This is a genomic window from Pseudonocardia sp. D17, assembly GCF_036984265.1.
GTDB lineage: Bacteria > Actinomycetota > Actinomycetes > Mycobacteriales > Pseudonocardiaceae > Pseudonocardia > Pseudonocardia benzenivorans.
In genome coordinates this window covers 55512-112061 of record NZ_BPRG01000234.1, presented here as the reverse complement: position 1 = coordinate 112061, position 56550 = coordinate 55512, and the positions used below count along the sequence as shown (strand labels likewise).

Here is a 56550-nt window from a genome sequence, read left to right as displayed (position 1 = left end):
CGTGCACGAGCCCGTCGATACGCTCACCCGGTGACAGAACGCACCCTGGTCCTCGTCAAGCCCGACGGCGTCGAGCGCCGGCTGATCGGCGAGGTCATCTCCCGCATCGAGCGCAAGGGCCTCACGCTGGTGGCCCTCGACCTGCGCACGGTCGACCGCGAGCTCGCCTCGCAGCACTACGCCGAGCACGACGGCAAGCCCTTCTTCGAGTCGCTGCTCGAGTTCATCACCTCCGGCCCGGTTCTCGCGGCCGTCGCCGAGGGCCCGCGCGCGATCTCCGCGTGGCGGCAGCTCGCCGGTGGCACCGACCCCGTCGAGAAGGCGGCGCCGGGCAGCATCCGGGGCGACTTCGGCCTCGAGGTGCAGTACAACCTGGTGCACGGGTCGGACTCGCCCGAGTCCGCCGCGCGCGAGATCAAGCTCTGGTTCCCGAACCTCTGACCAGCGACCTCGCCGGCCGGGCGTGCGACGTGCGCGACGGGCACCGGCCGCGGCTGCGCCTCCGCTGACGCGCCGCCCCCTCGACGTGCCCGCCGGCGGCCCGAGGACCCGCGCGCAACCTCACGGTCGTCCGGCGGCGCCGCGACGACCGTGAGGTTGCGGCCGGAGGTGGGAAGCCGAAACGCCCGGCGTCCTGTCGGTGCCGCGGGTTACCGTCGGGACGTGTCCGACGCACTCGTCCAGGCTCGTGGGCTCCGCAAGAGCTTCGGGGAGGTCGAGGCGGTCCGGGGGATCGACGTCGACGTCGCCCGCGGCGAGGTCTTCGGGTTCCTGGGCCCCAACGGCGCGGGCAAGTCGTCGACGATGCGGATGATCGCCTGCGTCTCGCCGCGGTCGGGCGGGACGCTGTCGGTGCTGGGCATGGACCCGGGCCCCGACGGGCCGCGCATCCGCGCCCGCATCGGCGTCGTCCCGCAGCTGGACAACCTCGACGCCGAGTTGTCGGTCCGGGAGAACCTGGAGATCTACGGCCGCTACTTCGGCCTGCCGCGCCGCCACGTCCGCGCGAAGGCCGACGAGCTCCTGGAGTTCGCACGGCTCACCGAACGCGCGGGCGACCGGGTCGAGGAGCTGTCCGGCGGCATGAAGCGCCGGCTCACCATCGCCCGCTCCCTGGTCAACGACCCCGAGCTCCTCCTGCTCGACGAGCCGACCACCGGGCTCGACCCGCAGGCCCGGCACCTGCTGTGGGACCGGCTCTATCGCCTCAAGCGCGAGGGGGTCACGCAGATCGTCACCACGCACTACATGGACGAGGCCGAGCAGCTGTGCGACAGGCTGGTCGTGATGGACGGCGGGGTCGTCGCGGCCGAGGGCTCGCCCGCCGAGCTGATCGGCCGGTACTCCACGCGCGAGGTCCTGGAGCTGCGGTTCCTCCCCGAGCGGCGGCCGTCGGCAGGCGAGCTGGGCCGGCACGCCGACCGGGTCGAGGAGCTGCCCGACCGCTTCCTGCTCTACACCGCCGACGGCGAGCGCACCCTCGGCGACGTCGCGGCCGCGGGGTTCGTGCCGTTGTCGTCGCTGGTGCGGCGCTCGTCGCTGGAGGACGTGTTCCTCCGGCTCACCGGCCGGACGCTGGTCGACTGATGGCCGACCTCGCCGCCGTGCCGGTCCCGCGCTCGACGGGGCTGGCCCCCACCGTGCTCGGCGGGATCGGGCGCGTCGTCGAGCACCACTGGCGCTGGTACCGGCGCAACTGGCGGGCCACCGCGGTCTCGACGGTGCTGCAGCCCCTGCTGTTCCTGCTGGCCTTCGGCGTCGGGTTCGGCGCGCTCGTCGGAAGCGGGCCGAACGCCGCGGCGGCCACCGGCGGCGTCCCGTACCTGGTGTGGCTCGCGCCCGCCCTGCTCGCGATGTCGGCGGCGCAGAGCGCGGCGTTCGAGTCGACCTACCCCGTGCTGTCCGGTTTCAAATGGCAGCGGATCTACCTCGCGATGGCCGCGGGCCCGCTCACCGGCGCCCAGATCGGCCTCGGGGTGCTCGGCTGGATCGGCCTGAAGATGCTGGGGGCCGGGGCGGTGTACGTGCTCGTCATCGCGGTGTTCGGCGGGGTCACCGGCCCGGGGATCGTGGTGTCGCTGCTCGCCGCGGTCCTCACCGGGCTGGCGGTGTCGTCGCTGGTCGCGGCGTTCTCGGCGACCGTGGAGAACGAGGGCACCGCGTTCAGCGCGCTGTTCCGGTTCGTCGTCATCCCGATGACGCTGTTCTCCGGCACGTTCTTCCCGGTCGACCGGCTGCCCGCGGTGATCCGGCCGCTCGCGTGGGTCTCTCCGCTCTGGCACGGCACCGAGATCGCACGTGGGGCCGCGCTGGGGACGTGGCGGCTGCTGCCCACGCTCGGCCACCTCGCGGTGCTGCTCGCCCTTCTCGTCCTCGGCGCGACCCTGGTCGCCCGCCTGTTCACCCGGAGGTTGGCCGCGTGAGCGTTCCGACGCGCGCCGTGGCGCCCCCGGCGCCCACGATCTGGCGGCTCCTGCCCGCCGGCAGCTACGCAGGCCGGGCCCGGATGATGATGCTGCGCTCGCTCACGGCGTCGCGGCACACCTGGCTCGCGTTCGTCTCCGGCTTCTTCGAGCCCGTCTTCTACCTGCTCGCGATGGGCACGGGGCTGGGCTCGCTGGTCGGTGACCTGCCGGGGCCCGACGGGCAGCCGATCAGCTACGCCGCCTTCATCGCGCCGGGCCTGCTGGCCGCGTCGGCGATGAACGGCGCCGTCTTCGACTCGACGTACAACGTCTTCTTCAAGCTCCATTACGCCCGGCTCTACGACTCGATGCTCGCGACGCCGCTGGGCCCGGTCGACGTCGCGCTGGGCGAGATCGGCTGGGCGCTGCTGCGCGGTGGCCTCTACTCGGCGGCGTTCCTGTCGGTGATGGCCGGGTTCGGGCTGATCGACTCGCCGTGGGCGCTGCTGGCGCTGCCCGCCGCGCTGGTGATCGCGTTCGCGTTCGCGGCGATCGGGATGGCGGCGACCTCGTTCATGCGGTCGTGGCAGGACTTCGACCTGGTCACGCTGGCGGTCCTGCCGATGTTCCTGTTCGCGACGACGTTCTACCCGCTGTCGGTCTATCCACGGTGGCTGCAGCTCGTCGTCGAGTGCCTGCCGCTCTACCACGCCGTCGAGCTGATGCGGCGGCTCACGACCGGCGCGGTCGGCCTCGGGCTGCTGCCGCACCTGGCCTACTTCGTCGTGATGATCGCCGTCGGGGTGGCCGTGGCGGCGCGCCGGCTGGGGACGCTGCTGCTGCGCTGAACGGTGGAGGTCGCCGCCGCACGGACCTGCCGGTCGTCGTACCGGCGGTGCAGTGTGGGTCCACGCCCCACAGCCGGGGGAGCCCGCACAGCCGAGGGAGTACGGATGTCGAACAAGCTCAGCCTCGAGGCCGCCGCCCGGGAACAGCTCCAGCGCGCGAGCACGGAGGACAGCGGCCGCAGCGCCCGGACCGTCTACGGCGGACACGAGCACCTCCTCCGCCAGACCCTCATCGCGCTCGTCGCAGGCGCGGGCCTCGGCGAGCACGCGAACCCCGGAGAGGCCACGGTCCACGTCCTGCAGGGCCGCGTGCGGCTCTCGACGGACAGCTCGTCGTGGGACGGGCGGCGCGGCGACCTGATCGTCGTACCCGACGACCGGCACCGGCTCGAGGCGTTGGAGGACTCCGCGATCCTGCTCACGGTCGCCAAGCAGACCCGCCCGGCACCGAGCTGACGGACGTCGCCGCCGCGCCGCGCCGGGTCACCCCCCCGCCCCTCGCCGCGCGTCCACGGCCCGCTCGTCGCGGGGCGCGTCGCGTCGGTCGACTGGCCGGGTCGGCCGCGCGGCGGGACGATGGCGCCATGACCGTGATGGCACCCCGCAGCACCGCCGCCGATCTCGTCCGCGCCGCCGCCGTCCTGGTGCTGGCCGTCCTGCAGATCGTCGTCGCGGGTCTGGGCGGGTCGGGGAGGATCGGCGACGGCGTCGGTGTCGTCGCGGCCGACAACCCGACGCCACTGCTCGCGGCGGGGTGGGCGTTCTCCATCTGGTCGGTCATCTACCTGGGGTTCCTCGCCTACGCGGTGTACGCGGTGCTGCCGTCGCAGCGCTCGCGGCCCGCGCACCGGCGCACCGGGTGGTGGCTCGCGGTCTCGGCGGTGCTCAACCCGCTGTGGATCCTCGCGTTCGGCAACAGGCACATGATCGCGGCGGAGGTCGTCATCCTGCTGCTGCTCGTCGTGCTCGCGGCGGTGTACGGCCGGCTCAGCCACGAGCCCGCGCGCGGGACGACCGAGCAGCTCGCGTTCCGGCTGCCGATCGCGCTCTACGCCGGCTGGGTGTCGCTCGCGACGGTGCTCGGCACGGCCGCGACGGGCGTCGCCGAGGGCCTGCCCGGCGACGGCGTGCTCGCCCTGGCGGCGGCGGTCACCGCCCTGCTCGCGACGGCTGCCATCGTCTGCTGGGTCGTCTCCTCCGCGACGGCGGTCGTCGGCTACGCGGCGGCGACGGTGTGGGGGCTGATCGGCATCGCCACGAACGACCGGCCGCCGGCCGTCGGGGTCACGGCGCTGCTCGCCGCGGCGCTGATCGCGATCGTCACGACGCGCCGGGTGCTGCGTTCGGTCGAGTCCCGGCGGGTCGCACTCGGCTGACCACCCACGCGGCGGGTCGGAGGACCGCCACCCGAACAGGTAGCGTCGGCACCTGGCACACGGCGTCGCGCGGAGGGCACCCACCATGATCACCGGCAGCATCGTCGCGATGGTCACACCGATGCGGGAGGACGGCAGCGTCGACCTCGCCGCCCTCGCCAAGCTGGTCGACCGGACGATCGAGGCGGGCACCTCCGCCGTCGTGTCCGTCGGCACCACGGGCGAGTCGGCCACGCTGTCGGTGGACGAGCACACCGAGGTCATCCGGCACACGATCGACGTGTCCGCGGGCCGGGTCCCGGTCATCGCCGGAACGGGCGCCAACAGCACCACGGAGGCCATCCACCTCACCGAGGCGGCGAAGGCGGCGGGCGCCGACGCCGCGCTGCTCGTCACGCCGTACTACAACAAGCCCCCGCAGGACGGCCTGTACCGGCACTTCAAGGCCGTCGCCGAGGCCGTCGACATCCCGCAGATCCTCTACAACGTCCCCGGCCGCACGGCCTGCGACATGCTCCCCTCGACGGTCGAGCGCCTCGCCGCGGTCCCGAACATCATCGGGATCAAGGAGGCGAAGGGCGACCTGGACCGGGTGCGCGACCTCGTCGCGCTCGAGCTGCCCGACTTCGCCCTCTACTCGGGCGACGACGGCACGGCCCGCGCGAGCATGCTCGCGGGCTTCCACGGCGACATCTCGGTGACGGCCAACGTCGCCCCCGAGGCGATGGCGACGATGTGCGCGGCCGCCGTCGCGGGCGACGCCGAGACCGCCGCCGAGATCGACGCGACGCTCGCCGGCCTGCACCGGGCCCTGTTCTCCGAGCCCAACCCGATCCCCGTGAAGTGGGCGCTCGCCGAGCTCGGGCTCATCGAGTCCGGCATCCGGCTGCCGCTCGTCCCGCTCGACGAGATGCACCACGAGGACGTCCGCGCGGCCCTGCGTACGGCGGGACTGCTCGAGTAGGCGCGCCCGCGCCGGGCCCCGATCTGCAGGAACGGCACTTTCCCGCAACCCGGTTGCGGGAAAGTGCCGTTCCCGCATGTCAGGTGGCGCCACCCCGGATTCGCCGCTGCAGCGGGCTCCGGGGGCGCCACGGCCACCCGCGCGACGACGCGACTACCCTGACGCTGCGTGACCTCCGTGTTCCCCGACCTCGAACCGTTGTTGCCCCGTGTCTCCAAGCCGGTGCAGTACGTCGGCGGCGAGCTCAACGCCCAGGTGGCCGACGAGGACGAGTGGGACGCGACGCCGGTCCGCTGGGCGCTGATGTATCCCGACGCGTACGAGGTCGGACTGCCCAACCAGGGCGTCATGATCCTCTACGAGGTGCTCAACGAGCGGCCCGACGCCCTCGCCGAGCGCTGCTACGCCGTCTGGCCCGACCTCGAGGCGCTGATGCGTGAACGGGGCGTCCCGGCGTTCACCGTCGACGGGCACCGCCCGGTCGGCGACTTCGACGTCCTCGGCGTCAGCTTCGCCACCGAGCTGGGCTACACCAACATGCTGACGACGCTCGACCTCGCCGGGATCCCCTTGCACGCGGCCGACCGCGACGAGACCCACCCGATCGTCCTGATGGGCGGGCACGCCGCGTTCAACCCCGAGCCGATCGCCGACTTCATCGACGCGGCCGCGCTCGGGGACGGCGAGGAGGTCGTCGGCGACATCACCGGCGTCGTCCGCGACTGGAAGGCCGACGGCCGTCCGGGCGGGCGGGAAGGCCTGCTCGACCGGCTCGCCGCGACCGACGGCTGCTACGTCCCGTCCCGCTACACCGTCTCCTACGGCGACGACGGTGCCATCGCCGCGGTGACGCCCGTCGAGCGCGCCCCGCGCAGCGTCCAGAAGCGCACCACCCGCGACCTCGACGACTGGCCCTACCCCAGGGCGCCGCTGGTGCCGCTGGCCGAGACGGTGCACGAGCGCGCGAGCGTCGAGATCTTCCGGGGCTGCACCCGCGGCTGCCGGTTCTGCCAGGCCGGGATGATCACCCGCCCGGTCCGCGAACGGTCGCTGCAGGGCATCGGCGAGATGGTCGACGCCGCCGTCCGCGCCAGCGGGTTCGACGAGGTCGGGCTGCTGTCGCTGTCGAGTGCCGACCACTCCGAGATCGCCGAGATCACCAAGGGGCTGGCCGACCGCTACGAGGGCGCCAACACGTCGCTGTCGCTGCCGTCCACCCGGGTCGACGCGTTCAACATCGACCTGGCCAACGAGATCTCGCGCAACGGCCGCCGGTCCGGGCTGACGTTCGCCCCCGAGGGCGGGTCGGAGCGGATCCGGCGCGTCATCAACAAGATGGTGTCCGAGGACGACCTCATCCGGACCGTCTCGGAGGCCTTCGCGCAGGGCTGGCGCCAGGTGAAGCTCTACTTCATGTGCGGGCTGCCCACCGAGGAGGACGCCGACGTCCTGGAGATCGCCGGGATGGCGCACCGCGTCATCAGGGCGGGGCGGGAGGCCTCCGGGCGCAACGACGTGCGCTGCACCATCTCCATCGGAGGGTTCGTCCCCAAGCCGCACACGCCGTTCCAGTGGGCGGCGCAGGCCCACCCGGACGTCGTCGACGAGCGGCTGCGCAAGCTCCGCGAGGCCGTGAACGCCGACCGGCGGCTGGGCCGCAACGTCGGCATGCGCTACCACGACGGCAAGCCGTCGCTGATCGAAGGGCTGCTCGCCCGCGGCGACCGCCGGGTCGGCCGGGTCATCGAGCGGGTGTGGCGCGAGGGCGGCCGGTTCGACGGCTGGAGCGAGCACTTCTCCTTCGAGCGCTGGACCGCCGCGGCGGAGGCCGAGCTCGGCCCGCTCGGGGTGTCGCTCGACTGGTTCACCACCCGTGAGCGCGGACGCGACGAGATCCTCCCGTGGGACCACCTCGACTCCGGGCTCGACCGGGACTGGCTGTGGGACGACTGGCAGGAGGCGCTCGCCGGCGGCGAGCAGGACGACTGCCGCTGGACGCCGTGCTTCGACTGCGGTGTCTGCCCGTCGACGGGCCAGGACATCCAGGTCGGCCCGAGCGGGACGCAGCTGCTGCCGCTGACGGTCGCCGACCCCGTCGGCGGGAACCGGTTCGGGAGTGCCTGAGCCCGCGTCCGGCGTCCCCGTGCCCGGCTCCCAGGGACCGGGGTCGGCGGCACGCCCGGAGTTCGTCGTCCGCGTCGCCGACGAGCGCGACGTCGAGGCACTCGCCGGGCTGCGCCGCGCCTGGCTGGAGGAACGGGCAGGCGCACCCGTCGCCGACCCCGGCTTCGAGGCTGCCTTCGCCCAGTGGTGGCGCACCGAGCAGCCGCGGCGCACGTTCTGGCTGGCCGAGGTGGGGTCCGACCGCGCGGGCTGGACGGCGATCGGTTCCATCAACGTCGTCGAGATCGTCGCGATGCCGCGGCCCGGCTCGCGCGGCGGCCGCGTCGGCCATGTGGGCAACGCGTTCGTCCTGGCCAACTTCGCCGACCGCGGCGTTCCCCGGGCGTTGCTGCAGGCGGTCGTCGAGCATGCCGGGGAGCGGCGCTACCGGCGGCTGATGCTCGCCCCGACGGCGGGCAGCGCGGCGTTCTACCGCCGGGCCGGTTTCACCCCGGCCGGTGACACGCTGCTGGTCCTGGACCCGCACGCGGCCCCGGATCCCGGCTGACCCGGCGGTGGTCCGTACCCTTTTCCCATGGCGCGCGTGCGGCCCGGTGAGGCGGCGAACCCGGCACCTCCGACGGTGCAGCGGATCCGCGTGCGCTTCGCCAAGCGGGGCCGCCTCCGGTTCCTGTCGCACCGCGACATCGCGCGCGCGTTTGAGCGCGCGGTGCGGCGGGCAGGGGTGCCGGTCGCGCACTCGCACGGGTTCAGCCCGCACCCGCGGCTGTCCTGGATCGGCGCCGCGCCCACCGGTGCGGCCAGCGAGGCCGAGTACGTCGAGATCGGGCTGACCCGGCCGGTCGACCCCGTCGAGCTGGTCGACGCGCTGGACGCGGCGCTGCCGTCGGGCCTGGACGTGCTGGCGGCCGCAGTCGCCGAGCCGCCCGCGCTGGCCGACCGGATCGACGGTGTCCGCTGGGCCATCGAGCTGCCCGGGCTGCCGGAGGCGGACGTGCGGGCCGCGGTCGACGCCCTGCTCGCCGAGGAGTCCGTCGTGGTCGAGCGCGTCACACCGTCGGGTCGCAAACAGATCGATGTCAGAAAAGCCCTGGTGAGCGCGACGACCACGACCGCGAGCAACGGCCCGGTGGCCGTGACGGGCCCCGCAGCGGTTGCGGGCTGTGCGATACTGACCGCGGTCGTGCGGCAGACGACACCCGCCGTCCGACCCGACGATGTGTTGGGTGCACTCGACGTTGTCGCAGGCCTCACGCCGCCGGTCCCCGCGAGGGCGACCCGGTTGGCGCAGGGACTGCTCGACGACTCGGGACACCTCGCCGATCCGCTCGGCTCTGCCGGGTGACCGCCCGGAACCGAGCGGCTCGGCGCGACGCCGGCGCCCCCGCCGGCGCCCGGCCGCCGTCGAGATGCACCGCAGCTGAGGATTGCTTCCTGCGCACCGCGCGGGGAGAGAACGAGTGACGTAAGGCCCCTGCGCGGCCGCCCCCTTCACCAGGAGGCGCCCGGGGGCGAAGGAGCTGAATGTCGAACACCGATGCGCCCGCCGGGACCACCGGCGGGCCGTCCGCGCTGGCCGATCTGCCCGAGAAGCTGCGCGTGCACGCGCTCGCCAAGCTGATCGGGCGCACCAGCAAGGAGGTCCTGGCCACCCTGGCCGACCTGGGCGTGGAGATCCGCAGCGCGCAGTCGAGCGTCGACCGGGCGCTCGCCGAGCGGGTCGTCACCGCCCTGCTCCCCGACCCCGACGTCGCCGACGAGACGGCCGTCGCCGACGAGGCCTACACCGACGCCGCGACTCCGGAGGCGGTCCCCGCGCCCGCCTCGGCCGACGCTCCCGGGGTCGCCGGGTCCCCGGCGGTCTCCGGTGAGCCGGCCGTCGCCGAGGCCCCGGCGGACACCGACGGCGACGGCGCCGAGACCGGGACCGGGACGGCCGCTGACGCCGGGCGTGCCCCGCTGTTCGCCGCGCCCGTCTTCCAGCCTCCCGCGCCCGAGCGCCGGCCCAGCCGGCGGACCCGGGCCGCGGCGGCCGCCCCCGAGGCGGCCGACCCGTTCAAGGTCGTCGACAAGGCCCCGGCCACCGGCCCCGACGCCGGTGCCGACGGCGGTGCCGATGGCGGTGCCGACGGCGGTGCCGATGTCCGGGCCGACATCGACGAGGCCGAAACCGACACCACCGCCGACGACGCGGCGGTCGCGGACGACGACGCCGGTGACGACTCCGACGAGGCCGGTGCCCGTCGTCGCCGCCGGCGCGGCCGTCGTGGCCGCGGCCGAGGCCGAGGCGCCGACGGCGCGGACGACGCCGACGACCAGGACGACACCGAGGGCGACTCCACGTCCGACTCCGCGTCCGACGACGGCGCGGACTCCGGCCGGGCCGCCGGCGCCGACGAGGACGCGGCGACCGACGACGACGCCGAGGGCTCCGACGACGGCGACGACTCCGAGTCCGACGAGTCCGGCTCGTCGCGGCGCCGTCGCCGCAGGCGCCGCCGCCGCGGTGGCTCCGACGACACGGACTCCTCCGAGGACCCGCCCGGCACCGTCACCCGGGTCCGTACGCCCCGCGAGCGCAGCGGCGACGACGACGCCTCCGACGGCGTCCAGAGCGTCCGCGGCTCCACCCGGCTCGAGGCCAAGCGCCAGCGCCGCCGCGACGGGCGGGACGCCGGTCGTCGCCGGGTCCCGATCCTCACCGAGGCGGAGTTCCTCGCCCGCCGCGAGGCCGTCGACCGCTCGATGGTCGTGCGCGAGCACGGCGACCGCGTCGAGATCGCGGTCCTCGAGGACGGCGTGCTCGTCGAGCACTTCGTCGCGGACGGCCCGGCGAGTTCGGGCTCCGCGGCGTCGTCCATGGTCGGCAACATCCACCTCGGCCGCGTGCAGAACGTGCTGCCCAGCATGGAGGCGGCGTTCGTCGACATCGGTCGTGGCCGCAACGCGGTGCTCTACGCCGGCGAGGTCGACTGGGACGCCGCGGGCCTCAACGGCAAGGCCCGCCGCATCGAGCAGGCCCTCTCGACCGGCGACAGCGTGCTCGTCCAGGTCACGAAGGACCCGATCGGGCACAAGGGCGCCCGGCTGACGACGCAGATCAGCCTCGCCGGCCGGTTCCTGGTCTACGTGCCCTCCGGCGGGACGGCGGGGATCAGCCGCAAGCTGCCCGACACCGAGCGCAAGCGGCTCAAGGACATGCTCAAGGAGATCGTCCCGGCCGAGGCGGGTGTGATCATCCGGACGGCGTCCGAGGGTGTCACGCAGGAGGCGCTCGAGCGCGACGTGCGGCGGCTGCAGGCGCAGTGGGAGGTCGTGCGGAGCAAGGCCGACGCCACGGGCCCGAACAAGGTCAAGGCGCCCGCGCTGCTCTACGAGGAGCCCGACCTGCTCGTCAAGGTCGTGCGCGACCAGTTCAACGAGGACTTCTCCCGGCTCGTCGTCTCCGGTGACGACGCCTGGGACACCGTCTCCAACTACATCGGCCACGTCGCGCCGGAGCTGTCCGACCGGCTGCACCGCCACGTCGGACCGACCGACGTCTTCACCGAGTACCGCATCGACGAGCAGCTGCTCAAGGCGCTCGACCGCAAGGTCTGGCTGCCCTCGGGCGGCACGCTGGTCATCGACCGCACCGAGGCGATGACCGTCATCGACGTGAACACCGGGAAGTTCACCGGGTCCGGCGGCAACCTCGAGGAGACCGTCACCCGCAACAACCTGGAGGCGGCCGAGGAGATCGTCCGCCAGCTGCGGCTGCGCGACATCGGCGGCATCATCGTCATCGACTTCATCGACATGGTGCTCGAGGCCAACCGCGATCTCGTGCTGCGCCGGCTCACCGAGTGCCTGGCCCGCGACCGCACCCGCCACCAGGTCGCCGAGGTGACCTCGCTGGGCCTGGTGCAGATGACGCGCAAGCGTGTCGGCGGCGGCCTGCTGGAGCACTTCTCGACGCAGTGCGAGCACTGCCGCGGGCGCGGCGTCATCGTCTCGACCGAGGGCGTCGAGGCCAAGGGCGAGCACAAGCAGGGTGGCGACCGCCAGCACGAGCGCGACGGCAAGCGCGGCCGCAACCGCAACCGCCGCGACGACAACGGCCGCCACACCGAGCACGACGACAAGCCGCAGCTGCCGCCCGACGCCGGGATCGCGGTCGTCGCCGCGCAGATGGCGGCCGACCAGCCGGGCAAGGAGAAGGAGAAGGCCGAGCCGCCCGTGCTGCGGCTCGCCGGGTCCGACGACCCCGACGGCGCACCGGTCCCGGCCGCTCCCGCAGCGTCCGCGGATCCGGGCGCCGAGCCTGCCGCTGCCGAGCCTGCCGCTGCCGAGCCTGCCGCTGCCGAGTCCGCCGCGGCCGAGTCCGCCGCTGTCGAGTCCGCCGCGGCCGAGCCTGGCGCTGCCGAGCCTGGCGCTGCGGCGGAGCCCGCTGCGTCCGCCGAAGCCGAGGCGTCCCCGGGCCGGACCCGGACGCGACGGACCCGCGCCCGGCGCGCCGCCGCGCCGCCGGAGCCCCGGTCCGACGCCCCGTCCGTGGACCCCGCGCTCGCCGGTGCGGGCGCCGCCGAGGCGGCGGTCTCGGAGTCGGCCCCGGCCACGACCGACGACACCCCTGCCACGGTCTCCGGGAGCGGCGAGCGCAACGGCACCCCCGAACCCGTGCGCAACGGTGTCCCGGCTGCCGCGGTCGCCGACACCTCGGCACGCAACGGCCACGAGGCGCACGAGGCCGCCGCGGCGGCGGTCCCGGGTGGTCCGCTCAACGGCGGCCCGCTCAACGGCAGCGTGCCCACGGCCGGCGTCCCCGATCCTGGCGTGCCCGACGGGAGCGTTCCCGAGGGGAGCGGGCCCGAGGACGCGATCGGCGACGACGGTGACGCGGGTCGTCCCCGGCGGCGCCGGGGCCGCGTCACCCGCACCGCGGGCTCGCCCAGCGGGGCCACGGCCGCGGTCATCACCGCGCCCGTCCCGGCGGCCGAGACGGCGGCGCCGGAGGCGGTTCCCGCGGTCGCCGCGGCGACCGTCCCGCCCCAGCCCGAACCCGTCACGGAGGCACGTCCGCGCAGGCAGCGGCGTACCGCGTCACGTCCGGCGGGCCCGCCCGCCGGTGCCGAGGAGTAGACCGGGGACCCGGTTTGACCCTGGAGAAATCCGTTCCGTACCCTGGGACATCGGAGCCGCGCCCGCGCCAGTCGACGGGATGTGGCGGCGCGTCGAGTGCGCGCCTCGTGTCCCCCGATATTCAGGAGTCGTGCGTCAACGATGTACGCGATCGTCAAGACCGGCGGCAAGCAGTACAAGGTGGCCGTGGACGACGTGGTGACCGTCGAGAAGATCGACGGTGATCCCGGTGCCGAGATCAGCCTGCCCGCCGTGCTGCTCGTCGACGGCGACCAGCTCACCACCGATGCGGACGCGCTGGCCAAGGCCTCGGTGACCGCCACGGTCGTCGAGCACACCAAGGGCCCGAAGATCCGCATCCACAAGTTCAAGAACAAGACCGGGTACCACAAGCGTCAGGGCCACCGTCAGCCGCTGACCAGGGTCCAGGTCACCGCGATCAGCAAGTAAGGAGACCTGGGCATGGCTCACAAGAAGGGTGCGTCCAGCTCGCGCAACGGGCGTGACTCGAACGCCCAGCGGCTCGGCGTGAAGCGGTTCGGCGGTCAGGTCGTCAACGCGGGCGAGATCCTCGTCCGTCAGCGCGGCACCAAGTTCCACCCCGGCGTCGGGGTCGGCCGTGGCGGCGACGACACGCTGTTCGCGCTCGTCGAGGGCGCGGTGGAGTTCGGCACCAAGCGTGGTCGCAAGACCGTCAACGTGGTTCCGGTCCAGGTCTGAGGCCTGCACCACCCCAAGCGTTTCGAGAACGGCGGGCCGCCCCTGACGGGTGGCCCGCCGTTCTCGTGTGTATAGGAGAAGCCTGATGTCTCGGTTCGTCGACCGGGTCGTGCTGCACGCCATCGCGGGAGCGGGTGGCAACGGCTGCGCGTCGGTCCACCGGGAGAAGTTCAAACCGCTCGGCGGTCCCGACGGAGGCAACGGGGGTCGCGGCGGATCGATCGTGCTCGTCGTCGACCCCGGCGTGCACACGCTGCTCGACTTCCACCACCGGCCGCACGCCAAGGCGCGCAACGGCAAGGAGGGGCAGGGCAGCTTCCGGGCCGGCGCGAACGCCGAGGACCTGGAGCTCGCCGTCCCCGACGGCACGGTCGTCTTCGACGAGCAGGGCGAGATCATCGCCGATCTCGTCGGCGCGGGCACCCGCTTCGTCGCGGCGCAGGGCGGCCGCGGCGGGCTGGGCAACGCGGCGCTGGCCTCGGCCGCGCGCAAGGCCCCGGGGTTCGCCCTGCTGGGAGAGGAGGGCGAGGCCCGCGACCTCGTGCTCGAGCTGCGCTCGATGGCCGACGTCGGGCTGGTCGGGTTCCCGTCGGCGGGCAAGTCGTCGCTGGTCGCGGCCCTGTCACAGGCCCGTCCCAAGATCGCAGACTATCCGTTCACCACGCTCGTCCCGCAGCTGGGCGTCGTCAGCGCGGGGGAGTCGGTGTTCACCGTCGCCGACGTCCCGGGCCTCATCCCCGGCGCGTCCGAGGGTCGCGGCCTGGGGCTCGACTTCCTGCGCCACATCGAGCGCTGCTCGGTGCTGGTGCACGTCGTCGACTGCGCGACGTTCGAGCCCGGCCGTGACCCCGTCGCCGACGTCCGGGCGCTGGAGCAGGAGCTCGCGCGCTACACCCCGGCGCTCGGCGGCGACCTCGCGTCCCGGCCGCGGATCGTCGCGCTCAACAAGATCGACGTCCCGGACGCGGCCGACCTCGTCGACATCGTCACCGAGGACCTGCGTGCCGAGTTCGGCTGGCCGATCTTCCCGATCTCCACCGCGAGCCGCGCCGGGCTGCGCGAGCTGACCTTCGCGATGGCCGAGCAGGTCGACGCGTACCGGGCGGCGCTGCCGGTGGCGGAGCCGACGCGCGTCGTGCTGCGCCCGCAGGCCGTCGACGACACCGGCTTCACCGTCGAGGACGACCCGGAGCTCGAGGGCGGGTTCGTCGTGCGCGGGCCGCGGCCCGAACGCTGGATCCGGCAGACGAACTTCGCCAACGACGAGGCCGTCGGCTACCTGGCCGACCGGCTCGCCCGACTGGGCGTCGAGGAGGCGCTGGCCGCCGCCGGTGCCGTTCCCGGGTGCCCGGTGACGATCGGCGACGTCACCTTCGACTGGGAGCCCAGCACCCCCGCCGGCGTCGCGACGATGATGTCCGGCCGTGGCACCGACCGGCGGTTGGAGCAGAACAGCCGGGTCAGCGCGGCCGCGCGCAAGGCCGCCCGGGCCGACCGCCGCCGGCACCGCACCGACGAGGAGCTGGCCGAGGAGCTCGCCGCGGACGACGGCGACGAGACCGGCGGCGGGGTGGGCGACGAACCGGGGCTCGACGACGCCGACGGCGACGTGTGGGACGAGGACTCCCGGTACCCCGCCGAGGAGGAGCTCGACGACACGCCCGGGACCGGCAGGCGATGACACCCCGCAGCGTCCCCGGGCCCCGGGCCCAGCTCGCGGCGGCGCGCCGGCTCGTCGTGAAGGTCGGGTCGTCGTCGCTGACCAGCCTCGACGGCGGCATCGACCCCGGGCGTCTCGACCGGCTCGTCGACGCCCTTGCGGCCCGGCGGGCCGCGGGGTCGCAGGTCGTGCTCGTGTCCTCGGGTGCGATCGCGGCCGGGCTGGCGCCGCTGCGGCTGACCCGCCGCCCCCGCGACCTGGCCACCCAGCAGGCGGCGGCGGCCGTCGGGCAGCTGCTGCTCGCCCACGCGTACTCCGCGTCGTTCGCGCGGTTCGACCTCGACATCGGGCAGGTCCTGCTCACCGCCGACGACATGATCCGGCGCTCGCACTACCGCAACGCCCAGCGCACCCTCGAACGGCTGCTGGGCCTCGACGTGCTGCCGGTCGTCAACGAGAACGACACCGTCGCCACCGACGAGATCCGCGTGGGCGACAACGACCGGCTCGCCGCGCTGGTGGCGCACATCGTCGGCGCGGACGGGCTCGTCCTGCTCTCCGACGTCGACGGCCTCTACGACGGCGACCCCCGCCGGCCGGGGTCGTCGCTCGTCGCCGAGGTGGAGCACCCCGCCGACCTGCAGGCCGTGGAGATCGCGAAGCCCGGCCAGGGCACCCTCGGCCGCGGCGGGATGGCCACGAAGATCACCGCCGCGGCGATGGCGTCGGCCGCGGGCGTGCCGGTGCTGCTGACGTCGGCCGACGAGGTCGGCGCTGCGCTCGACGTCGCGCCCGACGGGCCCAAGGTCGGCACCGCGTTCCGGCCCTCGGGGCGGCGGATGTCGGCACGCCGGTTCTGGCTGCGGCACGCCGCCGACGTGCAGGGCCGTCTCGACCTCGACGCCGGCGCCGTGGCCGCGGTCATCGGACGGCGGCGCTCGCTGCTCGCCGCGGGCATCCACGGCATCTCCGGCGACTTCGTCTCCGGCGACGTCGTCGACCTCGTCGGCCCGGGCGGGACGGTCGTCGCGCGCGGCGTCGTCGGGTACGACGCCGGCGAGCTGCCCGCGATCATCGGCCGGCGCACGTCGGAGCTGCCGCCCGAGCAGCGCCGCGAGGTCGTGCACGCCGACGACCTCGTCCCGCTCTCCGACCCCGCCCCCTGACCTGCGCCCCGCCACGGCACGGCGGGCGGGCGCGACGGCAGGGTCGCGCGCAACCAGGGTGTCGTCGGAGCGGCGTCACGCAGCGCCCAGGTTGCGCCCGGGTGGTGCGGGTGATCGTCCGGGGTGCTCGCCGCCCGGCGGGATGGCACACTCCCGCGGATGGACCCCGCGCAGCCCGCGGCACCGCCGCGGACGGACCCGGCGCAGGAGGCACGAGCGCGGATGGTCGACGCGCTGCGTCGCGACGGACGCGTGCGGTCCGACACCGTCGCGTGGGCGATGAGCGCGGTCCCGCGGCACCTGTTCCTGCCGGACGCCACCGTCGAGACCGCCTACGCGGACAGCGCGGTCGTGACCAAGGTCGTCGCCGGGGTGGCACTGAGCTCGGCGTCGCAGCCGTCGATGGTCGCGATCATGCTCGAGCAGCTCGACCTGCACCCCGGCCAGCGGGTGCTGGAGATCGGCGCCGGCACCGGGTACAACGCGGCGCTGATCGCCCGGCTCGTCGGGGCCTCAGGCGCGGTCACGACGGTCGACATCGACGAGGACATCGTCGTCGCCGCCGCCGGGCACCTGGTCGCGGCCGGGTATCCCGACGTCGTGCTGGTCACCGGCGACGGCGCGCTCGGCCATCCGCCGGGTGCCCCGTACGACCGGGTCGTGCTCACGGTCGGCAGCGCCGACCTGCGGCCCGAATGGATCGCCCAGCTCGCGCCGGACGGCAGGCTGCTGCTGCCGCTGCGGGTCAGGGGCAGCCAGCTGTCGGTGGCGTTCGACCTCGGCGCGGACGGCCTGTTGCGCAGCACCTCGGTGCGGTCGTGCGCGTTCATCCGGCTGCGGGGGGCGGGTGCGGGCGCCGAGCCGGTCGCCGCACTCGGGACCGACGGCTGGTCGGCCGAACCCGCCGACCCCGGCACCCCGGTACCCGACCCCGACGCGCTGCGCGCGGCCGTGGACCGGCCCGGGACCGAGGAGCCGCTGGGCGTGCGGCTCTCCGCGGCCGACGTCTGGGACGGCCTGGGGCTCTGGCTCGCGCTCGGCGAGCCGAGGACGCTGCGCCTAGTCGCCCGCGGCACCGCGGCGGAGTCGCCCGCCGCCGCGGGCCTGGTCGCGGTCGCGGGTGCGCGCGCGACGATCGCGCTGCCCGGCACGGGCGGGTTCGTCGCGCTCGTGCAGGACGACGCCGGTGGGCCTGCGCGGATGCGCTGCCACGGCGACCCGGGGTGCGACGCCGTCGCCAGGCTGGGCGCTCTCGTCGACGCCTGGGTGGCCGCCGGCCGCCCGCACGCCGCGGACCTGCAGCTCACGGCGTTCCCACAGGGCTGCGCGGCCACCCCGGCCGCGGGCGACTGCCTCGTGGAGCTCGGGTCGGCGACGTTGCTCGTCGAGTACCTCGGTCCGGTGGCCTGAGCGGTCAGCCCGCCTGCGCCAGCGCGAACGGCAGGACCGAGGGGGCGCCCGCCAGGCGTACCGCCCGGGCGGCGACCGTCATCGTCCAGCCGCTGTCGACGAGGTCGTCGACCAGCAGGACCGGGCCGTCGAGCCCGTCGAGCGACGGCAGCGACGCCGTGTCGAACGCGTCGGAGACCGCGGCCAGCCGCTGCGCGGAGTTGTCCCGGGCGGGCGGCCGCTCCCCGCGCGGCGCGAGCGTCCCCAGCAGCGGCAACCGGCCGATCTCGGCGATCCGCCGGGCCAGCTGCGCGAGCTGGTGCGGCCGCGTGCGCGACCCGATGCCGACGACCCCGACCGGCCGCTGCGCCCAGTCCCACCCCTTGAGCACGGCGACGACGGCGTCGAGCACGTCGGCGGGGACGGGCCGGTCCTCGTCGGCGAGCAGCTCCCGCAGCCGGGTGCCCCACCCGATGTCGGAGAGCCGTCCGATGACCCGTCCCTCGTCGGCGACCTCGCCCGCGGCGATCCGGCCGGACAGCGCGACGCCGATCTCCTTCATCCCGCTGGGCCACTGCTTGCGCGGCGCGAGCGGCACCCCGGGCCGGGCGATCCGCTCGGCGGCGGCGGCCGCGGCCGCGGCGTCGACCTCGGGCGAGAACACCTGCCCGGTGCAGACGTCGCAGCGCCCGCACGGTGGATCGGTCGCGGCGCCCGGGTCGTCGAGCTGCGCGCGCAGGAACGCGAGGCGGCAGCGGTCGGTGGCGATGTAGTCGAGCATCGCCTGCTGCTCGACCTTGCGGGCGGCGGCGATCCGCTGGTGGCGCTCGGCGTCGTAGAACCAGGGCTCACCGGTGGCGACCCAGCCGCCCTTGACCCGCTTGGCCGCGCCGTCGCTGTCGAGGACCTTGAGCAGCATCTCCAGCCGGGTACGCGAGAGGTCGACGCGGGTCTCGATCGACGCCGTCGACAGCGGTGAGCCGGACAGCACGTCGAGGGTCTGGCGGACCAGCGGCTCGGGCGGGAAGGCGAGGGAGGCGAAGTAGTTCCAGATGTCGCGGTCCTCGCGGCCCGGCAGCAGGACGACCTCGGCGTGGTCGAGCGCGCGGCCGGCGCGGCCGATCTGCTGGTAGTAGGCCACCGGCGACGCCGGGGCGCCGAGGTGGACGACGAACCCCAGGTCGGGCTTGTCGAACCCCATGCCGAGCGCGGACGTCGCCACCAGCGCCTTGACGCGGTTGCCGAGGAGGTCGGCCTCGGCGGCGAGCCGGGCCTCGGGGTCGGTCTTGCCGGTGTAGGAGGCGACGGCGTACGCGCGCTCGCGCAGGAACTCGGCGACCTCCTCGGCCGCCTGGATCGTCAGCGTGTAGACGATGCCTGCGCCCGGCAGCTCGTCGAGCCGGGAGGCGAGCCAACCCATCCGCTGCGCGGGCGTGGCCAGCTGCACCACCGACAGGCGCAGGCTGTCGCGGTCGAGCGTGCCGCGCAGCACCAGGGGCTCGCCCGAGGACAGCCCGAGCTGTTCGGTGACGTCGACGACGACGCGGTCGTTCGCCGTGGCGGTGGTGGCCAGCACGGGGATGCCGTCGGGCAGGTCGGCGATCAGGTTGCGCAGGCGCCGGTAGTCGGGCCGGAAGTCGTGCCCCCAGTCCGACACGCAGTGCGCCTCGTCGACGACGAGCATCCCGGCGCTCGCGGTGAGCCGGGGGAGCACCCGGTCGCGGAAGTCGGGGTTGTTGAGCCGCTCGGGGCTGACGAGCAGCACGTCGACCTCACCCGCGTCGATCGCGGCGTACGTGGCGTCCCAGTCGTCGATGTTGGCGGAGTTGACCGTCGCCGCGTGGATGCCGGCGCGCGCCGCGGCGTCGATCTGGTTGCGCATCAGGGCCAGCAGGGGGGAGACGATCACGGTGGGGCCGGCGCCCTGCTCGCGCAGCAGACCCGTCGCCACGAAGTAGACCGCCGACTTGCCCCATCCCGTGCGCTGCACGACGAGCGCGCGCCTGCGTTCGGCGACCAGCGCGTGGATCGCCGTCCACTGGTCCTCGCGGAGCCGCGCCCCGGGGCCGGCCAGACCCGCGAGGAGCTCCTCGGCGCGGTCGCGCAGGGCGGGTGCGGTGAGGGGAGCCATACGGACATGGTGCCCGCCGCCACCGACGTTTCCACACCGGTCTCCGGTGAGACACCACGGCGCCCGGGTTGTGACTCGCGGCACCCAATGAGACGGGCCTGGGCGAATCCGGGTCCAGGAAGGCAGGATGCCTGACGTGAGCCCTCTCCAGTCGCCGGCGTTCGGCTCGGTCGCCGACGTCACCGAACGTCTGGCCGCTGTCGGGTACCTCGCGTCGACCGCGGTCGCCACCACCGTGTTCCTGGCCGACCGCCTCGGCAAGCCGCTGCTGGTCGAGGGCCCGGCCGGCGTCGGGAAGACGGAGCTGGCCAAGGCCGTCGCCGAGTCGACCAAGGCGGAGCTCGTCCGGCTGCAGTGCTACGAGGGCATCGACGAGGCGCGCGCGCTCTACGAGTGGAACCACGCCAAGCAGCTGCTGCGCATCACCGCGGGCCAGGGCAACGAGGACTGGGACCGCACCCGCGACGACGTGTTCTCCGAGGAGTTCCTGCTGCCGCGGCCGCTGCTCACCGCGATCCGCCGCCCCGACCCGACGGTGCTGCTCGTCGACGAGATCGACAAGGCCGACGTCGAGGTCGAGGGGCTGTTGCTGGAGGTCCTGTCGGACTACCAGGTGACGGTCCCTGAGATGGGCACGATCACCGCGACCCGCAAGCCGTTCGCGCTGCTCACGTCCAACTCCACGCGTGAGCTGTCCGAGGCGCTCAAGCGCCGCTGCCTGTTCCTGCACCTGGACTTCCCCGATGCCGATCTGGAGCGGCGGATCGTCGCGAGCCGGGTGCCGGAGCTCACCGAGGCCCTCACGGATGCGCTGGTCCGCACCGTCCGGGTGCTGCGCGGGCTGGAGCTGCGCAAGGCGCCGTCGGTCGCCGAGACGATCGACTGGGGCCGCACGCTGCTCGCGCTGGGCATGGACACCCTCGACGACGACGCCGTCCGCGCGACCCTCGGCGTCGTCCTCAAGCACCAGTCCGACCAGGTCAAGGCCGCCGCCGAGCTACGGTTGAACTGATGGTCGTCGCCGCCCCGCACGGGCTCCCCGGGCACCTCGTCGACTTCGTCGCGGCGCTGCGCAGCCACGGGGTCGCCGTCGGGCCGGGGGAGACGATCGACGCCGCGACGGTGCTCACCGCGGTCGACCTGCTGCACCGCGACCAGCTCCGCGAGGGGCTCGCCGCCGCGGTGCTGCGCCGCTCCGGGCAGCGCAAGGTCTTCGACACGCTCTTCGACCTGTACTTCCCGGCGGCGATCGGCGCCGGCACCGCCGAGGTCGACGTCCCGCGCGTCGGCGACGACGAGGACGGCGCCGTCGACGTCGAGGCCCTGCGCGACGTGCTCGCCGATCTGCTGCGCGACGGCGACGACGCGGCGCTCGCCGAGCTGGCACGTGCCGTCGTCGAGGCGCTGGCCCGCACCGGGAGCTCCGGGCAGGGCGGGCGGCCCGGGGCGCAGCCGAGCTGGTCGGCCTACCAGGCGCTGCGGATGCTCTCGCCGGAGACGCTGCTCGCGCGCATCCTCGACGCGCTGCGCGACCCCGACGTCGAACCCGGCTCGTTCGCCGACGAGGTGCTGCGCCGCGAGATCCGCGACCGCATCGCCCGGTTCCGCGACATGATCACCGACGAGGTCCGGCGGCGCACCGCCGAGACCCGCGGCCGCGAGCAGGTGGCGCGCACGGCCGTCCCCAAGCAGGCGGAGCAGGTCGAGTTCCTGTCGGCCTACGCGGGGCAGCTCGCCGAGCTGCGGCGCACGGTGCACCCGCTGGCCCGGCGCCTCGCGGCCCGGCTCGCGGTGCGCCGCAAGCACGCCAAGCGCGGCGAGCTCGACATGCGCCGGACGCTGCGCCGGTCGATGTCCACCGGCGGGGTCCCGATCAGGCCCGCCTACCGGACCCGCCGTCCGGGGCGGCCCGACCTCGTCGTGCTCTGCGACGTCTCCGGCTCGGTCGCGGGGTTCAGCCACTTCACGCTGCTGCTGGTCCAGGCACTGCGCGAGCAGTTCAGCAAGGTGCGGGTGTTCGCGTTCGTCGAACGTGCCGACGAGGTGACGCACCTCTTCGAGCCCGGTGCGGAGCTCTCGGGCGTGATGAACCGGGTGCTGCGGGAGGCGTCGCTCGTCGCGTTCGACGGGCACAGCGACTACGGCGGCTCGTTCGGGTCGTTCGCCGAGTACTGGTCCGACGCGCTCACCCCGCGCAGCTCGCTGCTGATCCTCGGCGACGCCCGGACCAACTACCGCGACCCCAACCTGACGGTGCTGCGCCGGCTCGCGGGCCAGGCCCGGCACGCGCACTGGCTCAACCCGGAGCCGCGCCGGCAGTGGGGCACCGGCGACTCGGCCGCCCTGCGCTACGCCGACGTCGTGCCGATGCACGAGTGCCGCACCGCCGCCCAGCTCGCCGACGTCGTGGAGTCCCTCCTCCCGATCTAGCCCCCGTGAGTGACGCTGCCGCGCCGCGCCGGCTGCGGCTCCGGCAGCCCGCTGCCGGTGGGGCTCGGCGCCTCCTCGCGCTCGCGGCACTGCAGGCCTGCCTCGGTCGACCCTGCAGCCAGTGAACATGCCGCTTTATGTATATGCGGGAAGCGGTATGTTCGGGGCGTGTCCGAGCCGTTCGCCGTCGTCGCCGACCCCACGCGCCGTCGCGTCCTCGACCTGCTGCGCACCCGCCCGCGGACCGTCACCGAGCTGGTCGACGCACTGGGCGTCAGCCAGCCGACCGTCTCCAAGCACCTGCGGGTGCTGCGCGAGGCGGGTGTCGTGACGGTCCGCGCCGAGGCGCAACGCCGCCGGTACGAGCTGCGCCCCGAGCCGCTCGCCGCGATCGACGACTGGCTCGCGCCCTACCGCTGGATGTGGGCCGACCGCCTCGACACGCTCGGCCGCCACCTCGACACGATGGAGGACGACCCCGATGCCTGAGGATCAGTTCGGCCCCGCCGCCGACCGCTGGGCGCTGCGCCTCGAACGCCGCTACCCCCACCCCGTCGAGAAGGTCTGGGGCGCCGTGACCGAACCGGCGCACCTCGCGCAGTGGTTCCCGTCCACGGTGGAGGTCGACCTGCGGGTCGGCGGGGCGATGCGGTTCGGGTTCGGCGACGAGATGGTCGTGACCGGAGAGGCCGCCGAGCGCGACGCCGCCGTCGACCAGTGGGGGAGCGGGGCGGTCGCGCACGTCGCCGCCCGGGCGCACTCGCATGCCTGAGCGCCGGGTACCCTCGCCGCGTGGAGATCGACCGCGCCGCCGGTACGCGGTGAGCCTGCGCCGATCCGGTCGCCGCGCCGGCACCCCCGCTGCCGCGCCGTGCACCGTGACCGTCTGCCGCGGCTGCTGCTGCGGGACCGACCGCAAGCACCCCGGCGTCGACCACGCCGCGCAGCTGTCCCGCATCACCGACGGGATCGGCACGGCCGGGCGGGTGCGCGTCAGCGACTGCCTCGACGCCTGTGCGCAGTCCAACGTGGTCGTGGTCGCGCCGTCGACGGCCGGCCGCGCCGCGGGCGCCCGGCCCGTCTGGCTGCGCGACGTGCTCGACGCCGACGTCACCGAGGACGTCGTGACCTGGGTGCGGGCGGGCGGGCCCGGCGTCGCCGATCCGCCGGACCTGCTCGACCTGTTCGTCTTCACCCCGGCGCGGAAGGTGCGCGCGCAGCTCGACCGCTGATCCGGGTGCCGAGCCTGCGGGCGCCGCGGCCGTCCGTGTTCGGGAGATCCGTATCGTGACGTCGTGGTCACGGTGTCCGTCCTCGGTCCGCTGCGCGCGGCCGTCGACGACCGCGCCGCCGATCTGGGCGGCCGCCGGCAGCGGGCCGTGCTGGCCCGGCTCGCCGTCGCCGCCGGGTCGCCCGTCTCGGCCGACCTGCTCGTCGAGGACATCTGGTCGGGCGAACCGCCGCCGCGGGCCCTCGCGGCCCTCCAGGTCCACATCTCGCACCTGCGGCGGATTCTCGAACCCGCCCGCCCGCCGCGGGCCCCGGCGACGGTCCTGGTCAGCGTTGCGCCCGGCTACGCCCTGCGGCTCGACGACGACGCGCTCGACGCCCGTCGGTTCACCCGCCTGCTCGACGACGCCGCGGGCCGGCCCCCCGAGGCGGCGCAGGGGACGCTGCGGGCGGCGCTCGCGTGCTGGGCGGGCCCCGCGTACGGCGAGTTCGCCGACGAGCCGTGGGCCGCACCGGAGGCGGCCCGGCTGGAGGAGCTGCGCCTGCAGGCCGTGGAGCGGCTGGCCGAGGCCCGGCTGGCGACCGGTGAGGACGCCGCCGTCGTCCCCGACCTGGACCGGCACGTGCACGACCACCCGCTGCGCGAACCGGCGGTCCGGCTGCTCGCGCTCGCCCTCTACCGGGCGGGCCGGCAGGCCGACGCGCTGGCGGTGCTGGCCCGGGTCCGGCGGAGGCTGGCCGACGAGCTGGGCGTCGATCCCGGCCCGCCGTTGCAGGACCTGGAACGCGACGTCCTGGCCCAGGCGCCCCACCTGGTCGTGCGGTCGGCCCCCGCACCCGCGCCGATGCGGCCCGCGCCCCCGCCGCCCGCGCCGGTGCCCGTCGTCGACCGGACGGCCCTGCTCGGCCGGGCCGCCGAGCTCGACCGGCTGCGCGCCGCGGCGACCCGGGCCGGCACGCCCGGGCCGCAGGTCGTGCTCGTCTCCGCGGACGCGGGCGTGGGGAAGACGACGCTCGTCGAGGCCTTCCGCGCCGAGCTCGCCGCGGGCGGCTGGGTGACCGTCGTCGGGCGCTGCCCGGAGGCCGAGGGCGCCCCGCCGGGCTGGCCGTGGCGGGAGATCGTCACGTCGCTGACCGCGGCGCACCCGCCCGCGCCCGAGCTGGCCGACCGCCTCGCCCCGCTGCTCGACGCCGGCCCCGTCACCCCGGACCGCACCTTCTGGCTCGCGACGGCGGTCGCCGACCTGCTCGCCTCGCGCACCGCGACGGCGCCGGTGCTGGTCGTGCTCGAGGACCTGCACCGCGCCGACGGCGAATCCCTCCAGCTGCTCCGCACGGTGGCGGGAGGCCTTGCGGGACAGCGCCTTCTCGTCGTCGCGACACTACGGCCCACGGAGGCGGGCGACGACCTCACCGCCACCTTCGCCGCGCTGGCGGGGCCGATCGGCGACCGGATCGAGCTGGCCGGGCTCGACCCGGACTCGGTGGCCGAGCTGCTGCGGCGCAACGGGTCCGGGGCTCTGACCGCCGAGCAGGTCGCCCGGGTCGTCGACCGCACCGATGGCAACCCGCTGTTCGTGCGGGAGACCGCGCGGCTCGCCGCGGCCGAGGGCTGGGGAACCGCCGCGACGGCCGTCCCTGCCGGGGTGCGCGACGTCCTGCGGCGCAGGCTCGCGCGGCTGCCCGCGCAGGCCCGGACGGTGCTGCGGCAGGCCGCGATCCTGGGACGCGACGTCGACGTCGACACCCTGCTCGCGCTCGTCGGCGCGGCGGGGGAGGACGAGGCGCTCGACGCGCTGGAGCTGGGCGTGCTGTCCGGGCTGCTCACCGAGCCCGACGCGGGACGCGTCCGGTTCGCCCACGTCCTGGTGCGCGACACGCTCTACGAGGACATGCCCCGGCTGCGCCGGACCCGCGCCCACGCGGCCGCGCTCGCCGCCGTCTCGACGGTGCGGCCCGGCGACCGCAGCGCGTTGGCCCACCACGCGCTCGCCGCGGGTGCGGCCGTCGACCCGGCGCGTGCGGTCGTCCTCGCCTCGGACGCCGCCAGGGCCGCGGCGGCCGCGGGAGCGCACCGGCAGGCCGCGGAGCTGTGGGCGGCCGTCGCCGACCGCGCCGACGCCGCCGGCCTGGATCGCGAGGCCCGCCTCGACGTCCTGTGCGCGCACGTCTCGGCACTGGCGCACTCGGGTGCGACGGGTCCCGCCGTGCGGCGCCGCGCGGAGGCACTCGACCTCGCGCTGGCCGCGCCCGCGGTCCCCGACGACGTCCTCGTCCGCGTCGTGACCTGCTACGACGCTCCGGTGTCCTGGACCCTGCGGGCGGACAACACCGTCGACACCCGGCTCGTGGAGGTGCTCGACGGGCTGCTCGCGCGGGTGCCGGCCGATCGGGTCGCGGTGCGGGTCCGGTTGCTGACGTCGCTGGTGTTCGAGATCGAGGGGGAGCAGGAGGAACGGGTCCGCGAGCTGACGGCGCAGGCCCTCGCGCTGACCGAGGGTGCGGCCACCGACACCGACACCGGCGCCGGCCCCGCACTGCGCTGCCTCGCCCTCAACGCGCGCTTCTACGCGATCTTCGGGCCGGACCTGTGGCACGAGATGAAGGGCGTCGGCACGGAGCTGGTCGAGGTGGCCACCCGCGCGGGCCTGCCCGGCTACCGCGCACAGGGTCTGCACCTGCTGTTCATGGACGCGGCGTCGGAACGGGATCTCGACGCGGCGCAACGCCACGTCGACGACGCCGTCGCCGCCGCTCCTGGCGGCCAGCTCGGCTTCACCCTCGGGTGGTCGGCCATCTTCTCCGCGCTGCGCGCGCTCGTCGCCGGGGAGTTCGACGCGGCCGCGGCCGGCTACGCCGAGATCGGCGCGCGGCTCGAGGCGGGTGGGGTGACCAACGCCGGGCTGATCGCCCTCCTGGGTGGGCTCGCCGTCGCGCACGCCCGCGGCCGGATCGACGACCAGCTCGTCGCGGTGCTGGGGATGGTGCACGAGCGGGCTCCCGTCGAGGCCGCCGAGGCGTACGCGCTCGCCCTGGTGCTGGCGGGCGACCTCGGGCGGGCGCGCCAGGTATGGCGGCCCGACGTGCCCCAGCGCCGGACGTACTACTGGCAGCTCGGGATGGCGATGCGGGCGGAGACCGCCGTCGCGCTCGGCGACCGCGAGGTGGCCGGCGAGTGCTACGACGCGCTGCAGCCCTGGGCCGGGACGTTCGCCGGGCTCTCCAGCGGCACCGTCACTCTGGGACCCGTCGACGAGAGTCTCGGCAGGCTCGCGCGGCTGCTCGGGCTGCCCGCCGACGAGCATTTCCGCGCCGCGGCGGCCCTGGCACGCGGGCTCGGCGCACACCACTGGGCCGCGCGGGCCGAGGCCGCCCTCGCGGCCCGCTGACCGGTCCCGGTCAGCCGAAGACCAGCCGGACCCGCCGGCGGTGCGCCGGGCCGACCACCGTCAACAGGGCGATGAGGACCGGGCCCGCGACCTTGCGCATCGCCGCGCTCTCCGCGGGGGTCGCCGCCGCGACGATCCGGGGCAGCTGGAACGCGATCCCGGGCCCGCCCTTGCGCGCGCGGACCGCCCGCTCGACACCCGCCCACTCCGCCGCCGGCACGTACTGCTCGATCACGGGGAAGACGTCGCGCTCCTCGGCGTCGATGTGCTCGTCGAGCTCGTCGCGGACGACGCTCAGGGCGGCGGCCAGCTCGGCCGCGAGCGCGGGCTGCTCCTCGGGTCGGCCCGTCGCGAGTGCCGCCGCGGCCGCGCGCACCCGGTCGAGCAACGGGTCGAGGGCGGCGTGGTCGTCGGAGAGCTCCGTGAGGTCGACGGCCGCGCCCGCCCGGGCGGCGATGACCGGCCACGCGTCGAGGTCCTCCGCGGTGTGGTGGTGGTGGATCTCGGCGCAGAGGTCGCGGACCCACTTGTCGACGGCCCTGGCACGCCGGGGCGAGCACCCGGTGCGGACGTCGGCGAGCCGCTCGGCCAGCGCCGTGGTGCGGTGCAGCTCGGCGCGCATCGCGCGGTGCAGCAGGCGCAGTCCGAGCAGGTCGGGGGTGGTCGCGGTGGCGGCGGTCATCGGTCTCTCCGGTCCTCGTGGGTTCGCGGTTCGGTGCTGACGGGACCCAGCGTGCGACCGCGCGCTTGTGGCCGACTTGTTCCCGACTTGCGGGTGATCCAGAGGACAGGAACCAATGTTGACCGGCCGGTCAGTCAAAGCGCAGACTCGGAGTGTCTCCAGGAAAGTCGGAGTGTCTCCGGGAAAGAAGGTGATCGCTATGGCCACCAGGTCATGGCAACGCTGGCAGGATTGGGCAGCAGTGGTGATCGGCGTGCTGGCGGCTCTCTCGCCGCTGGTGTTCACCGTCGACGCCGCGGCCGTGTGGGCGCTCGTCGTCCTCGGGGTGCTCCTCGCGGCGAGCGGGTTGTGGTCGCTGGCCGCACCGGGATCCGTCGCGAGCGAGTACGTCCACGCGGTACTGGGCGTGCTGCTGTTCATCTCGCCGTGGGTCCTCGGGTACAGCGACCTCCTCGGCGCCTCGTGGACGTCGTGGGTCGCAGGTGTCCTCGCGGTGGTCGTGGGTCTGACGGCGATCCCGGCCGCACAGCACAGCCACCAGGGCGGTCTCACCGCCCAGCACTGATCCACTCCGGAAGCGCGCAGGCCGCGACCGTCATGGTCGCGGCCGACGCGCGCCCGGGGGAAGGCGCGTCGGCGGGACTGCGCGGGGGGAGAATGCCGTGGTGAGCGACGACGAGCGGCCGGCCCGCGAGCGCATCCTCGACGCCGCCGAGACCCTCTTCGCCGAGGACGGCTTCGACGCCACCCCGACCTCACGGATCGCGGACCGGGCCGGTGTCCCGAAGGGCCTCGTGCACTACTACTTCGCGCGCAAGCCCGACCTGCTCGAGGCGCTCGTCGAGCGGCTCCCCGACGAGCGCGTCGATCCGGCGGCGGTCGTCGTCGCGGGCGACGTCGTCGAGAGCCTGCACCGGCTGGTCGCCGCGCTCGACGCGTCGCTGGGCTCCTCGGCGGTGCTCTCGCACCTGCTCTGGCGGGAGGCCGACACCCATCCTGCCGTCCTCGCCGCGCTGCACACCCGCTTCGACCTGCTCGTCGAGCAGATCCGGGACGTCATCAGGGCGTCGCTGCCCGCCTGCGGCGCCGACGTCGACAGTGCCGCCCAGCTACTGGCCAGCGCGGTGAGCTACCGGCACTCCGTCGCCCGGCACGTCGACGACGGCGCTGTCGCCATGCACCGTGAGCTGCGGTTCCTCGCCACCGCGCTCGAACGGTCGAACTGATGTTCGACTCTCGTGTAGGCTCCGGGGCATGGCGATCGACCTCGCGTGGCAGCCCTCGCTGCTCGACGACGCCGGCCCCCCGGCCCCGGAGGTCGACGTCGGGTTCGCCGCGGTCCGCCGGCACGATCTCGGCGACGGGGCGTGGGTCGACCACGGCCCCGGATGGATGCGCGGCGCCGATGCACTGTTCGCGACGTTGCTGGCCCGCACCCCGTGGGCGCAGCGCGACATCCGGATGTACGAGCGCGTGCTGCCCGAGCCGCGGCTCACCCACCGCTGGACCCTCGCCGACGCGCCCGCTCCGCTCGGCCGGCTCGCGCGGCTGCTGAGCACCCGCTACGGCGTCGAGTTCACCCAGGTCGGGGCGAACCTCTACCGCGACGGCGCCGACAGCGTCGCCTGGCACGGCGACCGGGTGGCCCGCGAGCTCGACACGGCCGTCGTCGCGCTGCTCTCACTGGGGGCCGTGCGGCCGTTCCGGCTGCGGCCGACCGGCGGCGGCCCGAGTGTGTCGTTCCTGCCCGGCCCGGGCGACCTGCTGGTCATGGGCGGCACGTGTCAGCGCACCCGCCAGCACAGCGTCCCCAAGATCCGGTCCGCGGCACCCCGGATCAGCGTGCAGTTCCGGCACGCCTACCCGCGTTGATCCGGCGCACCGCCGTCTAGGCTGCTGCGATGCAGCGCAGGGTCGGTGTGATGGGCGGGACGTTCGACCCGATCCACCACGGTCACCTCGTCGCGGCCAGCGAGGTCGCCGACCGGTTCGGCCTCGACGAGGTCGTCTTCGTGCCGACGGGCCAGCCGTGGCAGAAGGCCGGCGACGAGGTCAGCCCGGCGGAGGACCGCTACCTCATGACGGTCATCGCGACGGCGTCGAACCCGCGGTTCTCGGTGAGCCGCGTCGACATCGACCGCGGCGGTCCGACCTACACCGCCGACACCCTCGCCGACCTGCGCAAGACGCTGCTCGACGCGCAGCTCTTCTTCATCACCGGCGCCGACGCTCTCGAACAGATCCTGTCGTGGCGCAAGCTCGACGAGCTGTTCGAGAACGCGCACTTCATCGGCGTCACCCGGCCCGGGTACGAGCTCGACGGAGCCCACCTGCCCAAGGGGGCGGTGTCGCTGGTCGAGGTCCCGGCCATGGCGATCTCGTCGACCGACTGCCGGGAACGCGTCGCCGCGGGCAGACCCGTCTGGTACCTCGTGCCCGACGGCGTCGTCCAGTACATCTCCAAGCGCAGGCTCTACCGCGGCGACGCCGACCGGGCCAGCTGAGCGCGTCGCACCCGGCCTGGGACAATCGTCGTCGTCGCGCGCTCCCGATCCCCGGGGCGTGCGGGAAGGGGAACCGTGACGGCGACCGATCAGGCGATCGAGATGGCCAGGGTGGCCGTGGCCGCGGCCGCGGACAAGAAGGCCGTGGACATCCTCGTGCTCGACGTCTCCGAGCAGCTCGTCATCACCGACTGCTTCGTGCTGGCGTCGGCGCCGAACGAGCGGCAGGTCTCGGCGATCGTCGACGGCATCGAGGAGAAGCTGCGCGAGCACGGCGTCAAGCCGACCCGGCGCGAGGGCACCCGTGAGGGCCGGTGGGTGCTGCTCGACTTCACCGACATCGTCGTGCACGTCCAGCACACCGAGGAGCGGGGCTTCTACGGTCTCGACCGGTTGTGGAAGGACTGCCCGGTGCTCGACTTCCCGGAGGCCCGCGTCGAGGTCGCTCCCGACGAGGACGGCACCGACGAGGACCCCGCCGCCGGCGCGGCCGGGTGAGCCTGCGCAGGGTCGTCCTGCTGCGGCACGGGCAGACCGACCACAACGTCGACGGCCGCATGCAGGGACACGTCGACTCGACGCTCACCGCCCGCGGCCTCGGTCAGGCCCGTGCGGTGGCGCCCGAGCTGGCGCGCTTCGCGCCGGCCCGCCTGATCAGCTCCGACCTCAGCCGCGCGGCCCGCACGGCGGCCGAGGTCGCGGCCGTGACCGGGCTGCCCGTCGAGTACGACGTGCGGCTCCGCGAGACGGACCTCGGCGACTGGGGCGGCATGTCGATCGTCGACATCGAGCGGACGACGCCAGGCGCGATCGACGCCTGGCGCTCCGACCCGACCTGGCGGCCGCCCGGCGGCGAGACCCGCGTCGAGGTCGTCGCGCGGTCGGTGCCGCTGGTCGAGGAGCTCGACGCGGAGTACGCCGACGCGGAGGCCGACGTCACCGTGCTGCTCGTCGCGCACAGCGGGGTCATCGCCGGGATGGTGTCCGGCCTGCTCGACCTGCCGCAGACCGTATGGCCCGCCGTGGGCGGCATGGGCAACGCGCACTGGGCCGTGCTCGGCCGCAGACCCGGCAAGTCGATGTGGCGGCTCACCGGCTACAACGTGGGTCTCGACCGATGAGCCGGAGCGGGTCGGTGCTGCTCGTGCTCGCCGACTCGCTCGCCTTCCACGGCCCCGAACGCGCCGAACCCGCCGACGACCCCCGGCTGTGGCCCAACGTGGCCGCCGCCGCGCTCGGCCTGCGCGCCGAGGTCGTCGCCGGGGCCGGGTGGACCGCCCGGCACGCGTGGCACGCGCTCACCCATGACCCGCGGGTCTGGGCCGTGCTGCCACGCGTCGAGGCGCTGGTCCTCGGGGTCGGCGGGATGGACGCGCTGCCCTCGCCGCTGCCCACCGCGGTCCGCGAGCTGATCCCGGTGCTGCGGCCCGCTCCGCTGCGCCGCGTCGTCCGCGACGGGTACCTGCGCGCCCAGCCCCGGCTCGCTCGGGCGTTCGCGCGGCTGCCCGGCGGTGGGCCCGTCGCGCTGCCGCCGCGGCTGACCGTCGAGCACCTCGAACGCTGCCGCGCCGGCGTGGCCGCGCTGCGCCCGGAGGTCGTCGTCGCCGTGCTGACCCCCGCCCCGCACCGGGCCGCCGTCTACGGCGGCGCGCACCCCGGCCGGGAGCGTGCCGAGCGCGCGACCCGACGCTGGGCGGCCGGTTCCGGAGCCGCGGTCGTGGACGTCGTCGCGCTGGTCGGCGACCACGTCCGCGCGGGCCACGGCAACCCCGACGGCATGCACTGGGGCTGGTCGGCACACGCCACCGTCGGCGCCGCGGTGGCCGCCGTCGTCGCCGACAGGACGGGTCGGCGACGCGAGCCGGGGATGGCACCGCCGACGGCGCCGAGGCGCTAGGGTCCGTCGTCGTGCCCGTCGCCGTCGTGACCGACTCGACCTCCTATCTGCCGGCCGGCGTCGCTGCGGAGCGCGGCATCCGGATCGTCCCGCTCGAGGTGCGGCTCGGGGACCGCACGGGCCGCGACGGCGAGGACGTCACGCCGGACGAGCTCGTCGCCGCCCTGGCCGACCGCAGCCTCGACGTCCACACCTCCCGACCCACCCCGGCCGCGTTCGCCGCGACCTACCGGGATGCACTCGAGAGCGGTGCGACGGGCGTCGTCTCCGTGCACCTGTCCCGTGAGCTCTCCGGGACCTGGGACGCGGCTCGCCTCGCCGCGGAGGAGGTCGGGCCGGGCCGGGTGCGCATCGTCGACTCCCGGGCCGTCGCCATGGGGCTCGGGTACGCCGTACTCGCCGCCTGCGACGCGGCCGACGCCGGCGCGGGCGGAGCGGAGGTCGAGCAGGCCGCGGCCGACGTCGCCGCGCGCTGCCGGGTCTTCTTCTCCGTCGACAGCCTCGACCGGCTCCGCCGCGGGGGCCGGATCGGGGCCGCGGCCAAGCTGTTCGGGACCGCCCTCGCGGTGAAACCGCTGCTGCACCTGGCCGAGGGCCGCATCATGCCGCTGGAGAAGGTCCGGACGACGGCCCGTGCGGCGCAACGACTTCTCGATCTCGCCGTCGCCGCCGCCGGCGAGGGTGCCGACCTCGCCGTGCACCACCTCGGTGCCGCCGCGCGCGCCGAGGAGCTGGCTGCCGCGCTGCGCGAGCGGCTGCCCGACGCCGCCCGGCTGCTGGTCTCGGAGGTGGGGGCGGTGATCGGGGCGCACGCCGGGCCCGGGCTGCTGGGGATCGTCGTCGTGCCCCGCCGGTCGGACGCGGGCTCGGACACGGACACGGACACGGACGCGGGCGCGGGCTGATCTCTCTCGGCAGAGCGTCCGGGGCCGATCCGCACGCCGCCCTATCGGGGCGGAGGCGGGGCGGCGCGCCGCTGCTCGGTTGGCGGTGTGCCGCGCGGTGTTGCTCGTGTGGCGGTGTGCCGCGGGGCGTTGCTCGTGTGGCGGTGTGCCGCGCGCGTCCGAGTGCCGCGCCGGCGGCTGCGCCCCCGCCCAGCGTTCCACACCCCACCGACTTCTCTCCGATGTGAACGACCGCCCGCGGCGAGTTGTCCCCATGGCAGGCGGCTGTCCACAGTGATCCTGCGGCGCGGCCCATCGGTCCCACCGCGGCCATAGCGTCGCCGACGTGGCAGGTGCGGTGGACTCGCGAGGGCGGCTGGCCGCGGCGTTCCGCGGTCGCGGTCCGAGTGCCCTCCCACGTGCGGCGGCCGACGACCGCGGTCCTGATGCGTTCTGGACCGACCGTCCGGAGTGGATGGCCGAGCCCGCCACGGTGGAGCTGCCGCTCGTGCCGGACGCGGGCATCGGACGCCGCGGTCCCGTCGCCGCGCTGGCCGATCGGCTCCGGCGCCGCCGGGGGTCTGCGGTGCGTCGCTGGGTCCCCGAGGGCCTGCGCGGCGCCCGGCTCGACCCCGGCAGACCGGGTGCGATCGCGCTCGCGCTGGTCACGGCGGTCGCGGCGCTGGCCGCGGCGATCGGGGTGTGGGGAGAGCGGCCGCGGGCCGAGGCCCTCCCGGCGGCTCCGGCGGCGGGGCTGTCCCCGCTCGTGGCGACGACCGCGCCGACCGAGGGTCCGGACGCCGGTCCGATCGTGGTGAGCGTCGTCGGCAAGGTCGCGCGTCCCGGCCTCGTCCGGGTGGCTGCCGGTGCCCGGCTGGCCGACGCGCTCGAGGCCGCGGGGGGCACCCTGCCCGGGACCGATGTCGCGGCGCTCAACCTCGCCCGTCGGCTCACCGACGGCGAGCAGCTCGTCGTCGGTGCGCCCGCCGCCACGGCCGACGCACTCGCGTCCGGGGGTGCTGCCGCCGGGTCCGACGGCGGCGCGGGCGGTGTTCCGGGCGCCGGCGCGCGGATCGACCTCAACAGCGCGACCGTGGCCCAGCTCGACGAGCTGCCCGGCGTCGGGCCGGTGACCGCGCAGCACATCGTCGACTGGCGTACCCGCAACGGCCGCTTCAGCCGGGTCGACCAGCTCCGCGAGATCGACGGCATCGGCGAGCGGAAGTTCGGCAGGCTCCGCGAACTGGTCGTCGTCGGATGACGCGCCCGGCCCGCGACGGCGCCTGCGGCGCCCCTGGGGACCTTGACAGTCCCGAACAGGAGCGTCCCCGTCCCGACCTGCGACTGGTGCCGGCCGCGTCGGCGGCATGGGCGGTCGTGCTCGCGGGCCTCCTCGGCGGTCCGTGGGTGGCGTGTGTCGCCGGGATGCTCGGCCTCCTCGGCCTCGCGTGGGTGGTCCGGTGCCGGCGCGACCGCGGCTGGTTCGCCGGCGTCGTCGCAGCACTGGGGTGCGCGGTCGCCGCCGCGGGGGTCGTCGGCGCGAACGTGGCGCTCGTCGCCACGCATCCGCTCGCCGACGCCGCCGCGCGCGGCGCCTCCGCCACCATGCGCGTCACGCTGACCGACGATCCACGCCCGGTCCGGGTGAGCGGTGGGTTCGGTCCGGCGCAGGTCACGATCACCGCTTCGCTCGACCAGGCGCGGGCCGGCGCCGGGGTGTGGACCTCCGGGGGCCGGGTCCTGCTGCTGGCGCCGGCCGAGGGCTGGGAGGTGCTGCTCCCCGGGCAGTCGGTCCGCGCCGAGGGGCTGCTCGCACCGGCCGCCCGCCACGACCTGACGATCGCCGTGCTGCGCGTCCGCGGGTCGCCCGCCGAGGTCGGCCCCGCGCCGTGGTGGCAGACCGCCGCAGGCGGGCTGCGCGACGGTCTGCGCGCCGCGTCCCGGACGCTGCCCGAGCGGTCCGCCGGGCTCTGGCCGGGCCTCGCGGTGGGCGACACCCGTGACCAGTCACCCGAGGTGGCCGACGACTTCCGCGCCGCGGGGCTCACCCACCTGACCGCCGTCAGCGGAGCGAACCTCGCCGTCGTCGCGGGGGCGGTGCTGTTCCTCCTGCGGCTGCTGCGTGCCGGGCCCAGGACGTGCGCGGTGGGCGCGGTACTCGCGCTGCTCGGGTTCGTCGTCCTCGCGCGGCCGTCACCGAGCGTGCTGCGGGCGGCGGTGATGGGTGGGATCGTCCTGCTGGCGTTGGCGCTGGGCCGCCGCAGGTCGGCCGTGCCCGCACTCGCCGGGACCGTCGTGGTCCTGCTGCTCGGTTCGCCACGGCTGGCGGTCGATCCGGGGTTCGCGCTGTCGGCCGCGGCGACCGCGGCGCTCGTGCTCGTCGCGCCCGGCTGGGTCCGGCGGCTGCGGGCCCGTGGCGTCCCGCCGGGGGTCGCCGAGTCGATCGTGGTTCCGGCCGCGGCCGGGCTGGCGACGGCGCCGCTGGTCGCCGGGCTGAGCGGGACGGTCAGCCTCGTCTCGCTCGTGGCGAACCTGCTGGCCGCGCCCGTCGTCGCACCCGCGACCGTGCTCGGGGTGCTCGCCGCGCTCGTCTCGGTCGTCGGCAGCGGGCCGGCGGTCGTGTGTGCCTGGCTCGCGAGCCCAGAGGTGGGCTGGCTGGTGCTCGTCGCCGACCACGCCGCGGCGATCCCCGGAGGTGTCGTGCCGTGGCCGGCGGGCTGGCCGGGCGCGCTGCTGCTCGTCGCGGTGATCGTCGTGGTCGGCGTGCTCACCCGCTCCCGGCGGGTCCGCGCGCTGCTGCTCGCGGTTCTCGTCGGGCTGCTGCTCGTCCTGGTGCCGACGAGGGTCGTCCCGGTCGGCTGGCCGCCGGGCGGCTGGGCCGTCGTGGTGTGCGACGTCGGGCAGGGCGACTCGCTCGTGCTGGCGACCGGCTCACCGGGGCACGCGGTACTCGTCGACGCGGGTCCCGACGACGGCCCGACCGACGACTGCCTCGCCCGCCTCGGGGTGCGCGTCCTCGATCTCGTGATCGTCAGCCACCTGCACGCCGACCACGTCGGCGGGATGGCGGGCGCGCTGCGCGGGCGAACGGTCGGGGGCATCGCCGTCGGACCGTCACGGCAGCCTCTGGCAGCGCTGCGCAGGATTCAGGCGCAGGCTGCGCGGGCGGGGACGACCGTCGTCACTCTCGACCCCGGCAGGCGGCTGAGCTGGCCCTCGCTGGTGATCGACGTGCTCGGACCGCTGCACCCGGCGCCCGACGTCGATCCCGACGACGGTACCGCCGTCAACGACGGGTCGCTGGTGATGCGGGCACAGACCCGTGCCGGATCGGTGCTGCTCACCGGCGACGTCGAGCTCGCGGCCCAGGCCGATCTGCTCGCCTCGCACGTGCCGCTGCAGGCCGACGTCCTCAAGGTGCCGCACCACGGCTCGCGCTACTCGTCGCGGGAGTTCCTCGCTGCCGTCGCGCCGCGCGTCGCGCTGGTGTCGGTCGGGGCCGGCAACACCTACCACCACCCCAACGAACCGCTGCTCGCCGTGCTCAGTGGCGCGGGCGTCGTCGTCCGCCGCACCGATCACGACGGCGACACGGCCGTCGTCGCGGGGGACGAGCCGGAGCGCCCGGCCGTCGTCTCCCGTGGCGACCCGTTGCCCGCCCGCCGCCGACGATCTCGACGGGCGGTGCGGGCGGGATCAGCCGCGCCCGGCGAGGGCCTCCTTGACGGCCTTGCTGCTCGACGCGACCGTGGCGGTCGGGCCGACCCGGTCGGCGACGGCGTCGAGGGTCTTCAGGCCGTCACCGGTGATGAGCAGGACGGTCTCGGCGTCGGGGTCGATCTTGCCGGCCTCGATGAGCTTCTTCGCGGTCGCGACGGTGACACCGCCCGCGGTCTCGGCGAACACGCCCTCGGTCCGGGCGAGCAGCTGGATGCCGTCGCGCACCTCGTCGTCGGACACGTGCCCGATCGCGCCACCGGTGCGGCGGACCGCGTCGAGGACGTAGGGGCCGTCGGCGGGGTTGCCGATCGCGAGCGAGCGGGCGATCGTGTCCGGCCGCACGGGCTGGACGACGTCGTGCCCGTCCTCGAACGCCTTCGCGACGGGCGAGCAGCCGGTGGCCTGGGCGCCGAACACCTTGTACGGCGTCGCATCCACCAGGCCGAGCTTGCCGAACTCGGCGAACCCCTTGTCGACCTTGGTCAGCTGCGACCCCGACGCGATCGGGACGACGATCTGCTCGGGCAGCCGCCAGCCGAGCTGCTCGGCGACCTCGTAGCCCAGCGTCTTCGAGCCCTCCGCGTAGTACGGACGGACGTTGACGTTGACGAACGCCCATTCCTCGTGCTCGGCGGCGAGCTCGGTGGCGAGCCGGTTGACGTCGTCGTAGTTGCCGTCGACGGCCAGCAGCGTGCCGCCGTAGACCGCGGTGGTGAGGACCTTGGCCTTCTCCAGCGACGAGGGGATCAGCACGACGGAGTCCCAGCCCGCGCGGGCGGCCGCGGCGGCGACGGCGTTGGCCAGGTTCCCGGTCGACGGGCAGCACAGCACGGTGAAGCCCAGCTCGCGGGCGGCGGCGAGCGCGACGGCGACGACGCGGTCCTTGAACGAGTGCGTCGGGTTGCCGGTGTCGTCCTTGACCCAGAGCGACCGCACACCCAGCGCGGCGGCCAGCCGGTCGGCCTTGATCAGCCGGGTCATCCCGGGCTCGGTGTTCGGGTGCGACTGCACGTCGGACGGCACGGGGAGCAGGTCGCGATAGCGCCAGATCGACTGCGGGCCGGCCTGGATCGACTCCCTGGTCACCGCCGGGAAGTCGTAGGCCACCTCGAGGGGCCCGAAACACTCGGGACAGGCGAACTCCGCGGCCAGCGGGGTCTCGTGGCCGCACTCACGACAAGACAGGGCTCGGGCGGGGCCCAGATCGAGGGAGGTGGTCTGCGCAGCGGCAGTAAGGGTCATCGGAAGATCTCCTCATCTTCCCCGCGACGTGCGGGTCGGAATTGGCACCGTGATCGTCACGCGCGATGGTCGTGCGACGCCGGTTGCCGGGGCTTCAACGGGCCGTTCCCTCTGCCCCTCTGGATGAGCCATATTCGGTTGTCCCGCGGCAGACCGCGGTCACGTTCACCCATTACCGTACGACACCGGCGTCGTCCTCGCGAAGGCATGGTCCGTGATGTGGGAGGCGGGTCACGGCTGCGGCCCGTCGTGGGCGACGATGGTGGACGTGACCCCAGCCGCCTCGGACGGCCGCCCCGAGCCCGTCAACCTCGTCATCGGCGAGGAGGAGCTGCTCGCCGAGCGGGCCGTGCAGGAGGTCGTCGTCCGGGCGCGCGCGGCCGACCCCGAGACCGAGGTCCGGCGGCTGCGCACCAGCGAGGTCGACGCCCAGGAGCTGGCCGAGCACCTCAGCCCGTCGCTGTTCGCCGAGGGGCGCGTGGTCGTCCTCTCCGCGGCGCAGGAGGCGGGCAAGGACATGGTCGCCGCCGTACTTCGCTACGCCGCCGAGCCCGCCGACGGGATCGTGCTGGTCCTGCAGCACCAGGGTGGTGCCCGTGGCAAGTCCTTCGCCGACGACCTGCGCAAGGCCGGAGCGGCCGTCACCCGCTGCGAGCGGCTGACCCGCCCGGCCGAGCGGGCCGACTTCGTCAGGGCCGAGGTCCGCCGGCTCGGCGGGAAGATCACCGGCGACGCGGTCGACGTGCTGCTCGAGGCAGTCGGTTCGGAGCTGCGGGAGCTGGCATCGGCGGCCGGCCAGCTGGTTGCGGACACCGGCGGGGTCGTCGACGAGAAGGCCGTCCGGCGCTACCACCGCGGCCGGGCCGAGGCGACGGGGTTCACCGTCGCGGACAAGGTCGTGGCCGGCGACCGCGAGGGCGCGCTGGAGGCGCTGCGGTGGGCGCTGGTGCTCGGCGTCGCGCCGGTGCTCGTCGCCGACGCTCTCGCCGACGCCGTCCGCACCCTGGCGAAGGTCGGTGCGGCCGGACGCGGCGACCCCAACCGGCTCGCCGGGACCCTCGGGATGCCACCGTGGAAGATCCGCAAGGCGCAAGGGCAGGTGCGGTCGTGGCGGCCGGAGGGGCTCACCGTCGCGTTCGCGGCCGCCGCCGAGGCCAATGCCGACGTCAAGGGCGCGGCCGCCGACCCGGAGTTCGCCCTGGAGCGCGCAGTGCGTCGCATCATCGACGCCCGCGACATCCGCTGACCCGCACCTGCTCGCGGGTCGGGTGTCGCCCCGTCCCTCGTCGTGGACCTCGCCGGGCACTGCCGCCGGCTACAGTGCGGAGCCCGGTCGTGATCCCAGAGCCTCCCGACGAATGCCGCGTGCGCCCGAGGCGTGGCCCCGTCCCCGAGCGCGACCGCTGCGCTGTCCACTGCGCCGGGGACGACGCCGAGGTTGCCCGCGGGCCGTCGTGCGCAACCTGAGTGCTGTTGATCGGGCCGGGAAGGACGGCGAGGTTCCGCGCGGACGGTCGGGCGCAACCTGAGTGCTGCCGTCGGGCCGGGGGCGGCGGTGGGGTTACGTGCGGGCGAGTCGGTGCAACGTGAGTGCTGGCGATCGGGCCTGGGGGAGGACGGTGGGGTTGCGTGCGGGCCGTCGCGCGCAACCTGAGTGCTGGCGATCGGGCCGAGGGCGACAGTGGGGTTGCGCTCGGGTTCTCGCGCGAACCTGAGCTGCCGATCGGCCAGGGACGACGGTGAGGTTGCGCTCGGGTTCTCGCGCGCAACCGCAAGGCTCTCCCCGTGCCCAGGAGCGCGGCCTCGACTCGCAGCAGGGCCACGACTCGCACGGACTCGGCCCGCCCCCAGCTCCGGCGCTCAGCCCCGACCCGCTCAGCCCCGACCCGCTCAGCCCCGACCCGCTCAGCCCCGACCCGCTCAGCCCCGACCCACGGCGCCTGACGGCCTCGCCGGGTCGACTCGGCCCGGCCAGCGGCCGGAGTGCGAGCGGGGGCGTCCTGCGAACACACCAACGGCGCCGTCCGCAGTGCGGACGGCGCCGTCGAGGTGTGGGTCCGGCGTGGGCGCCGGAGCCGCTCAGCTCTCCGAGGAGGAGAGGGCGTGGGCGCGCCGGGCGATCGCCGACTTGCGGTTGGCGGCCTGGTTGCGGTGGATCACACCCTTGCTGGCGGCCTTGTCGAGGGCCTTGGCGGCGGCGCGCTGCAGCTCGACGGCCTTCTCGGTCTCGCCCGCCTCGGCCGCCTCACGGAACCGACGGATGGCGGTCCGCACCGACGACTTGACCGCCTTGTTGCGCTGGCGGCGCTTCTCGTTGGTCTTGACCCGCTTGATCTGGGACTTGATGTTGGCCACGCGTTTGCCTCGAGTCTTCCTGCCTGGAACGTGTACGGGGGCCGGCGTTGCGACCCGTACCGCGGATCGTGCGACCCGGATCGAGCGAGCACGCCGTGCGCTCGGTCATCCATGCTAACAGCGGCCCCGTCGACCCCCGACAAAGCCCCCGTCGGGTGACCGTCTCGACCGCGGGATCGTCGTTCCCGCTGGCTACGGTTTCCCCATGACCGTAGTACTCGTGCACGGGAACCCGGAGATCGCAGCCGTCTGGGGCCCGCTGGTCGCGCACCTCGGTGCCGAGCGGCCGGTCGTCAGGCTGTCCCCACCGGGGTTCGGGGCGCCGCTCCCCGACGGGTTCCCGGCGACGGTCGAGGCGTACCGCGACTGGCTGGTCGGGGAGCTGGAGGAGCTGACCGCGGGCGGCGCCGAGATCGACCTGGTCGGCCACGACTGGGGTGGCGGCCACGTGCTCAACGCCGTCATGGCGCGCCCGGACCTGGTGCGCAGCTGGGCGAGCGACGTCGTCGGCGTCTTCGACCCGGAGTACGTATGGCACGAGCTCGCGCAGTGCTGGCAGACGCCGGGGGAGGGTGAGCGCGCGGTCGAGACGATGGCGGCCAGCCCGGTCGCGGAGCGCGCGCGGCGCCTGGCGGCCCGCGGGATGGACGCGGCGGTGGCCGACCGGGTGGCCGCCGGGTTCGACGACACGATGGGCGAGTGCATCCTGCGGCTCTACCGCTCGGCCGCGCAGCCGGTCATGGCCGACCTCGGGGCGGGGCTGGCAGCCGCCGCACAGCGCCCGGGCCTGGCGATCATGCCGTCCGAGGACACGTTCGCCGGCACCGAGGAACAGCGGCTGCGGGCGGCGGAGCGGGCGGGCGCGCAGGTCGAGACCCTCGACGGCCTCGGGCACTGGTGGATGACGCAGGACCCGGCCCGTGGTGCGGCGGCGCTGACCCGGTTCTGGTCCGGTCTCTGACGCGCGCCCCGGCGGGCGAGGGTCACACCGCGCGCAGGTCCAGCGTGAGCTCCGCGGGCGCCCCCTCGACGAGCCGGACCGGGATCCCCCAGTCCTGCTGGTAGCGGTGGCAGGCCGCGAAGACGCCGTCGCCCTCGTCGCACGCCGCGGCGGCGACGCTGACCGACAGCATCCCTTCGGCGACGTCGGCGGCGAGCTCCACCGAGCGCACCAGGCCGGGTGCGGTGCCGGCACCGCTCACGAGCAGCGACGGCGGGGAGGCGCCGACGGTCAGCGAGGTCGGATCGCCGAAGCGGTCGTCGAGGTGCTGGCCGGTGGGCGGGGTGAAGGCGACCGTGAGCCGCAGCGGGCCGGGGGCGAGATCCGTGCGGGACCGGTGGACGCGGTGTGCTCCGGCGTCGACCCGGGCGCCCGCCGGGACGGGCAGCCGCACGAGCCGGTGCGCGGCCGACTCGACGACGACGAGCGTGTCGCCGTCGACCAGGACGTCGGAGGGCTCGCGGAGGTCCCGGGCCAGCGTCGACACGGTGCGGGTCGCGGGGTCGTAGCGGCGCAGCGCGCCGTTGTAGGTGTCGGCGATCGCGACCGAGCCGTCGGGCAGCACGGCGACGCCGAGCGGGTGCTGCAGCAGCGCCTCGTCGGGCGCGGACCCGTCGCGGAACCCGAAGTCGAACAGCCCGAGCCCGACGGCGGTCGTGACCGCCGCGCCCGCCGCGGGGGACGCGACGACCGAGCGCACCGCCGAGGTCTCGGAGTCGGCGACCCACAGGGTGGCGTCGGTGCCGACGGCGAGGCCGGACGGCTGGGCGAAGAACGCGTCGGTGAGCGGTCCGTCGCGCAGACCCTCGTTCGTCGTGCCGGCGAGGACGGTCGTGGTCCCGGTCCGCGGATCGAACGACCACAGCTGGTGCGAGCCCGCCATCGCGACGACGACCCGGCCGTCCCACCACGCGACGTCCCACGGGGTCGAGAGCTCCTCGGCGGTCGCGCCGACCGCGATCCGCTCGCGCAGCTGGGCGCCCGTCCCGGCGAGCGTGCGGACCTCCCCGGAGGACAGTCGCAGCCCCCGCAGGGCATGGTTGACGCTGTCCGCGACGACGACGTCGTACCCCACGTCCGCGGCCACGTCGGCCGGCAGCGCGACGAGGCCCTGCGGTTCGGAGAACTCGGGGTCGGCGCCGTCGCGCAGGCCACGCCGCCCGTCGCCGATCCGGCGGCGCTCGGTGACCAGGTCCTCGTCGAGCTCGACGAGCTGGTGGTGGGCGGTGTCCGAGACGAGGTAGGAGCCGCCGGGCAGCGCGATCACCTTGCCGGGGAAGCGCAGCGCCGTCTCCGGCTCCGCAGGCGCGATGTAGGGGCCGTCGCCGCGGTGCAGCGTGCCCGCGGCCTCGTGCTCGGCGACGAGCTCACCGATCAGCACGTCGAGCCCGTGCGCGTGGCCCTCCCCCGACAGCTGTGCGACGACGTAACCCGTCGGGTCGATCACCACCAGCGTCGGCCAGGCGCGTGCGGCGTAGGCGTCCCAGGTCTGCAGGGTGGGGTCGTCGAGCACCGGGTGGCCGACGCCGTAGCGCTCGACCGCGGCCTCGACGGCATCGGGGTCGCCCTCGTGGACGAACTTCGGCGAGTGCACCCCGACGGTCACGAGCACGTCGGACCAGCGCTCCTCCAGCGGCCGCAGCTCGTCGAGGACGTGGAGGCAGTTGACGCAGCAGAAGGTCCAGAAGTCGAGCAGGACGATCTTGCCGCGCAGGTCGGCCAGCGACAGGTCCCGGCCGCCGGTACCCAGCCAACGGCGGCCGCGCAGCTCGGGGGCGCGCACACGCATCCGGGTCGTCACGCCGGGAACAACTCCCGCCGCCCCACCCCGTGTTCCGCCCGGCGGCGGTCGGTCACAGGGGTGCCAGCCGGCGGGCTCGCGCCGCCCACCGGCCGTCCTCCTGGACGATCTGTACCGGGTGTCCGAAGCACTCCGAGACGAGGTCCGTCGTCAGTACGGAGGACGCCGGGCCCGCGGCGAGGCAGCGGCCGTCGCGCAGCAGGTAGGCGTGTGTCGTGCTGGGCGGGAGCTCCTCGAGGTGGTGGGTGACCAGCACCGTCGCGAGGGCGGGGTGCTCGTGGCGCAGCACGTCGAGAGCGGTCAGGAGCTGCTCGCGGGCGGCGAGGTCCAGGCCGGTCGCGGGCTCGTCGAGCAGGAGCAGGCGCGGCGCGGGCATGAGCGCGCGGGCGATCAGGGCACGGCCGCGCTCACCCTGCGACAGGGTCGGCCAGCGGTCCGAGGCCCGGTGGCCGACGCCGAGCAGCGCGATCAGGCGGTCGGCCTCCGCCTGCTGGGCCGCGGACGGGGCCCAGCGGGGGACGGGCTCGGTCGTGTTGGTCAGGCCGGTCAGCACGACCTGGCGCAGCGTGAGCGGGGACTGCAGCGGGTGGCGCGGGTTGACGTGCCCGAGGTACGAGCGCAGCTCGCGGACGTCGACCCGGCCCAGCCGGCGGCCCAGCACGTGCACCTCGCCGCGGGTGGGATGGGTCTGCGCGCCGAGGATGCCCAGCAGGGTCGACTTGCCGGCGCCGTTGGGGCCGAGCAGGGCCCAGTGCTCACCGCGCTCGACGCGCAACGACACCGAGTCCAGCAGCCGCGCCGTGCCGCGGACGAGATCGACGTCGCGGGCGAGCAGTACGGGACCCGCGTCGGCGGGCGTCGAGGCGATCACGGGATCTCACGCTAGCCACGGCTCCGCCGCGCGGTCCCGCACCCGCGGCGCGACACTGATCACGTGCCGGAGCTCCCCGAGGTCGAGTCCGCCCGCCGGGTCCTGGAACACGCCCTGGACCGCCGCATCGTCGCGGTCGACGACACCGACGAGTGGGTCTGCCGCCCGCACCCGCCGGGGGAGATCGCGTCGGTGCTGGTCGGCGGCACGTTGACGGCGGCGCACCGGCGCGGCAAGGCAATGTGGTGCGAGACCCGCGACGAGCACGGCGACGACGGGCCACACCTCGGGCTGCACCTGGGCATGGGCGGGCGCCTCGTCGTCACCGACGCGGATGACGTGCGCGCCGGCGGCGATCCCCGGCCGGACGGCTCGCAGGGCAGGCCCGAGTGGAACCGCTTCACGGTCACCTTCGACGACGGTGGCGAGCTGCGGCTGTTCGACAAGCGTCGGCTCGGGCGGGTGCGCCTGGACCCCGACATCGACGCGCTCGGCCCGGACGCCGAGGAGATCACCGCCGCCGGACTGCGTGAGCGGCTGCGCCGCAGCCACGCTCCGGTCAAGGCACGGCTGCTCGACCAGAAGGTCGTCGCGGGCATCGGCAACCTGCTTGCCGACGAGACGCTCTGGCAGGCGCGGATCGCGCCGTCGCGGCCTGCGGACGAGCTCGACCGCACCGAGGTGAACCGCCTGCATCGCAACCTCGAGCGGGCGCTGCGGTCCGCGATCGAGAAGGGCGGGGTGCACACGGGCCGGGTGATCGCGCACCGCCGTGCCGACGGGGCCTGCCCACGCTGCGGGGCCCCGATGGTGCACGGCACGGTCGGCGGCCGCTCCACCTGGTGGTGCTCGGCGGAACAGGCGAGGTGAGCCCGGCCTGCCGGGGAGGGTGACGCGGGCCGACCCGCCGGGCGCTCGCCGGAGCCCTCGACCGCATCCCGTTCGGCGTCACCCGCGCCACCCGCGTCATCGACGCCTCGACGTCACCGGCCCGTGCCACGATCGTCGACGTCGCCGGCGCGGTCGGGATGTTCGCCGTCGGCGTCAGGTGCGTCGGCCCGCAGATCCACGGCATCGCGCCGGAGGAGATCCGCGGGACCGCCGCCGACCGAGCGGGCGGGGGCCCGGCCGGCCGGGCCCCCGCCGGCGGGCCCGGCCCGGCTCGTCGCACGGGCGGGCCAGGTCCGGCGCACGAGCACGCACACCGTCAGCCAGGTGGCGCCGACGAGCCAGCCGGCCAGCACGTCGCTGAACCAGTGCACGCCCAGGTAGAGCCGCGTCGCGCCGACGGCGAGGACCCACAGCGTGGCACCGGTGAGCACGGCGACGCGGGTCCGCACCCCCCACGCGTGCCAGCCGACGACGACCAGCGCCCCGACCACGACCAGCGACATCGTCGCGTGGCCCGAGGGCAACGACTCGTTGGTCTCGGTCACCAGCCGCGTCGCCGCGGGCGGGCGGGCCCGGTCGAAGAGCGCCTTGAGCAGCCGGAACAGCGCGCTCGCGCCGATCGTCGCGGCGGCGAGGAAGAGCACGTCGCGACGGTGGCCGCGCAGCCACAGCAGCACGCACGCGGCGGCGGCGAGCCCCGCCATCGCCGCGGTGCTCCCGACGGTGGTGACGACGACGGCCGCGGTCGTGAGGTCGGGCGTGCGGACGTCGAGGAAGTCGGCGAGCACGGTCGGGTCGGCCGCGGCGGGCCCGGACCCGGTCAGGCCCGCGTGCAGCAGCCACCCGGCGGCCAGGCCGAGCACCCCGACGAGCCCGACCGCCACCGCGAGCCGCGCACGCGGACCGGAGGGCATGTCGCCAGTGTGCCGCGACGTCCGCCGGTCCGCGTCCGGGCGGCTACGACGAGCGGCCGCGCAGCTCCCGGTACCGCTTGACCAGCGCCGTGGACGACGCGTCGAGCCCGGCGTACGACGGGGCGGCGTCGGAGAGCACCGGCACCAGCTGCTTGGCCATGACCTTGCCCAGCTCGACGCCCCACTGGTCGAACGAGTCGATGCCCCAGATCGAGCCCTCGACGAACGTCACGTGCTCGTAGAAGGCGATGAGCTGGCCGAGCACCGACGGGCTGAGCTCGGGCGCGAGGATCGTCGAGGTCGGCCGGTTGCCGGGCATGACCTTGTGCGGCACCACGTCGGCGGGGGTGCCCTCGGCCGCGATCTCTTCGGCGGTCCTGCCGAACGCGAGCGCCGCGGTCTGGGCGAACAGGTTGGCGGAGAACAGGTCGTGCATGTCGGCCGCGCCCTCGCCGGGCAGGTCGTGCGCGGGCCGGGCGAAGCCGATGAAGTCCGCGGGCACGAGCCGGGTGCCCTGGTGCAGCAGCTGGTAGAACGCGTGCTGGCCGTTGGTCCCCGGCTCGCCCCACCAGATCTCGCCGGTGGGCGTCGTGACCGCGACGCCGGTCTGCTGCACCGACTTGCCGTTGCTCTCCATCGTCAGCTGCTGCAGGTAGGCGGGCAGCCGGTGCAGGTACTGGCTGTAGGGCAGCACGGCGTGTGTCTGGACGCCGAAGAAGTTCGCGTACCAGATGTTGAGCAACCCGGCGATCAGCGGCACGTTCTCCGCGGCCGGCGCGGTGCGGAAGTGCTCGTCCATGGCGTGCATGCCGGCCAGGAACTCGCCGAACCGGTCGGGCCCGACGGCGACCATGAGGGAGAGCCCGATCGCGGAGTCGACGGAGTAGCGGCCGCCGACCCAGTCCCAGAAACCGAACATGTTGGCCTCGTCGATGCCGAACTCCCGCACCTTCTCGGCGTTCGTCGACACGGCGGCGAAGTGCTTGGCGACGGCGGAGTCGTCGCCCAGTGCTGCGAGCAGCCAGTCACGGGCGTTGCGCGCGTTGGTCAGCGTCTCGAGTGTGGTGAAGGTCTTGGAGGAGACGATGAACAGCGTCGTCGCCGGGTCGAGGTCGCGGACGGTCTCGGCGAGGTCGGTCGGGTCGATGTTGGACACGAACCGGACGGTGAGGTCGCGGTCGGACCAGGCCTTCAGCGCCTCGTAGGCCATGACCGGGCCGAGGTCCGAGCCGCCGATGCCGATGTTGACGACGGCGCGGATGCGCTCGCCGGTGTGGCCGGTCCACTTCCCGGACCGCACCGAGTCGGCGAACGTGCCCATCCGGTCGAGGACCTCGTGCACGTCGCTGACGACGTCCTGGCCGTCGACGGTCAGCGACGCGTCGCGGGGTTGCCGGAGCGCGGTGTGCAGGACGGCACGGTCCTCGCTGGTGTTGATGTGGTCGCCGCGGAACATGGCCGCGATCCGGTCGGGGATCCCCGCCCGCTCGGCCAGCGCGAACAGCAGCGGCAGCGTGTCGCGGGTGATGCGGTGCTTGGAGTGGTCGAGGACGAGGTCGGCCGCCGTGGCGGTGAAGGCCTCGACCCGGTCGGGGTCGGAGTCGAAGAGCTCGCGCAGGTGGAGTGGCTCGACCTCGCGCTGGTGGGCGGCCAGTGCGGCCCACTCGGGAGTCGACGTGATGTCGGCGGGACGGCTCGATGCGCTCACCGGCTCATCATGCCCACCCACGCAACGGCGGGGGAGGGTCGAGACCCGTGGCCGACGGAGCCGGGACCGCGGCGGGCACCGCAGGGGCGGAGCTGGGAGAACCGCAGGGGCGGAGCTGGGAGAACCGCAGGGGCGGAGCTGGACGGACGAAGCGGCCGGGCGGCGCTCCCCAGAGCCGCCCGGCCGTGCGGGGTGTGCCGGCCCCCCGCCGACTGCCCCGGAACCATCCGTCCGCGCCCGCTCCCCAGCGGCGGCGACGTGATGGTCGATCCCGTGCCGGGCGAGCCCCCCAGGTGCTGCCCTCCCGCCCGGCAGGAGGAACTCTGCCGGATCCCCGCGGCCGACACGACCGTGCTGGCCCGCCATCGGGGGTGGTGCTAGCCCCACCCCCGACCGGACGCAAGTCCCCGGATCGGGAAGCCGCGGGCTACCCGTCCGTGAAGGTTGCAATCCGGAGCGTGACCTTTCCGGTCGTCGCGCGTTACACGGATGAGTGGTCGATGTGCGACAGCTCACCGCGTACGACCGAACGGTCGTCGCACGATCGGCCGTTCAGCGCTTCATCGTGTGGCATTCGGTCTAGCGTCGGTGGGGCGTCCTCATCGGACATCGAACGGCCCGGGCGGTCCTCGCCGCGGGACCCCGGCGGCACCGAAACCCCCGAACCGCCCCGACCCGACAAGTTCTCCAGGGAGGCTGTAATGCCCCGCACGCTCCCCGACTGGATGCGCGACTGGTCGCGCGACGCGCTGATCCTCGCCGCGCGCCTGATCGTCTCGTTCGTGATGCTCGCGCACGTGTGGCAGACGTTCGTGCAGACCGGGTTCGCCAGCACGACGGTCGTGTTCACCAAGTTCGGCATCCCGCTCGCCATCGTGGCCACGGCGTTCACCCTGGTCGTGGAGCTGACGGGGTCGATCCTGCTGGCGCTGGGCGTGCTCGTCCGCACGGCGGCCGCCGGGTTCACGTTCGTCATGGGCGGCGCGATCGTGTTCGTGCACGCCAAGCACGGTGTGTTCGTGACCAACGGCGGGTGGGAGCTCGTCGGCATGATCATCGCGACGGTGCTGGGTATTGCGGCATTCGGTCCCGGGCGGTTGAGCCTGTCGCACGTGATCGCCGGATGGCGGGCCCGGGCCGCCGAGACGCGCGCCCAGCGTCGCGCCGTCGTGGTCAGCGTCGCCGACAGCGGCCGGCCCGCGGCTCCGGCGATGGCCGGCGGCCCGCGCCCCGAGCAGGTCGCCCGCGCCGCGGAACTGGCCCGGTCCGCGCAGGCCGAGCCGGTCACCGACGTCCGTGGCTTCCCGATGCTGTCCGAGCGCTTCGTGCCGATGGGCACGCCGGCGTCGGGTGCCGGCCGGTCCACCGCGGCCGAGCCGCAGGAGTCCGCCCCGGCCGACGGCGCCCCGGCCTGGACGGCCGGCGAGTTCGGCGAGGGCGCGAATGCGGCCGACGGCTCGGGCCCGCGCTACGTCCCGACCTGGACCGAGCCCGAGCCGCACCTGTTCTCCACCCGCTGATCACCGCACGGTAGCCATCGGCGTCGCCCGCCCCCCGCGGCGCACGCACACCCCGATCCTCGGTGCTCGGACCGTCGGCAAGGATGGTCGCGAGCGAGAGGACGGGGTGTCGTGCTGCGAGCGGTCAGGGCGATCCGCTACGTCACGCCGTTGCGTGAGGGCGGATCGCTGCCGGGTCTGATGGAGGCCGACGACCTCGGTACCTACGTGGTCAAGTTCCACGGGGCGGGCCAGGGCCGCAAGGTGCTGGTGGCCGAGGTCGTCGCGGGCGAGCTCGCCAGGGGGCTGGGTCTGCCGGTCCCGCGGCTCGTGACGATCGACGTCGACCCCCGGCTGGGGCCGGCCGAGCCCGACCAGGAGGTCCAGGAGCTGCTGCGGAACTCGCCGGGCCGCAACCTCGGCGTCGACTTCCTGCCGGGCGCGCTCGACCTCGATCCGCTGGTGTTCGACCCCGGCCCGGAGTTCGCGGGCCGCGTCCTGTGGTTCGACGCGCTGGTCGGCAACGTCGACCGCTCGTGGCGGAACTCGAACATGCTGCTCTGGCACCGGCGGCCGTACCTGATCGACCACGGCGCGACGTTGACCTTCCACCACGGCTGGTCGGGCCCGCCGACGGCCGAGGCCCTCGCCGAGCGGGCCGCCCGGCCGTACGACGCCGCCGACCACGTCCTGCTCGGTGCCGCCCCCGACGTCGACGCCGCCGACGGCGCGCTGGCACCGCTCGTCACCTCCGGGCTGCTCACCGCGGCCGCCGCGGCGGTGCCCGACGAATGGCTCGCCGACGAGCCGGGCTTCGGCTCGGCCGACGCGGTGCGGGCCGCCTACACCGCGGCGCTCACGGCCCGGCTCGACGCCAGGCACGCGTGGCTGCCCCCGCTGCGCGAGGCCGTCGCGGCCGGGGCCCGGCGGGTGGTCCGGCCGTCGGCCCGGCCGTCGTGGCTGGGCGGGTGAGGCGGATGCACCTCTACGAGTACGCGGTGCTGCAGGTCGTGCCGCGGCCCGAGCGCGGTGAGGCCGTCAACGCCGGGGTGATCGTCTACAGCCGCGCCGTCGACTTCCTCGGTGCGGCCGTGCGCCTCGACGCCGCCCGCGTCCGGGCCCTCGACCCGCACGCCGACCTCGAGGCGATCGCACTGGCGCTCGACTCCGTCGCGGGGATCTGCGCGCTGACCGCCCCCGCACGGTCCGACCGGCTCACCGACGCCGCGCTCGCCGCCGCGGGGCCCGGCGACGGGGAGGACCTGGGCCGCCGGTTCCGGCGGCTGACCGCCCCGCGTTCGACGGTCGTGCGCCCGGGTCCCGTCCACACCGGACTCGCCGCGGATCCGGCCTCCGAACCGGCCCGGCTGCTCGCCCGACTCGTCCTGCCCGTGACGTAGGCCCCGGGCGCTGGCCCTGCGGCCGTCGGCACCCTTGAATGAGCGGATGAGCCGATCGACGGAGATCGCGACCGACGACCCGGTCCCCACCGGGCCGCTGGCGCGCTGGCTGCACGCCGAGGTGCCCGAGGTGTCGGCCGGATCCGGTGCGCTGCAGGCGACCCGGATCGCGGGCGGGCACTCCAACCTCACCTACCGCATCGTCGACGACGCCGGGGTGGCCTGGGCGCTGCGCAGGCCGCCGATGGGTGGCGTCCTCGCCACCGCACACGACATGAGCCGCGAGTGGCGGTTCATCAGCGCGCTGCACCCGACGCCGGTGCCGGTCGCCCGGCCCGTCGCGTACTGCGCGGACCCCGACGTCATCGGCGCCGAGTTCTACGTGATGGCGTTCGTCGAGGGGACCGTCCTCGGCGACGACGCGGCGGGCGCGGCCTACCCGCAGGAGTCCCGGCACGCCGCCGGCCTCGCCACCGTCGACGTACTGGCCGACCTGCACTCCGTCGACCCCGACGAGGCCGGGCTCGGCGACCTGCACCGACCGGGCAGCTACCTGCAGCGGCAGCTCAAGCGCTGGCACAAGCAGGCCCACGCCTCCGCCGTCGAGGACCTGACGGGCATCGACGCCGTCCACGACATGCTGGTCGCCGCCGCCCCCGAGGCCACTGCGACCCGCATCGCGCACGGCGACTTCCGCGCGGGCAACCTGATGTACTCGCCGCGGGGTGAGGTCCGGGCGGTCCTCGACTGGGAGCTCGCGACGCTCGGCGACCCCCTCGCCGACCTCGGCTGGCTGCTGATGTCCTGGACGCGTCCGGGCGACGCCGTCCCGGCCGGCACCAACAGCCCGTCGGCCCAGCCCGGCTTCCCGGACCGCGCCGAGCTCGTCGACCGCTACGTGGAGCGGACCGGGACCCCGCTCGGCGACGACGTCGTCGCCTACTACGTGGCCTTCGCGCGCTGGCGCTCGGCGTGCATCGGGGCCGGGGTGTACTCGCGCTACGTCGCCGGGCACATGGGACCCGGTGCCGAGCAGGGCGCGGCTTCCGCGACCCGGCTCGAGGTGCTGCAGGCCCAGGTCGACGAGGCCCGTCGGATGCTGGGCGGCTGACCGGACCGTCGGGCGGCGCGTCGTCACCGGATCGGGACCTGTCCGGTGGACGTTTCCGGCACTGCATCCGAGCCGATGTGCGCGACAATCGCGCGACGCGTCGCCGGGGGCGGCGCCCGCACCTGACGGCACCACTCGGCTGGGGAGACGGACGACGATGACACGGGGATACGGGACCGGGGACGAGTACGGGAACCCGCGCAACCCGTCGCAGTACGAGGATCGCACCCGCGAACTGCCCGCCGACCCCTACGAGGACCAGCGCTACGACCCGCAGTACGGCCAGTACCCGCCGCAGCAGCAGTTCTCCGGTGGGCGCCCGACGCCGCCCGGCACCCGGGCCCCGGTCGTCAACGCCGCGCGGCTCTGGGCGGGCGGGGTCGCGACGGCGATCGTCGCGGCCCTGATCGCGCTGGTCGGTGTGCTGATCGCGAGGGCATTGCCCAAGGTCGAGTTCCTCGGGCCCCTGGCGTCGGGGCCACTGGGCAGCGGGAAGACCGTGGTCCTGTGCCTGGGGGCGGCGGTCGCCGCGCTCGCCGCGACGGGGCTTGCGCACCTGCTGCTGGTGAGCACCCCGCGGCCGATGGCCTACTTCGGCTGGATCGTCGCGCTGTGCACGGTCGTCGCGATCCTGCTGGCGTTCCTCGGCACCGGTTCGCTCGGGGTGAAGATCGCGTCGGCGGTCATCTACCTGGTCATCGGCATCGCGATCGGCTCGCTCGTGACCGGCGCGGCCATCTCGGCGACGGGCGGTCGCGCAGCCTCCCGCTGACGCGCCCCAGTGAGTGGCGACAGTCGCCGGAGCGACCATCGCCACTCACGGGTCCCGCCCGACGCGCGCACGAGTGCCGGTCAGCGCTGGTGCGAACCCGCCGGGGCCCCCGCCCCGTGCGCGAACGACGACGACTCCGCGCCCCGCTGCGGCGACGGCTGCTTCTCCAGCCGTGCGAGCGCGCGACCCAGGTCGTCGAGCAGCAGCCCGGCGAGGTCGTGGGAGAACCCGTTGCGCACGACGATCCGCAACGCGGCCAGGTCCTCCCGGTTCGCGGGGAACGTGTAGGCGGGGACGAGCCAGCCCGCCTCGCGCAGTGCCGCGGACAGGTCGAACGCCGAGAACGGCGCCCCGGCGTCGACGGTGAACGCGAAGACCGGGAGCTCGGAGCCGTCGGTGAGCAGCGACAACCGGTCGAACTCCGCGATCCGCGAGGACAGCGACCTCGCGACGTCGCGACAGGTCTGCTGGACGCGGCGGTAGCCGTCCATGCCCAGCCGCAGGAAGTTGTAGTACTGCGCAATGACCTGGCCGCCGGGGCGCGAGAAGTTCAGCGCGAAGGTCGGCATGTCCCCGCCGAGGTAGTTGACCCGGAAGACCAGCTCCTCGGGCAGTGCGGCGGCGTCGCGCCACAGCGCCCAGCCGACGCCGGGGTAGACCAGCCCGTACTTGTGCCCGGAGGTGTTGATCGAGGCGACCCGGTCGAGCCGGAAGTCCCACTCCAGGTCGGGGTCGCAGAAGGGCGCGACCATCGCCCCCGACGCGCCGTCGACGTGCACCGGGATGTCGATCCCGGTGCGCTCCTGCAGGTCGTCGAGCGCCGCGCAGACCTCGGCGACGGGCTCGTAGCTGCCGTCGAACGTGGACCCGAGGATGACCACGACGCCGATGGTGTTCTCGTCGCACTGCGCGACTGCCTCCGCCGCGCCCAGGTGCAGCCGGTCGCCGTCCATCGGCACCAGCCGCGGCTCGACCTCGAAGAAGTTCGCGAACTTGTCCCAGCAGATCTGGACGTTGACGCCCATGACGATGTTGGGCCGGTCCGTCGGCCTGCCGGCCGCCCGGCGGGCGATCTGCCAGCGCCGCTTGAGCGCGAGCCCGCCCAGCATGCACGCCTCGGAGGAACCGGTCGTCGAGCAGCCGACGGCGTGCTCCGGGTCGGGAGCGTTCCACAGCGTCGCGAGCATCCGCACGCAGCGTGCCTCGAGGTCGGCCGTGCGCGGGTACTCGTCCTTGTCGATGACGTTCTTGTCGAACGACTCCGTCATCAGCCGCTCGGCGTGCGGCTCGGCCCACGTCGTCACGAACGTCGCGAGGTTGAGCCGCGCGTTGCCGTCGAGCATCAGCTCGTCGTGCACGACCTGGTAGGCGATCTCGGGGTCGAGCCCCTGGTCGGGCAGCGCGAACCGCGGGATCGAGATCGGCTCGCGGGCGAAGATCGGGTTGACGGGGACGTCCGACCGGTGACCACCGGTCTCCGACGGTGGCTGCGCGATGGGCATGTCGGAACGTTAGGGGAGAAATGGATGTTGGCGCGTCGGCCCGGTCGGGTGAAGACTGCCGTGATGGACGCCGACCCGGCCGCGACGACCGTCGCCGGCGCGTCCGGCGCCGAGGAGCGCGAACGTGCCGTCGCCGACCAGGCGCTGGCCGTCGCCGCGGCCTGGTCCCCGCCCGACGCCCCGCCCAGCTGGTGGCTCACCGCCGCGATCCTCACCGCGATCGCCCGCGACGACGTGCTGCGCGCGGTCGCCGCCGGGATCCCCGCCGACCGCGTCCCGGCACTGCTGCTCTCGGCGGCGCTCGTCCGGCTGGCCGGGCAGCGTCCCGACGACCCGGTCGCGCGCTACCTCCCGCGTCCCGGCGGGGAGCAGCCGCCCGACGACGGCGGTTTCCCGGCGGCGGTGGCGGCGTTCGCCCGCGCCGAGCGCGACGAGCTGGCCCGGCTGTGCGCCGGGCACCGCTACCAGATGAACGAGGTCGCGCGGTGCCTCGACGTCGTCCCGGTGCTGGGCCGGATCGCCGCGCGCGACGGCCGGCCGCTCGCGCTGGTCGACCTCGGTACCGGCGCGGGCCTGGCGCTGCACCTGGACCGCTACGCCTACCGCTACCGGCTCGCCGACGGCACCTCGCTGACGTGCGGTGACCCCGGCGCGACGGTCCGGCTGGAGTGCGCGGTGCGCGGTGTCGCGCCCGTCGTGCCCGACCGGGTCCCGCCGATCCTGGGCCGCGTGGGCATCGACGTCGAACCGCACGACCTGGCCGACCCGCAGACCTACGGCTGGCTCGCGGCGTGCGTCCCGCCGGAGGCGACGGCGGTGACCCGGTTCGCGGCCGCGGCGGCGATCACCCGGTCGGAGGGTGCCAGGGCGGTCCGCGGTGACGTCCTGGACGTGCTGCTCGACGCCGTCGCCGGGATGCCCGAGGAGGCGACGGTCTGCCTGCTCGACACCTACGTCCACGTCTTCCTGCCGCCCGACCGCCTCGCCCGCTTCGACGCCCTGCTCGACCACCTGAGCCGCCGCAGGCAGATCGAGTGGATCTCCGTCGACCCGCTGGTGCCGTTGGGGCCGGACGCGACGACGACCGTGCAGGGCCTGGACGTGCCCGCCGGCTGGCTGGAGGACAACCGGGCAGGCGGGGTCTTCGGCGTCGTCGGGCACGTGTCGGTGCGCGACGGCGTGCGCACGGGACAGGTGCTGGGCCGCTCGCATCCGAGCGCGGCGTGGCTGGAGTGGCTGGACCGGCCCGCGGAGCGCACCGGGCCCGGAGGCCGGATCAGGGGAACGTGAACGTGTAGCCCTGCGCGGACAGCCAGGGCAGCAGCCGCTCGAGCGCGGCGACGGTCTGCGAGCGGTTGCCGCCGCCGTCGTGCAGGAGCACGATCGCGCCCGGGTGCACCTGCTTCTGCACGGCGGCGACGATGGCGTCGACACCGGGACGCTTCCAGTCTCGGGGATCGACCGACCAGCCGAGCGGCTGCAGGTTGCGGGTGGCGGCGTCGGTGAGCATGGTCGGCGACCAGTAGCCGCCGGGCGCGCGGAAGTACTCGACGTCGGCACCGGGCACGTGCTCGGCGCGGTCGCGGACGTCCACGATCTCGGCCACCACCGTCGACTCCGCGCGCGTGGACAGCGACTCGTCGTGGGTCCGCGAGTGCGAGCACATCCGCATGCCCGCCGCCGCGACCATGGCGACGGTCTCGGGATGCGCCGCCATCACGTTGCCGATCTGACAGAACGTGGCGACGGCGCCGTGGCTGCGCAGCACGTCGAGGATGCGGGGTGTCCAGGTCGGGTCGGGGCCGTCGTCGAACGTCAGGGCGACCGTCCGGGCCCCCGGCTGCCCGCGCACCTCGGTGAGGACCTTCGGCACCGCCTGGACGACGACGGGCGCCGGCGGCGGCGGGGGCGGGGGCGTGACCGCGCGGAACGGTGAGTCGGGCGCGGTGAGGAACGTGACGAGGCCGAACACCAGTGCGGTGAGCACGGCCGACGCGGCGTTCAGCCGGGGTCGGCCGGGAGCCGCCGGCGTCACCGGCCGGATCTGCGCGTGCGTCGTCACGTCCTGCACTCGGCCGAGTTTGACCCGATCAGGGCATCAAGTCCGACCGACACGCCGTGGCCGGGGTCACCCCTCCCCGGATGCGCGAGCGGGGTCGTCGCTCGGGGCGGGCCGCTCGGCGCCGCCGTCGCGCCCGACGTCGCAGGGGCCGTCGGACCGGGGGCCGTCGTGCAGGTGGTCGTCGTGCCGGTGGGTGTCGTCCTGGACGGGCCGGTGCGTGTCGTGGAGCAGGCCGGGCGGCCCGATCTCGATGTGCGCGCTCGTGTGCCGGCGCTCCGGCGGGCGCGCGAGCCAGTCGACGATCCGGTCCCACCGGTCGCGGCGCCCGGGCGGGAAGCGACGTTCGGCACGCTCGCGCTTGCGTGAACCGGGCTTGTACCAGCGCCGTGCCCAGTACGACCGCGGCCGCGCCAGCCGGCAGGCCCCGACCAGCGCGACGACCGGCACGAACACCCCGATGATCCCCATGATGTTCCGGCCCTTGAGGATCGCCATCGCGGCGAACACCAGGTTGACGACGATGTTCACCGCCACCAACGGCGCCCCGACGCCGGGGTCGCTGTCGTTGAACGGGTTCGACCCGACGAGCAGCAGGATGCCGATGACGACGGCGATCATCACGGCGTCGACCGACCGGCGGCCCTCCTCGGCCCAGTAGACGTCGTCGAGGCGCAGCCAGAGGGCGAACTCGTCGAGCGTGAGCGCGGCGCCCGCCCCGAACACGACGGCGACGACCTGCACCCACGGTGCCTCGGGCTGGTAGGTCAGCTCGGCGGTCCCGG

Annotated in this window: 51 protein-coding genes, 1 pseudogene and 1 riboswitch (1 of these 53 cut by a window edge); of the genes and pseudogenes, 41 read left to right on the top strand and 11 right to left on the bottom strand. The window is 74.9% G+C overall.

All coding sequences use genetic code 11. From position 1 onward, the window contains the following. Positions 1–30: 30 nt before the first annotated feature. The 16 genes from ndk to PSD17_RS32175 all read left to right on the top strand — a co-directional run bounded on the left by ndk (position 31) and on the right by PSD17_RS32175 (position 17794). Positions 31–441 carry a nucleoside-diphosphate kinase gene (ndk, locus tag PSD17_RS32250; RefSeq protein ID WP_013674136.1) on the top strand — a complete coding sequence of 137 codons (411 nt, stop codon included), beginning with the start codon at positions 31–33 and terminating at the stop codon, positions 439–441. 222 nt (positions 442–663) lie between these two features. After that, positions 664–1587, top strand: a complete 924-nt coding sequence (locus tag PSD17_RS32245; protein ID WP_013674137.1) for an ABC transporter ATP-binding protein — start codon at positions 664–666, stop codon at positions 1585–1587. Further along, positions 1587–2423, top strand: a complete 837-nt coding sequence (locus PSD17_RS32240; RefSeq protein WP_339126067.1) for an ABC transporter permease — start codon at positions 1587–1589, stop codon at positions 2421–2423. Before PSD17_RS32245 ends, PSD17_RS32240 begins: the two co-directional genes overlap by 1 nt. Further along, positions 2420–3253, top strand: coding sequence for an ABC transporter permease (locus tag PSD17_RS32235; protein WP_013674139.1), 834 nt, complete (start codon positions 2420–2422; stop codon positions 3251–3253). Before PSD17_RS32240 ends, PSD17_RS32235 begins: the two co-directional genes overlap by 4 nt. 105 nt (positions 3254–3358) lie before the next feature. Continuing rightward, positions 3359–3709, top strand: a complete 351-nt coding sequence (locus PSD17_RS32230; RefSeq protein WP_013674140.1) for a cupin domain-containing protein — start codon at positions 3359–3361, stop codon at positions 3707–3709. A gap of 128 nt (positions 3710–3837) precedes the next feature. After that, entirely contained in the window at positions 3838–4629 is a 792-nt protein-coding gene (locus PSD17_RS32225) for a tryptophan-rich sensory protein (protein ID WP_013674141.1), read from the top strand. Positions 4630–4714: 85 nt separating this feature from the next. Then, positions 4715–5593: a 4-hydroxy-tetrahydrodipicolinate synthase gene (dapA, locus tag PSD17_RS32220; protein WP_339126066.1), complete on the top strand. Its 879-nt coding sequence runs from the start codon at positions 4715–4717 to the stop codon at positions 5591–5593. A 168-nt stretch (positions 5594–5761) separates the two neighbouring features. Continuing rightward, a complete protein-coding gene (locus PSD17_RS32215) occupies positions 5762–7717 on the top strand; it encodes a TIGR03960 family B12-binding radical SAM protein (protein ID WP_339126065.1) in 1956 nt (651 codons plus the stop codon). Beyond that, entirely contained in the window at positions 7710–8264 is a 555-nt protein-coding gene (locus PSD17_RS32210) for a GNAT family N-acetyltransferase (protein WP_013674144.1), read from the top strand. The genes PSD17_RS32215 and PSD17_RS32210 overlap by 8 nt, the downstream gene beginning before the upstream one ends. 27 nt (positions 8265–8291) lie before the next feature. Continuing rightward, on the top strand, positions 8292–9062 hold the full coding sequence (locus PSD17_RS32205) for a TIGR03936 family radical SAM-associated protein (RefSeq protein WP_339126064.1): 771 nt from the start codon (positions 8292–8294) through the stop codon (positions 9060–9062). A gap of 179 nt (positions 9063–9241) precedes the next feature. Beyond that, the gene (locus PSD17_RS32200) at positions 9242–12838 is read left to right on the top strand and encodes a translation initiation factor IF-2 N-terminal domain-containing protein (RefSeq protein ID WP_339126063.1); all 3597 of its coding nucleotides are present in this window, start codon (positions 9242–9244) and stop codon (positions 12836–12838) included. Between the two features lie 141 nt (positions 12839–12979). Further along, positions 12980–13288 carry a 50S ribosomal protein L21 gene (rplU, locus tag PSD17_RS32195; protein ID WP_013674147.1) on the top strand — a complete coding sequence of 103 codons (309 nt, stop codon included), beginning with the start codon at positions 12980–12982 and terminating at the stop codon, positions 13286–13288. A 12-nt stretch (positions 13289–13300) separates the two neighbouring features. Then, positions 13301–13558 (top strand): 50S ribosomal protein L27, encoded by a 258-nt coding sequence (rpmA, locus tag PSD17_RS32190; RefSeq protein WP_013674148.1) that lies wholly within the window; start codon positions 13301–13303, stop codon positions 13556–13558. 82 nt (positions 13559–13640) lie between these two features. Further along, the gene (gene obgE, locus PSD17_RS32185) at positions 13641–15239 is read left to right on the top strand and encodes a GTPase ObgE (RefSeq protein ID WP_339126171.1); all 1599 of its coding nucleotides are present in this window, start codon (positions 13641–13643) and stop codon (positions 15237–15239) included. After that, a complete protein-coding gene (gene proB, locus PSD17_RS32180) occupies positions 15236–16384 on the top strand; it encodes a glutamate 5-kinase (RefSeq protein ID WP_013674150.1) in 1149 nt (382 codons plus the stop codon). The genes obgE and proB overlap by 4 nt, the downstream gene beginning before the upstream one ends. A gap of 159 nt (positions 16385–16543) precedes the next feature. After that, positions 16544–17794, top strand: coding sequence for a methyltransferase domain-containing protein (locus PSD17_RS32175; RefSeq protein WP_339126062.1), 1251 nt, complete (start codon positions 16544–16546; stop codon positions 17792–17794). Between the two features lie 4 nt (positions 17795–17798). Here the strand turns inward: PSD17_RS32175 and PSD17_RS32170 are convergent, their stop codons facing one another. Beyond that, positions 17799–19904, bottom strand: coding sequence for a RecQ family ATP-dependent DNA helicase (locus PSD17_RS32170; RefSeq protein ID WP_339126061.1), 2106 nt, complete (start codon positions 19902–19904; stop codon positions 17799–17801). Between the two features lie 127 nt (positions 19905–20031). Between PSD17_RS32170 and PSD17_RS32165 the strand changes: the two genes are divergently transcribed. The 6 genes from PSD17_RS32165 to PSD17_RS32140 all read left to right on the top strand — a co-directional run bounded on the left by PSD17_RS32165 (position 20032) and on the right by PSD17_RS32140 (position 26953). Continuing rightward, positions 20032–20916 carry an AAA family ATPase gene (locus PSD17_RS32165; protein WP_013674153.1) on the top strand — a complete coding sequence of 295 codons (885 nt, stop codon included), beginning with the start codon at positions 20032–20034 and terminating at the stop codon, positions 20914–20916. After that, entirely contained in the window at positions 20916–22334 is a 1419-nt protein-coding gene (locus PSD17_RS32160) for a vWA domain-containing protein (RefSeq protein ID WP_013674154.1), read from the top strand. Before PSD17_RS32165 ends, PSD17_RS32160 begins: the two co-directional genes overlap by 1 nt. A gap of 168 nt (positions 22335–22502) precedes the next feature. After that, the gene (locus PSD17_RS32155; RefSeq protein ID WP_339126060.1) at positions 22503–22823 is read left to right on the top strand and encodes an ArsR/SmtB family transcription factor; all 321 of its coding nucleotides are present in this window, start codon (positions 22503–22505) and stop codon (positions 22821–22823) included. Beyond that, positions 22816–23106, top strand: a complete 291-nt coding sequence (locus tag PSD17_RS32150) for an SRPBCC domain-containing protein (protein ID WP_339126059.1) — start codon at positions 22816–22818, stop codon at positions 23104–23106. Before PSD17_RS32155 ends, PSD17_RS32150 begins: the two co-directional genes overlap by 8 nt. 106 nt (positions 23107–23212) lie before the next feature. After that, positions 23213–23566: a hypothetical protein gene (locus PSD17_RS32145; RefSeq protein WP_013674157.1), complete on the top strand. Its 354-nt coding sequence runs from the start codon at positions 23213–23215 to the stop codon at positions 23564–23566. Between the two features lie 63 nt (positions 23567–23629). Beyond that, on the top strand, positions 23630–26953 hold the full coding sequence (locus PSD17_RS32140; RefSeq protein WP_339126058.1) for a BTAD domain-containing putative transcriptional regulator: 3324 nt from the start codon (positions 23630–23632) through the stop codon (positions 26951–26953). A 10-nt stretch (positions 26954–26963) separates the two neighbouring features. Here PSD17_RS32140 and PSD17_RS32135 read toward each other — a convergent pair whose 3' ends face one another. Further along, positions 26964–27635 (bottom strand): hemerythrin domain-containing protein, encoded by a 672-nt coding sequence (locus tag PSD17_RS32135; RefSeq protein ID WP_013674159.1) that lies wholly within the window; start codon positions 27633–27635, stop codon positions 26964–26966. Positions 27636–27834: 199 nt separating this feature from the next. On the opposite strand from PSD17_RS32135, the gene PSD17_RS32130 reads away from it, so the two are divergent. The 10 genes and pseudogenes from PSD17_RS32130 to PSD17_RS32085 form a co-directional block, all read left to right on the top strand. Then, entirely contained in the window at positions 27835–28200 is a 366-nt protein-coding gene (locus tag PSD17_RS32130; protein WP_339126057.1) for an SPW repeat domain-containing protein, read from the top strand. Between the two features lie 97 nt (positions 28201–28297). Then, on the top strand, positions 28298–28861 hold the full coding sequence (locus PSD17_RS32125) for a TetR/AcrR family transcriptional regulator (protein WP_013674161.1): 564 nt from the start codon (positions 28298–28300) through the stop codon (positions 28859–28861). Positions 28862–28889: 28 nt separating this feature from the next. Then, positions 28890–29507 (top strand): alpha-ketoglutarate-dependent dioxygenase AlkB, encoded by a 618-nt coding sequence (locus PSD17_RS32120; RefSeq protein ID WP_013674162.1) that lies wholly within the window; start codon positions 28890–28892, stop codon positions 29505–29507. Positions 29508–29536: 29 nt separating this feature from the next. Further along, the gene (gene nadD, locus PSD17_RS32115) at positions 29537–30139 is read left to right on the top strand and encodes a nicotinate-nucleotide adenylyltransferase (RefSeq protein WP_103382222.1); all 603 of its coding nucleotides are present in this window, start codon (positions 29537–29539) and stop codon (positions 30137–30139) included. Positions 30140–30214: 75 nt separating this feature from the next. After that, positions 30215–30637, top strand: a complete 423-nt coding sequence (rsfS, locus tag PSD17_RS32110) for a ribosome silencing factor (RefSeq protein WP_013674164.1) — start codon at positions 30215–30217, stop codon at positions 30635–30637. Then, a complete protein-coding gene (locus PSD17_RS32105) occupies positions 30634–31260 on the top strand; it encodes a histidine phosphatase family protein (RefSeq protein WP_339126056.1) in 627 nt (208 codons plus the stop codon). The genes rsfS and PSD17_RS32105 overlap by 4 nt, the downstream gene beginning before the upstream one ends. Continuing rightward, entirely contained in the window at positions 31257–32036 is a 780-nt protein-coding gene (octT, locus tag PSD17_RS32100; RefSeq protein WP_339126055.1) for a diglucosylglycerate octanoyltransferase, read from the top strand. The genes PSD17_RS32105 and octT overlap by 4 nt, the downstream gene beginning before the upstream one ends. A gap of 11 nt (positions 32037–32047) precedes the next feature. Then, positions 32048–32941: a DegV family protein gene (locus PSD17_RS32095; protein WP_339126054.1), complete on the top strand. Its 894-nt coding sequence runs from the start codon at positions 32048–32050 to the stop codon at positions 32939–32941. Positions 32942–33266: 325 nt separating this feature from the next. Beyond that, positions 33267–34181 carry a ComEA family DNA-binding protein gene (locus tag PSD17_RS32090; RefSeq protein WP_233899377.1) on the top strand — a complete coding sequence of 305 codons (915 nt, stop codon included), beginning with the start codon at positions 33267–33269 and terminating at the stop codon, positions 34179–34181. Then, positions 34178–36448: pseudogene (locus PSD17_RS32085) on the top strand (DNA internalization-related competence protein ComEC/Rec2); the annotation flags it as partial. The gene PSD17_RS32090 and the pseudogene PSD17_RS32085, both read left to right, overlap by 4 nt. 168 nt (positions 36449–36616) lie before the next feature. Here PSD17_RS32085 and thrC read toward each other — a convergent pair. After that, positions 36617–37882, bottom strand: coding sequence for a threonine synthase (gene thrC, locus PSD17_RS32080; protein ID WP_013674169.1), 1266 nt, complete (start codon positions 37880–37882; stop codon positions 36617–36619). Between the two features lie 9 nt (positions 37883–37891). Next, a riboswitch (SAM riboswitch) is annotated at positions 37892–38012 on the bottom strand. 129 nt (positions 38013–38141) lie between these two features. On the opposite strand from thrC, the gene holA reads away from it, so the two are divergent. Further along, positions 38142–39128, top strand: a complete 987-nt coding sequence (holA, locus tag PSD17_RS32075) for a DNA polymerase III subunit delta (RefSeq protein WP_041760892.1) — start codon at positions 38142–38144, stop codon at positions 39126–39128. A gap of 833 nt (positions 39129–39961) precedes the next feature. Here holA and rpsT read toward each other — a convergent pair. Beyond that, positions 39962–40237, bottom strand: a complete 276-nt coding sequence (gene rpsT, locus PSD17_RS32070; RefSeq protein WP_013674171.1) for a 30S ribosomal protein S20 — start codon at positions 40235–40237, stop codon at positions 39962–39964. A 205-nt stretch (positions 40238–40442) separates the two neighbouring features. Here rpsT and PSD17_RS32065 point away from each other — a divergent pair, with 205 nt between their 5' ends. Continuing rightward, on the top strand, positions 40443–41198 hold the full coding sequence (locus PSD17_RS32065) for an alpha/beta fold hydrolase (protein ID WP_339126053.1): 756 nt from the start codon (positions 40443–40445) through the stop codon (positions 41196–41198). Between the two features lie 22 nt (positions 41199–41220). On the opposite strand, the gene PSD17_RS32060 is transcribed toward PSD17_RS32065, so the two are convergent. Then, the gene (locus PSD17_RS32060; RefSeq protein WP_339126170.1) at positions 41221–43026 is read right to left on the bottom strand and encodes an NHL domain-containing thioredoxin family protein; all 1806 of its coding nucleotides are present in this window, start codon (positions 43024–43026) and stop codon (positions 41221–41223) included. A gap of 64 nt (positions 43027–43090) precedes the next feature. Beyond that, positions 43091–43909 (bottom strand): ABC transporter ATP-binding protein, encoded by an 819-nt coding sequence (locus PSD17_RS32055; protein WP_103382213.1) that lies wholly within the window; start codon positions 43907–43909, stop codon positions 43091–43093. A gap of 63 nt (positions 43910–43972) precedes the next feature. On the opposite strand from PSD17_RS32055, the gene PSD17_RS32050 reads away from it, so the two are divergent. After that, the gene (locus PSD17_RS32050) at positions 43973–44779 is read left to right on the top strand and encodes an Fpg/Nei family DNA glycosylase (RefSeq protein ID WP_103382212.1); all 807 of its coding nucleotides are present in this window, start codon (positions 43973–43975) and stop codon (positions 44777–44779) included. A gap of 113 nt (positions 44780–44892) precedes the next feature. On the opposite strand, the gene PSD17_RS32045 is transcribed toward PSD17_RS32050, so the two are convergent. Both PSD17_RS32045 and pgi read right to left on the bottom strand, forming a co-directional pair. Beyond that, positions 44893–45714: a phosphatase PAP2 family protein gene (locus PSD17_RS32045; RefSeq protein ID WP_339126052.1), complete on the bottom strand. Its 822-nt coding sequence runs from the start codon at positions 45712–45714 to the stop codon at positions 44893–44895. A 43-nt stretch (positions 45715–45757) separates the two neighbouring features. After that, positions 45758–47422 carry a glucose-6-phosphate isomerase gene (pgi, locus tag PSD17_RS32040; RefSeq protein ID WP_339126051.1) on the bottom strand — a complete coding sequence of 555 codons (1665 nt, stop codon included), beginning with the start codon at positions 47420–47422 and terminating at the stop codon, positions 45758–45760. Positions 47423–48123: 701 nt separating this feature from the next. Between pgi and PSD17_RS32035 the strand changes: the two genes are divergently transcribed. The 5 genes from PSD17_RS32035 to PSD17_RS32015 all read left to right on the top strand — a co-directional run bounded on the left by PSD17_RS32035 (position 48124) and on the right by PSD17_RS32015 (position 52204). Then, a complete protein-coding gene (locus tag PSD17_RS32035; protein WP_013674179.1) occupies positions 48124–48942 on the top strand; it encodes a DoxX family protein in 819 nt (272 codons plus the stop codon). A gap of 111 nt (positions 48943–49053) precedes the next feature. Beyond that, a complete protein-coding gene (locus PSD17_RS32030; RefSeq protein WP_339126050.1) occupies positions 49054–49893 on the top strand; it encodes a HipA family kinase in 840 nt (279 codons plus the stop codon). Between the two features lie 5 nt (positions 49894–49898). Continuing rightward, a complete protein-coding gene (locus tag PSD17_RS32025; RefSeq protein ID WP_013674181.1) occupies positions 49899–50321 on the top strand; it encodes a DUF3037 domain-containing protein in 423 nt (140 codons plus the stop codon). 46 nt (positions 50322–50367) lie between these two features. Next, positions 50368–51432, top strand: coding sequence for a phosphotransferase family protein (locus PSD17_RS32020; protein WP_013674182.1), 1065 nt, complete (start codon positions 50368–50370; stop codon positions 51430–51432). Between the two features lie 157 nt (positions 51433–51589). Then, positions 51590–52204: a DUF6069 family protein gene (locus tag PSD17_RS32015; protein ID WP_013674183.1), complete on the top strand. Its 615-nt coding sequence runs from the start codon at positions 51590–51592 to the stop codon at positions 52202–52204. Positions 52205–52284: 80 nt separating this feature from the next. Here the strand turns inward: PSD17_RS32015 and PSD17_RS32010 are convergent, their stop codons facing one another. After that, positions 52285–53706 carry a glutamate decarboxylase gene (locus PSD17_RS32010; RefSeq protein ID WP_339126049.1) on the bottom strand — a complete coding sequence of 474 codons (1422 nt, stop codon included), beginning with the start codon at positions 53704–53706 and terminating at the stop codon, positions 52285–52287. 63 nt (positions 53707–53769) lie between these two features. Between PSD17_RS32010 and PSD17_RS32005 the strand changes: the two genes are divergently transcribed. Beyond that, entirely contained in the window at positions 53770–54996 is a 1227-nt protein-coding gene (locus tag PSD17_RS32005; RefSeq protein WP_339126048.1) for a DUF2332 domain-containing protein, read from the top strand. Here PSD17_RS32005 and PSD17_RS32000 read toward each other — a convergent pair. Together PSD17_RS32000 and PSD17_RS31995 are read right to left on the bottom strand one after the other, a co-directional pair. Continuing rightward, on the bottom strand, positions 54983–55777 hold the full coding sequence (locus PSD17_RS32000) for a polysaccharide deacetylase family protein (protein WP_202946362.1): 795 nt from the start codon (positions 55775–55777) through the stop codon (positions 54983–54985). The genes PSD17_RS32005 and PSD17_RS32000 overlap by 14 nt on opposite strands. Positions 55778–55834: 57 nt before the next feature. Next, on the bottom strand, positions 55835–56550 hold the 3' portion of the coding sequence (locus PSD17_RS31995) for a hypothetical protein (protein ID WP_339126047.1). The gene runs 202 nt beyond the window's last position; only the last 716 of its 918 coding nucleotides appear in the window; its start codon lies off the right edge, out of view — the gene reads right to left on this strand; its stop codon occupies positions 55835–55837.

What these genes read in the sequence shown, in the direction of transcription:
- PSD17_RS32065 (WP_339126053.1), top strand. Translation starts at nt 40,443, where the DNA reads ATGACCGTAGTACTCGTGCACGGGAACCCGGAGATCGCAGCCGTCTGG.
- thrC (WP_013674169.1), bottom strand. Translation starts at nt 37,882, where the DNA reads ATGACCCTTACTGCCGCTGCGCAGACCACCTCCCTCGATCTGGGCCCC.
- PSD17_RS32020 (WP_013674182.1), top strand. Translation starts at nt 50,368, where the DNA reads ATGAGCCGATCGACGGAGATCGCGACCGACGACCCGGTCCCCACCGGG.
- PSD17_RS32225 (WP_013674141.1), top strand. Translation starts at nt 3,838, where the DNA reads ATGACCGTGATGGCACCCCGCAGCACCGCCGCCGATCTCGTCCGCGCC.
- PSD17_RS32120 (WP_013674162.1), top strand. Translation starts at nt 28,890, where the DNA reads ATGGCGATCGACCTCGCGTGGCAGCCCTCGCTGCTCGACGACGCCGGC.
- PSD17_RS32060 (WP_339126170.1), bottom strand. Translation starts at nt 43,026, where the DNA reads ATGCGTGTGCGCGCCCCCGAGCTGCGCGGCCGCCGTTGGCTGGGTACC.
- octT (WP_339126055.1), top strand. Translation starts at nt 31,257, where the DNA reads ATGAGCCGGAGCGGGTCGGTGCTGCTCGTGCTCGCCGACTCGCTCGCC.
- PSD17_RS32175 (WP_339126062.1), top strand. Translation starts at nt 16,544, where the DNA reads ATGGACCCCGCGCAGCCCGCGGCACCGCCGCGGACGGACCCGGCGCAG.
- PSD17_RS32160 (WP_013674154.1), top strand. Translation starts at nt 20,916, where the DNA reads ATGGTCGTCGCCGCCCCGCACGGGCTCCCCGGGCACCTCGTCGACTTC.
- proB (WP_013674150.1), top strand. Translation starts at nt 15,236, where the DNA reads ATGACACCCCGCAGCGTCCCCGGGCCCCGGGCCCAGCTCGCGGCGGCG.
- PSD17_RS32045 (WP_339126052.1), bottom strand. Translation starts at nt 45,714, where the DNA reads ATGCCCTCCGGTCCGCGTGCGCGGCTCGCGGTGGCGGTCGGGCTCGTC.
- nadD (WP_103382222.1), top strand. Translation starts at nt 29,537, where the DNA reads ATGCAGCGCAGGGTCGGTGTGATGGGCGGGACGTTCGACCCGATCCAC.
- PSD17_RS32200 (WP_339126063.1), top strand. Translation starts at nt 9,242, where the DNA reads ATGTCGAACACCGATGCGCCCGCCGGGACCACCGGCGGGCCGTCCGCG.
- rplU (WP_013674147.1), top strand. Translation starts at nt 12,980, where the DNA reads ATGTACGCGATCGTCAAGACCGGCGGCAAGCAGTACAAGGTGGCCGTG.
- PSD17_RS32130 (WP_339126057.1), top strand. Translation starts at nt 27,835, where the DNA reads ATGGCCACCAGGTCATGGCAACGCTGGCAGGATTGGGCAGCAGTGGTG.
- PSD17_RS32035 (WP_013674179.1), top strand. Translation starts at nt 48,124, where the DNA reads ATGCCCCGCACGCTCCCCGACTGGATGCGCGACTGGTCGCGCGACGCG.
- PSD17_RS32150 (WP_339126059.1), top strand. Translation starts at nt 22,816, where the DNA reads ATGCCTGAGGATCAGTTCGGCCCCGCCGCCGACCGCTGGGCGCTGCGC.
- PSD17_RS32015 (WP_013674183.1), top strand. Translation starts at nt 51,590, where the DNA reads ATGACACGGGGATACGGGACCGGGGACGAGTACGGGAACCCGCGCAAC.
- PSD17_RS32170 (WP_339126061.1), bottom strand. Translation starts at nt 19,904, where the DNA reads ATGGCTCCCCTCACCGCACCCGCCCTGCGCGACCGCGCCGAGGAGCTC.
- PSD17_RS32005 (WP_339126048.1), top strand. Translation starts at nt 53,770, where the DNA reads ATGGACGCCGACCCGGCCGCGACGACCGTCGCCGGCGCGTCCGGCGCC.
- PSD17_RS32135 (WP_013674159.1), bottom strand. Translation starts at nt 27,635, where the DNA reads ATGACCGCCGCCACCGCGACCACCCCCGACCTGCTCGGACTGCGCCTG.
- PSD17_RS32240 (WP_339126067.1), top strand. Translation starts at nt 1,587, where the DNA reads ATGGCCGACCTCGCCGCCGTGCCGGTCCCGCGCTCGACGGGGCTGGCC.
- PSD17_RS32025 (WP_013674181.1), top strand. Translation starts at nt 49,899, where the DNA reads ATGCACCTCTACGAGTACGCGGTGCTGCAGGTCGTGCCGCGGCCCGAG.
- PSD17_RS32205 (WP_339126064.1), top strand. Translation starts at nt 8,292, where the DNA reads ATGGCGCGCGTGCGGCCCGGTGAGGCGGCGAACCCGGCACCTCCGACG.
- PSD17_RS32165 (WP_013674153.1), top strand. Translation starts at nt 20,032, where the DNA reads ATGCCTGACGTGAGCCCTCTCCAGTCGCCGGCGTTCGGCTCGGTCGCC.
- rpmA (WP_013674148.1), top strand. Translation starts at nt 13,301, where the DNA reads ATGGCTCACAAGAAGGGTGCGTCCAGCTCGCGCAACGGGCGTGACTCG.
- dapA (WP_339126066.1), top strand. Translation starts at nt 4,715, where the DNA reads ATGATCACCGGCAGCATCGTCGCGATGGTCACACCGATGCGGGAGGAC.
- holA (WP_041760892.1), top strand. Translation starts at nt 38,142, where the DNA reads ATGGTGGACGTGACCCCAGCCGCCTCGGACGGCCGCCCCGAGCCCGTC.
- PSD17_RS32010 (WP_339126049.1), bottom strand. Translation starts at nt 53,706, where the DNA reads ATGCCCATCGCGCAGCCACCGTCGGAGACCGGTGGTCACCGGTCGGAC.
- PSD17_RS32230 (WP_013674140.1), top strand. Translation starts at nt 3,359, where the DNA reads ATGTCGAACAAGCTCAGCCTCGAGGCCGCCGCCCGGGAACAGCTCCAG.